Below are 55,406 nucleotides of genomic sequence, written 5' to 3' on the forward strand. Positions count from 1 at the left end.
CGTCCAGATCGACAGGTCCTTGCCGCCGAGATGAGCGGCGGCGGACCATGCCGCCTTCTTCTTCTTTTCGTCGGCATCGACGCGGGCCATGACATAGACGCCCCAGCCGAGATAGGCGCAGTTGGGCGCATAGTTCGGGCCGCTGGCGAGTTTGTCCCAGGCGCCGGTCTTCGCATTATAGACATCGTCCGAGCCAGGCAGGATCGAGAAGCCGGTGACGTCGCCGACGACGGAAGAGTCGTTGGTCTTGACGTTGGAGCCGACATCGCCCCACCAGGTGACCATCGAGCCGGTGCCGGCCAGGAACTGCTGGAAGGCGGTCGTGTTCGGATCGGCGTTGATCTGGTCGGCGGGTTCGGAGGGCAGCGCGTCGATGACGTCCTGGATGGCGCGCACCCAGGCCGGATTGTTGACGCGCGGCTTCATCGTGTCGGCGTCGAACAGCCAGGCCTTGTCGTCGGGGTGCTTGGCATAAGCGGTGGCGCGGCTGCCAAGGAAATAGAAGCCGAAGCCGCCCCAGGGCTTTGGCGCGTCGAGATAGCCATAGACGTCCTGGTCCTTGAGCTTCTTGCCCTTGAGGAACTTGGTCGCCGCCTGAACCTGCTGCCAGGTCTTCGGTACGCCCCATTCACCTTCGCCGCCGCCGTCCTTCCAGGCCTTGGCGAGGTCGGCATCGGCGAACACGTCGGTGCGGTAGTTGAAGTTGTGCGCGTCACCGTCGACGGTCACGCGGTATTGCTTGCCGTCCCAGGTGCCGACCGGCGGCTTCAGATAGCTGACCAAATCGTCGAAATCGATCTGGGTCTTGACCCAGTCGGGCATTTCCGAGGTCAGGCCCTTGCCGCAGACATCGCCTTCGAACGGCGCGCCCATTTCGATGATGTCGAAGTCGACGGTGCCGGTCGCGATCGACTGCTGCAGGCGGGCGTTGTAATCGGCCTGCGCCAGGTCGATCCAGTTGATCTTGGCGCCGGTGTAGGTCTCCCATGGCTTCAGGAAGCCGCGGAACAGCACATTGTGCAGGTTCTGGTTGTTGAGACCCATGAAGGTCAGCTCGACGCCGGCGAATTCGCCTTCCTTGACATTGGCCTTGGTCGCCTCCAGGCAGAGTTCACCGACCTTCTGGAAATCGGCGTCCGTCGGCTGGCCTTTGCCGACGCCGGGGATCTGCAGGATTTTTGTGCGCAATTCGCTTGCCGCGGAGGCCGGGCGCGTCAAGGCGCCAAGTCCGGCGCCGGATGCGGCTGCGATCGCGGCCATGCTGGCCGCACCCTTCAATATATCGCGCCTTGTGGCGCCGGCTCGAACCAGTTTGTCGTAAAGACCCGTTCTCATCGCCTATTCCTCCCAGAACATTCAGTGTGAATAAATCGGCCAACTGTCGGACGCTGGAGCGCCAACGATGCTCCCCGGTTCGGAAACGAATTAGGCAGGACCCCACCCTGCGTCGATTGAAATTCCCTGCGGATCGGGTACCAACATTTTGACCGGCGCCTGCCACTATTCTCACAACCAAACGCCGTGTCAACGAGAGCGGGTTTTTATCTATAAGAGACCGACTTGCCCTGGCAGGTCGCGTTGGTTAGCTTCTGCGCCTACGGCCAATGGAGCCGATGGGGGAGATATGGCGCAAGTCGCGATCAGCAAGGTGGCCAAGGCCTTTGGAACGGTCAAGGTTCTGCACGAAGTCAGCGTCGATATCGCAGACGGACAGTTCGTGGTGCTGGTTGGCCCTTCGGGTTGCGGCAAGTCCACCCTGCTCAGGATGGTGGCCGGGCTGGAGACCGTCTCCGCCGGTACGATCGCCATTGGCGACCGCGTCGTCAATCATCTGCCGCCGGCCAAGCGCGACATCGCTATGGTGTTCCAGAACTATGCGCTCTATCCGCACAAGACGGTCGAGCAGAACATGGCCTTTGCGCTCAAGCTCAGGAAAACCGATCCGGCCGTGGTCGCCGAGCGGGTCAAGCGCGCCGCCGACATCCTCGACCTCAATCCCTATCTGAAGCGCTATCCCCGCCAGCTTTCCGGCGGCCAGCGCCAGCGCGTGGCCATGGGCCGCGCCATCGTGCGCAATCCGCAGGTCTTCCTGTTCGACGAGCCGCTGTCCAATCTCGACGCCAAGCTGCGTGTGCAGATGCGCACCGAGATCAAGGAACTGCACCAGCGGCTTAAGACCACCACAATCTACGTCACCCACGACCAGATCGAAGCCATGACCATGGCCGACAAGATCGTCGTCATGCGCGACGGCCGCATCGAGCAGGTCGGCGCGCCGCTCGAACTGTTCGACAGACCGGCCAACCTGTTTGTTGCCGGCTTCATCGGTTCGCCTTCGATGAATCTGCTCAAAGGAGTGATGCGCAAGGGCGACAAGCCTGGTGTCGATATCGCTGGCACGCTGTTCCCGATTGCACCAGGCAATGCCGCGCAGGACGGCCAGGCGGTCGTCTATGGCGTACGCCCGGAGCATCTCGAGATCCATCCCGATGGCGTGCCGGCGAAGATTTCGGTGGTCGAGCCGACCGGCTCGGAAACGCTGGTGTTCCTGCGCTTCGGCGAAGGCGAGATGGTGGCGCTGTTTCGCGAGCGCCACGACTTCAAGCCGGGCGACACGCTCAAGCTGAAGCCAAGGCTCGACCAGATCCATCTTTTCGACGCAGAGACCGGCAAGCGTCTCTGATCCCAACTCACGAGGAATACCATGCTCAAAGGCATCAACCCGCTGCTCAATGCCGACGTGCTGCAGGCATTGCGGGCAATGGGGCATGGCGATGATCTGATCATCGCCGACACCAATTTTCCGTCCGATTCGGTGGCGCGCCAGACGGCGCTCGGCCGCGTGCTGCGCATCGATGCCTCGGCGGCGCAAGTGGTCAAGGCGGTGCTGTCGCTCTACCCGCTGGACACGTTCGTCGACGATTCGGCCGCGCGCATGGAAATCGTCGGCAAGCCCAGCGAAATTCCGCCCGTGCAAAGCGAAGTGCAAAAGGAAGTCGACAACGCCGAGGGCAAGTCCTGGCCGATGATCGCGGTCGAGCGCTACGCCTTCTACGAGCGGGCCAAGCAGGCCTATTGTGTCATCCAGACCGGCGAGCGCCGCTTCTATGGCTGCTTCGCCTTCCGCAAGGGCGTCGTGCCGCCGGATGCGGAGTAGCGGCATGGCTTCGAGCAAGCCGGTCGTCATCCTGGGTGTGTTCGTCGCCGACACCGCCTACAGGGCGCAGCGGCAGCCGCGCATGGGCGAAACCATCCTCGGCACATCCTTCACGCTGGGGCCGGGCGGCAAGGGCTCGAACCAGGCCGTGGCCGCCGGCAAGCTCGGCGCCGACGTCACCTTCCTCACCCGGCTCGGCGTCGATCCCTTCGCCGACATGGCCAGGCAGACCTGGGCGCAGGCGGGCGTCAAGAATGCCGTCATCGACACGCCGGAAAGCTACACCGGTGCCGCCTACATCTTCGTCGAGGAGACCACCGGCAACAACGCCATCATCGTCAGCCCCGGTGCCGCGATGCTGATCTCACCAGCCGATATCGAGGCCAATGCCGGGCTGATCGGCGGTGCCGGCGTCTTTGTCACCCAACTCGAACAGCCGATCGAAGCAGCCATGCGGGCGCTGGAGATCGCGCGTGGGGCAGGGGTGACGACGATCCTCAACCCGGCCCCGGCGGCAAAGCTTCCCGACCGCATCTACACGCTGTGCGACTACCTCACACCCAACGAGACCGAGACGGAGGAACTGACCGGGATGAAGGTGTCCTCGGTCGAAGAGGCGCGAGCCGCTGCGGACAAGCTGCTTGAAAAGGGCGTCGGCACGGTCATCGTCACGCTGGGCGACAAGGGCGCGCTTTTGCACTCGAAGACCCGCTCCGACCATGTTCCAGCCGTCAGTGCCGGGCCGGTGGCCGAAACCACGGGGGCAGGCGATGCCTTCAATGGCGGCCTGGCCGCAGCACTGTCGCGAGGCGTGGAGCCGCTGCAGGCGGTGCGCTTCGCCTGCGCCGTCGCTGGCATTTCGGTGACCCGGCCAGGGACCGCGCCGTCAATGCCGACGCTTCGGGAGGTCGAGGCGCTGCTGGCTGGGGATCAGATCGGCTTGGCTGACTGGCCGCTGACGCCGCCTCCGGCCAGTTCTTGAGGCCCTATGGTTTTTTCGAACGCAAGCTTGTGGAGATATTGCGCAGCGGGCCTGTGAAGCGCCAGCTTCTGGACTGATGCAAGGCCGCGACTTGCAGCTGGCACGCTTGCAACCTTTGTTCGATCTCGTCCTTCTCGTTCCTGGCATCCGAAGCGGCGCTCTGCAGCCCGACGCTGCTTTGGTGAGCCGCCTCAAGCTCACTGCGCAACCTTGAGATTTCAGAATGCAATGTCGCCTTCTCGGCTTCAGCGCCTGCAAGCATCGGTCGGATCGTCTGCACATCCTCCCAGGCAAGGCGCGCTACCAGATCCCCGACGGCACGGCGCATCTGCTCGCTCCAGGCCCTGGGATCAACGCGCATGAGGCGCGAGTATTCGGATTGTTCCTTGCTGGCGTTCGGTATCCAGACTCGCAAGGCCGAAGGCCACCAGCCGGCTCTGTCGGCGATATCAAGCAGTGTGGCGAGTTGGGATACTGCGGAGTGCCGTGATTTTTTCCATGCGGCGCTGAAATGCAGGACGGTTGGAACGCGGCAATAGGTGAAGGGGTTTCGCGGATTCTCGCGCATGATTCGCCGCCACAATTGCCAGTCCCCGGCCGATGCGACGTCTTCGGGCCAGACATCTCGCGACGGCAGGCAATCGGCCCGATACAGGAAGCAACTGGCGGGTATCGTGTTGCCGACCTCAGTGAACACCCTGAACTCGTCGGCCAGGTCCAGATTGGTCAGGAAGGGGGCTGCGATGCCATCGGTGGAAACCCACAGCGCCTGACTGTACGCGATGGCAGCTCCAGTTTTGAGGCCATCCGCCAGGATCTCAAAATGATCCGGAAACAGGAGGTCGTCATCGGCGGCAAAGCCAATCAACTCGCCGCGTGCCTCACGCAGCACGATGTTGCGGTTCGCGTAGCCGAAGTTCGGCGCCTTGGGGAGATCGAAGAAACGAATGCGGCTGTCATGGAAGGCTTCGACCACCTCGGCCGTGCCGGCCGCGCAGCCGTCGCCGACGACCAGCAATTCAAAATCATCGACGGTCTGGTCCAGCACCGATTGGATAGCCACACCGATGACATCCACGCGCGAGTGCGTCGGCATGAGGATGGAAAAGCGGGGCTTGCTCACCATCCCTTCGCGCTGCCGAAATCATGGGGGATGAGATCGGTATCGATCGGCAGGCGGTACTTATCGGGATTTGCGTGGTCGTATTGTATCGTCGGGAAATTGATGGCGACCAAATCGGATGTTCCGATGTTTCTGTCGGCATGCCAGACAAATTTCGGAATGTTGACTAGACGTGGATGATTGCCGGAGAGGTAAACCTTCGAAACCTTGCCATATGTGCTGGATTCGGGGCGGGGGTCATAAAGGACCAGTTCCATCTCGCCGCTGATCACAAAATAGCGGTCCTCATGCAGCTTGTGCAGGCCCCACCCTTTCACCACGCCAGGGCGAATTGTGAACATGTAGGAAAAGACCAGCGGGTCGGCATGCCAACCCCAGCGCGGGTCATAGATCTCGGTGACGCTGCCGCGGTCGTCATTGTGCCGGATGCTGTCGAAAAAAGACATGCCGTCCACAAGCGGCGTAGTGCTTTGCCGCTGCTCGTCCAGAGTCCGTTGATCCTGCTTGGCGGCGGCAAGTGTTGTCTCCAGAAGATTCAGGCTGGGGTGATCGCTCATGAACAAAGCTTCCGTTTTTGACCGTCTTAGCCCGACCTTCTTCTCACAATTTTCGATGGATGTCCTGATCGGGCTAACAGGTACGTGCAGCCATGATGACTTTTTTGGGCACGTTGTAGCTTCGATGGGAGCGGAGACAGGCGCGCAGCGGGGGGCCACCGACAAGATTGGGCGGCGCCTTGCTTTGCGCCGGTGAACGCGACCAGAGCGTGACGTCGTCAATGCCGAGGCGTTCTTGCGTCCATGCTTGGGAGATTCAACTCAGATACGAGACAATCCGAGTTGCCTCATCCAAGAAGATTTTTGACAATTAATGTCGACATTTCTCCGAAGCCAAGGACTTGATACCCTTGGGAGAAATGGCGCGAGTGACGGGGCTCGAACCCGCGACCTCCGGCGTGACAGGCCGGCACTCTAACCAACTGAGCTACACCCGCGCATGGCGAACACGTGTCAGCCGTGTTCGTCGTTGGGGCGCTGGATAAGGGGTTCGCCACCGGGTGTCAAGCGCGACAGGACAGCATAACAGCAAACAGGAGAAGGTTTTTTGACAGCCGGCGTTTTGTTGGCAAAACCGGCATGCAACCAGGGCGTCCTGCGCTCATTTGGCCTTGCGAAGCCGGTGCCGACCGCTTAAAGGTCCGGCCCGGAGCGGGCGATTAGCTCAGTTGGTAGAGCGCTTCGTTTACACCGAAGATGTCGGCGGTTCGAGCCCGTCATCGCCCACCATTCCAATCACATCATCCATCCACTGCCGCGTCAGTGGCGAAGCCCACGGTATGGAGTGGCTGGCCGTCCATCAGCCGCTGCATCACAAACCCGGCGCAGGTCGGCATGGATGTTTTTTGGAGTTCAACAGCTCGGCAGCTTCCGGATAACCCTCGGCCAGCAATGTGGCCACGATCTCGGCTGGGTGGACACCGCCCTCCGCCAAAGCATGAGCCCGTTGATAAATATGACTGGTTCTGATGTTGTCGACCATTCGCAAGCACCTCCGTTGATTAGCATCCGATAAATAACCCTTGAGATGCGTTTGTGTTCTGTGCAACTTATGAGAGTTCGGTTCGTCTGGAAGCTGATCGGGAGTAATCAATTGGGGAGGGAGCTTTGTTCAACTACCTGGATGACGACATTGTAAATTTGAGGCGGGATAACAACACGGAGGCGCAATATTATTGGGGCGACAAGTGTGAGATTCTGTCGTCAACGCCGAAGACGCTGCGGGTTGCGATTCACGGCGCCCGTGGAAAGATCGATGAAGGCATTATAGATGCCCGAACCGCCATGCGGAATAGTGGGATCCTTCGGCTGTCGATGGTTGACGTGCAGCAAGGCGATGGTTTGATCTTGGAAACGCCGGAAGGAAGAGTGGTCTTTATCGACGGCGGCGATAATCAGCTCTTTGCCCGGCATGCGAATGCTCGGTTTCCCGGGACAAGCGAAGCGGATCCGCTGGTCGTGGAACTCATTTTGATAACCCACGGGGACGCAGATCACTTTGAAGGTTTGAGCGAACTGCGAAAATCGGAAACCGATGCGCGCGTGGGAAAGCGCATTTTTGTCGCGCCAAAGCGCATATATCACAACGGTATTGTCAAACGGACGTCCAACGATAGTTCCGGAAAGAAACGCCCGGAGGGCGAGATGTTCGGGCCGACGACAAAGGTCGGCTCGGATACCTTCATCACCGGCCTGGTCGACGATCAGGCATCGGTTCCCAAGGGAGAACGCAACTCCAAGTTTGACGCCTGGGTCGAAACCTTTTCCGCCTGGGAGCCGCGGGTACAACAGGTGACGGGGAGTCCGATCGAGAAACGTCGGCTGGATCATCTGGCCGTTGGAGCCTTCGATTTCCTGTCCGGGGAAGGGATCCAGGTGGAACTGCTTGGGCCAATCGTCGAGTCGGTGTCAGGCAACCCTGCACTTCGCTTCTTGCGCGCGCCACCGGACGACGCGAATCTGATGCTGGGAACTAACCCTGCCACGAAACAGGGCAGTCTTTCCGCCTCCCACACGATCAATGGCCATTCGATCAACTTCCGCCTGAGATTCGGCAATGTGCGGTTCTTTTTCACCGGAGACCTGAACCAACAGGCCAGCCAAAGGATGCGCGAAGCGATGCCGTCCGCCGCTCTTCGGGCCGAGGTGTTGAAGGCGCCACACCACGGTTCTGCCGACTTTGACATGGAGCTGCTGAAGGAAATTGGCGCAGTGGTGTCGCTGATTTCGTCCGGCGACGAAAGCGAAGCCAAAGAGTACATTCATCCTCGCGCCACGCTGATGGCAGCACTGGGCAAAGCCTCCAGAACGACCCCAGCCGTGATATTCTGCACCGAACTGGCGGCCTTTTTCAAAACCCTCGGATACGTCGTCGACCCACAGAAGCCGACGGACAAGGTCTTCGCGTTCGAGCGAACGAATTTCGGCATTGCGCACGTTCGAACCGACGGCGAGCGCGTCCTGGCATTCACCCATTCAGGGAAGAAATTCATGAACGAAGCGTACCGGTTCTCGGTCTCGCCAACCGGCGACGTCAAGTTTGCTTCGGCCGTCACAAAGCGCAGTGCACCCAAGCTTGGAACCTGAATCAAGTCGATTGAGAGCGTGTTGTGATCAAGGCGGCAGGAGCCGGAAGTCATTGCCCTCCGGCAGCAACTGCCCGCCGTCGACGACGATGGTGGTGCCGGTGATATAGCTGGCATCGTCGGAGGCGAGGAACAGGAAGGCATTGGCCACGTCGCGCGGGCTGCCGAGGCGGCCGAGCGGAATGGAGTCCTCCATGTTCTTGATGTAAGCCGCGCCGCGATGCAGCTCGATGGCTTCGGTCAGGATGTTGCCGGGCTCGACGCCGTTGACGGTGATGCCGTAGCCGGAGAATTCCAGTGCCGCGGCGCGGATGAAGCCGTTGATGCCGGCCTTGCTGGCCGAATAGTGGCCATGGCCCGGGCTGGTGACATGCGGGCCGGTAATGGACGAGGTGTAGAGCATGCGGCCGAAGCCTTGCGCCTTCATCGGCACCAGGGCCGCGCGGCTGGCATTGAAGGTGCCGCGCAGATTGACCGCCATGACGCGGTCCCAGTCATCAGTGCTGGTGTTCTCGATCAGCTGCCAGGGATAGATGCCGGCATTCTGCACGATGACGTCGAGGCGGCCATGGAGTTTGAGCGCCAGCGCCACGGCGGCCTCGGCGTCGCTCATTTGCGAGATGTCGGTGCGGATGAAGGGGACGCCCAACTCGCCAGCGGTGGCTTGCCCGGCCTCGACCTCGGTGTCGGCGAGCACCAGCCTCGCGCCTTCCTCGGCAAAGCGTAGCGCGATGCCCTTGCCGATGCCGCGGGCGCTGCCGATGATCAGCGCTACCTTGTCTTGTAACCGATTGGTCATGCGAGCCGTCCTGTCATGCGAGTCTTTGGCGAATGGTTTGCTTGAAGGCGTCGAGCAGCACGGCCGCCAGCACCAGCAGGCCGTGGATGACCTGGGTGAAATTGGCCGGCAGGCCCATCAAATTGATCGCCGTGTTGATGGCCGAGAGCAAAAGCACGCCGGCATAGACGCCGGGGAGGGTGCCGACACCGCCTTTCAGGCTGACCCCGCCGATGACGACCGCGGCGAACGCGTTGAACAGCAGGCCGACGCCGAGATTGGCGGTGGCGCCCGACGTGCGGATCGCCAGCAGCCAGCCGGCAAGGCCGGCAATGGCGCCGGCGAGAACGAAGGCGATGATGAGATTGCGGTTCACCCGGATGCCGGCGCGGAACGTCGCCGTCTCGTTGCCGCCGATCATCACCAGATGCCGGCCGAACGGCGTCTTGGCCATGATCAGCGAAAAGACCACGAAACAGCCAACCGCGATCCAGGCGGTGAGCGGCAGGCCGACCAGGCGCTGGATGCCGAACCAGCGGATGGCCGGCGCCAGGTCCTGCGCCGAGCGGCCGCCCGACACGACCAGCACGAGGCCGCGCACCCAGATGTAGGACGCCAGCGTGATGATGAAGGCGCTCATCTTCACCTTGACCACCAGATAGCCGTTGAAGGCGCCGATGAGGCCACCGACTGCCAGCGCCAGCAGCAGCGAAACCGGAACCATCAGCCATTCGGGATGCAGCTGCACGCCCATGCCGATGCCCGACGAGCAAAACAGGATGCCGACCGCCATGGCGCTGAGCGCTGCGACGGATTCGACCGACAGATCCATGTGGCCGGCGATGATCACCAGCGCCAGGCCGATCGACATGACGCCGAGCACGCTGGAAGCCTCGATGATGTTGGCGAAAATGCCGAGCTGAAAGTAGTTCGGGACGAAGATGGAGAAGACCACCAGCACGAACAGCAGCATGAACCAGACGAGGTTGTCGAGTACGAACTCCAGGGCTTTGCGTGTGCGCGGGTTCATGGGCTGATCCGGTTGGCGCCCCGCGAAATCAACTCGATTTCGTCGGGTTAAGGCGCGGATTCAAATTCGCCACGGCCTTTCGGACGCGGCGGTGTGAAGGGGCAGGCTCCGGGCCGTTACGGCCCGGAGCGCTTTCAATGACTATTCGACCGACTTGACGGTGTCCGTCGGTGGCTTCTGGTTGCCCCAGAAGGCCGGATTGTCGACGTTTTCCTTGGTGATGGCGGCACCGGGGATCTTGATGTTCGGACCCCAGGCTTCCTTGGTCACGGTCGATTTCAAGCCGAGCACGTCGTATTCACCGGGCTTGATCTCTTGCTTCTTGACGATCTTGTCCATGAACATGGCGACAGCCGCGGCCTGCGCGTAGAGCGGCTGCTCGATTTCGGCGTTGAGCCAGCCCTTGCGGATCAGGTCGAGGCCGACCGGCGCGCCGTTCGAGCTCATCAGCATAACGTCGCCCGGCTTCTTGCCGGCCGCCTCGAGCGAGGCGACGGCGGCGACCGAAAGGTGAGCGGCATGGCTGAAGATCAGGTCGATGTCGGGGTTCGCCAGCATCTGGTCGGCAACGATTGTGCCGGCATTGCTGGCCTCCCATTGCATGGCCGGAAGCGAGATGATCTTGACGTCCGGAAACGCCTTCATCTTCTCCTCGAAGCCCTTCTGGATGTCGAGCGTATAGGGGTCGCCCGGATCGCCGAGCACCTGCAGGACCTTGCCCTTCACCGAACCGTGCTTTGCCTTCAGCAGCTTCTCGGCCTGGTCGGCGGCGACGTAGCCGATCTCGACCGTTCCGGCGACAGAGGTGAAGTCGGATGGCGTCGAGGTGATCTGGCGGTCGAACTCGACCACCGGGATGCCGGCGGCGCGGGCTGCCTCGATCGACGGTTTCAGGGCATTGAAGTCAACTGCCGCCAGGATGATGGCCGCCGGCTTCAGCGCGATGACATCGTTCATCTGCGATTGCTGGGCGTCGGTCTTGTTGTCGGCGTTCAGCGTCTTCATCTCGTAGCCGGTCTGCTTCAGGAACAGTTCCAGCGCGCTCACCGAGCCGGTCTGAAACTCGTCCAGCAGGGTCGGCACCATATAGTAGACGATACCCTTGGACTGGGCGAATGCCGGCGTGAGCGTGGCAAAGGCCAGTGCAAGGATACCGAAGACAGCAAGAAGTATTCGCTTCATGTCGTTCGCTCCTCTTAAGCCGGACCCCTCTTTGTCCCTCAGCCTGTCGGTCCGGCACCGGCAAGCGTTTCACCGGTGATCATGTTGATCACCGCATCGGGACTTGTTTTGTTGCGCGCGACATCGCCGGCCACAACGCCTTGCCGGATCACCACGATCCGGTCGGCGACCTGGAAGGCCTGCTGCATGATATGGGTGATGATGACGACGCCGATGCCCTGGTTCGCCACCTGGCGGATCATGTCGAGACCGCGCCGCGTCTGTTCGACGCCAAGCGCTGCGAACGGTTCGTCGAGCAGCACCAGCTTGCCGCCCCAATGCACGAACCGGTTGAGCTCGATGGCTTGCCGCTGGCCGCCCGAAAGGTGCTCGACATTGGCGCGCAGCGAGGGAATGCGGGTGCCGGCACTGGCCAGCGCCTTTCCGACGACGGCTTCCATGGCGCGCTCGTCGAGCACGGGAATGCCAAAAACCTTCCTGGTGATTTCGCGGCCCATGAAGAAATTGGCGACCACGTCGACATTGGTGCACAGCGACAGGTCCTGGTAGACGGTCTCGATGCCGGCTGCCTTGGCCTCTGCGGGCGACCGGGCAAGGAACTCCTTGCCCTCGAACAGCATTCGGCCGGAGGTCGGCTCCAGTCCGCCGGCGATAATCTTGACCAGCGTCGATTTGCCGGCGCCGTTGTCGCCCAGCAGCGCCACGACCTCGCCCTTGCCGATCGAGAAGCTGATGCCCTTGAGCGCTTCGATCGCGCCATAGTTCTTGGTGACGTTGTCGAGCACCAGCAGGGGTTCACTCATGCCGCAATCTCCCTGCCTTTGAGAAGGTCGCGCTCGCGTTCGCGTTCGGCCGCGAACATCTGCCCGAAGCGGGGTGACAGCACCCCGGAAACCGCAAGGGCGGCGGCGCCGCGCAGCACGGAATGCTGCCCGCCGCGTGCGACCACAACCCTGGGCGTGGTGCGGTCCTTGCGAGCCGAGACGGAGTTGTGCAGGCCTCCGGCTGAACCAGCCAGCATTTCGAGCAGGTCGGTGGACGCCAGCCCGCCGAGGATGACCGTCTCCGGGTCGAACAGGTTCTCGATGACGGCGACGGCGTTGTGAAAGATCGGCGCGACTTCGGCGACCCAATCCGCCTCGCTGCCGTTCCAGCGCCGGAGCGCCTCGAGCGACAAATATCTTTCGAGACAGCCGCTGTTGCCGCACGGGCAAGCCTCGCCACCCGGAATGACGGGAATGTGCCCGATCTCGCCGGCATTTCCCCAGGCGCCGCGCAAGGCGCTGCCGTCATGAACCATGACGCCGCCAAGGCCGACACCGAAATAGAGATAGTAATATTCGGAAAACTGGGCGCCGAGGCCGTAGAGGCGCTCGCCCATGGCGGCCGCGGCCATATCGGTTTCAAAGAAGGCCGGCAATCCGGTGGAGGCCGCCAGCCGTTCGCGCAGCGCCACATCCTTCCAGCCGGTCATGGTGGTCGGCCCCACGAAACTCATGGACTCCACGTCGAATGGGCCAGGCAGGGCCATGCCGACGCCCAGCACCCGTCCGCCAGCCCGCAGTCTGGTCAATTCCACCACCATCGCCCCGATCAGCTCGAAGGCATGGTCCGGCATCGCGTTCGGCGCCTCGCGGTAGATGCTCTCGATCACGTCGCCGCTCAGATTGATCAAGGCGGCGCTGATACCAAGCGGAGTGATGTGGATGCCGACGGCATAGCCGCCCTCGGGGTTGATCCGCAGCGTTGCCGGCGGCAGGCCGCGCCCCTTCGGCTCTTCGCGCAGCGACAGGATGTAGCCCTGATCTTCCAGTTCGCGAACGATGGTCGATACGGTCTGGACGGTGAGGCCGACGCGCCGGGCGATCTCGCCGCGCGCGATCGGGCCGTGAAGGCGGATGGACTCGAGCACGATGCGCCGGTTGTACGGCCGCCCGAACTCCTGATTGGTCCCCCGCAGTGCCATGCCTTGCGCCCCTTAGGAGAGAGTAGCTTCGCATCGCTTATTTATTCAGTCAAATGGAATTCAAAAATAAACTCATGGCGAGGTTTTCCAAGGGAAGGCCGTGGAGGGCGTATTCGGTCCAGGACCTGCCCACGCGTCGTCCTGGCCGATTGCCGCCATGGTGAAACCTCTTCAATGGTGAGCGAACCCCGCGACCGTTGATCTGACAAAGCATGGAGCAAAGATGATTGAATTGCCGTTTGCCCGCGACGAGTACCAACAGCGGCTTCGCAAGATCCGCACCGAGATGGCGAAGCGCGATCTCGAGCTCCTTGTCGTCAACGACGTTGCCAACCAGCATTACATCACCGGCTATGACGGCTGGTCGTTCTACACGCCGCAGGTGGTGCTGGTTCCAATCGAGGAGGTCGAGCCGGTCTGGATCGGGCGCGCCATGGATGCGGCCGGCGGTCTTCTGACCGCCTGGATGAAACCGGAAAACGTGGTCGGCTTTCCGGAAGATCATGTTCAGCGCGTCGATCGCCATCCCATGGACTGGATCGCGAGCTGGATCGTCGCCAAGGGCTGGGGGAGCAGACATATCGGCATCGAACTCGAAGCCTATTATTTCTCCCCCAAGGCGCACGCCCGGCTTGTCGCCGGACTTCCCAATGCGAAATGGCATGATGCCGACCTGCTGGTGAACTGGATCCGCGCAGTCAAATCAGCGCCCGAGATCGCCTATTTGCGCAAGGCATCGACCCTGGCCGAAGCGGCCGTCACGCGGGCCTTCGAGGTGATCGCGCCAGGTGTTCGCGAGTGCGATGCTATCGCCGCCATCCAGGCGGCGCAGATAGCGGGCAGCCCGGATTTTGCCGGCGACATCACCGCGCTTCCGCCGACGATCCTCGGTGGCGAGAATGCCTCGGCGCCGCACATCATGTGGAGCGACAGGCGGTTCGGAGAAAACGAGACGATCGCGCTGGAACTTGCCGGGGTCTGCCGCCGCTATGCCGCAGGCCTCGCCAGGACCATGCAGCTTGGCAAGACGCCGACAAATGTTTCCGACACGGCAAAAGCGGTGATCGAGGGCATGGACGCGGTGCTCGACGCGGTCAGGCCGGGAACGTCAGCCGAAGCCGTCGAAGCCGCCTGGCGCAAGGTCATCCAGCGCCATGGACTGAAGAAGGAATCGCGCATCGGCTACTCCATCGGGGTCGCCTATCCGCCGGACTGGGGCGAGCATACGATCAGCCTCAGGCCGGGCGACAAGACCGTGCTTGAACCGGGCAACGTCGTTCATTCCATCCTCGGCATGTGGATGGACGGCTGGGGCATCGAGATCAGCGAGACCATCCTGGTCACCGAAACCGGCCATGAGACCCTGACGAAGTTCCCGCGAGAGATCCATGTCAAATCCTGAGGGTTCGGCCACGGCGGATGGTGTTGCGAAAACCGTGACGACTGATATCGCCGCCGGAATTCTCGATCGGATGATCGAGGTCCGCCGCCATCTGCACCGCAATCCCGAGCTTTCGAACCAGGAGGCCGGCACGCAGCGCTATCTCAGGCAGATGCTGGTGGATCAGGGAATTGCCGACATTCGCGACGTCGCCGGCTTTGGCCTTGCCGTCGATATTGTCGGCACCGGCAAGCCGTCGAATCGAAAGATCGCCATTCGCGCCGACATCGATGCCTTGCCGATCGAGGAGGAGTCCGGCGTCGAGTATGCATCGACGAATCCAGGCGTGATGCATGCCTGCGGTCACGACGCCCATGCATCGATGGCTTTCGCGGTCGCCGCGCATCTTCACCAGTCGCGGGAGAGTTTTGGCGGTACCGTTCGCCTGATCTTCCAGCCGTCGGAGGAGGACGAACCGTCGGGCGGCAGGCGGGTGGTGGAAGAGGGGCTTCTCGACGATATCGACGCCGCCATCTGCGTCCACGTCGATCCGTACACACCGACCGGCAAGATCGCCGTCGGCTCCGGTCCCTACACTCTGGCCTGCGACACGTTCGATGTGGCCGTCATCGGCTCGGCGTCGCACGCGGCAAAACCGCATGAGGGTGTCGATGCGTTGGCCGTGGCTTGCTCCCTGGTGAGCGAATTGCAGAAGATCGTTTCACGCGAGATCGACCCCTACGATCCGCTGGTGATCTCCGTGACGGCCATCAACGGCGGCAACGCCTACAATATCACCGCCGGCAGGGTCACGTTGAAAGGCACCATCCGCAGCGGCAGCGACGCCACCCGCGAGCGGGCCTGGCGCCGCATTCGTACGATAGCCGATGGGGTAGCGACAAGCCACGGCGCGCGTGTCGAGGTCGACATCCACAAGGGCGAACCGGGTGTCGTTAACGACGTCGAGATGACTGAACTGATTGCCGCCAGCGCCAAGGCCTGCATCGGTGCCGACAACGTCCTCAACACGCCCGGATGGACGATCGCGGACGACTTTGGCTACTACAGCGAGAAACGCCCGTCGGTCTATTTTCGGCTGGGAATCCGCAACGAGGAGATCGGATCGGTGTTTCCGCTCCACCATGCCCGGTTTCGTGTCGACGAGGCCGCGCTGAAGGTCGGCGCGGCCACCCTGGTTGCGGCAGCGACGGCGTTTCTGTCGATGGAAGCGCCTTAGTCAGCCATCATGATGGTCATCGGCGCATGGGACAGGAGCCCAGGATCGCTTACAGATACTGGGCGACCTTCTTGCCGACCGTGAGGAAGCGCAAGGGATCGATCGCTTCGCCATTGTGGCGGACTTCGTAGTGCAGATGCGGGCCGGTCGAGCGGCCGCTGCTGCCGGTCTTGCCGATGACGGCGCCGGCGTCCAGTTTCTCACCGACGGTGACGTCGATCTCGCTGAGATGCCCGTAACGTGTCGCAAAGCCATTGCCGTGGTCGACTTCCACCATGCGGCCATAGCCGCCGTTCCAGCCGGCCTTGGTGACGGTGCCGGGCGCGGTGACCTTGGCGGCCATGCCGATCGGCGCCCTGAAATCCATGCCGGAATGCAGTGCCGCGGTGCCGAGGATCGGGTCGGTGCGCACGCCGAACGGGCTGGTGACGGAGTGGCCCGGCGCGGGGTTGGTCAGCGGCAGCTGGCGCGCTTCCTTCTTGAGATGGTCGAGGGCGTCAAGCGCTTCGTCCAACTCCTTGACCTTGCTGTCGAACATCATCGAACTGTCGACCGGAATGAGCGGTCCGCCGACATCGCTGTCGCCCTTGCCGAAGTCGCTGTCGACGGGCAGTCCGGCCGCCTCGAGCGCCTGGGTGATGGCATCGGCGCTCTTGTAGGCATTGTCGGCAAGCGTGCTGATGCGGGTCAGTTGATCGCTCTCGATGGATCTCAGCGATTGGTTGATCGAGACGAAGAGCTTGTCGGCACGATCGGCGGCTGAATCGCTAGGCAGCGGATCGGAGCGGGTCGACCACAGCGAGAACGGCCTTGTGTCGCCGGCGCCGGGATCGGCGCTCAGGCTGGCGACCGCATAATTCGTCGCGGGCTCCTTGATGCTGCCGGTCACTTCGGCGCGTTTGTCCGGCTTCGCAACCGCTGCCGGATCTTCGGCCGGCGCTGCGCCGGCTTCGCTCTCGGCGCGTTCGAGCAGCGGGCCAAGGCGGCCGTGACGCTGGCTCAGCTGGCTCTGCCGTTCAAGCAGTTCGCTGACCTTGGTTTCCATCAGCTGCTGGTCGAGTAACTGCCGGCTGGTGATGCGGTCGACCTGGGCGCGAAGCGCCGAAATTCGATCTTCATAGGCTTGTTGCATGCGCGCTTGGCGCGCCGTGGTGGCGCCGATCAAATCGTCGCGCAGCACGAGATAGGAGGTGGCCATGAGGTAACCTATGGCAATGGCGGCCAGCGCCGAGCCGATAAAGGCCGCCAGCCACGGCCGGATCGTGAAATGCCTGATCTCGTTGCCCCGGGCGATGATGACCGTATGGGGCTCCTTACGCCTGCCGAAGACTGCGGACTGACCGGTTGCGTTCACGGGACCAAGCTTTCGTTTACGACACCACGACAGCTTGACTACACATTATTAAGGTTAACAAAGGCTTGCAGCGCCGGCTTGTCCGCAGTGATTGCCCGCCAGGCGTGCGCAAGGTTGTAAGGTAAACCGGGCCGGCATCGCCGGCAAATCTCAAAGCGCACGAACGGCCTCGAGCACCTCTTCCGCATGGCCCTTGACGCGGACCTTGCGCCAAATCCCAGCGATCCGCCCGTCGCGGCCGATCAGGAACGTCGCGCGCTCGACCCCCATATACTTGCGGCCATACATCGATTTCTCGACCCACAGATGGTAGGCCTCGATCACCTTGCGCTCCTCGTCGGCGGCTAGGTCGATGGTGAGATTGTATTTCGACTTGAACTTGTCATGCTTCTTGACGGGGTCGGGCGACAGGCCGATCACCACGGCGCCGGCCTTCTCGAAGTCCGGCTTCAGCTGCGAGAAGCTGATCGCCTCCTGCGTGCAGCTTGTTGTGTCGTCCTGAGGATAGAAATAGAGCACGATGGGCTTGCCGGACGATGCGGCAAGGCTGACTGATCCGCCGCCGTCCCGCGGCAGGTCGAATTGCGGCGCGAGATCGCCTACGTCGAGGTCAGCCATACCGATGCCCTTGTTTGAGGTTACGCGCGAAGCCACACCGATATAGTGTCGGACGGGGATTCGTCCACGATCGAGTTCGTACAACGGAAAATTGCGTGGATCAGGAGCGACCGCAGCACGAGAAGATCCGGTTCAGGCGTGATGAGATCACCGACCTGGGGACCTTTCCGTCCGCCTGCCGTGTGCCGCCGCTCGGTCAGGCGTCGATCGGACGCGGTTTTCGCATTCTGTCGCGACTGTTCGCCGGTCTGGTCGCTTTCGTGCTGCTGGCCGCCATGCTCGTTTATCTGGTTGGCGCCTCCGGCATCGGAGCCGACCGGCTTCGCACCGAGGCGGAAACGGCGCTCGAGAAACTGGCGGGCGTCGATGTCAATGTCGCGGTCGGGCCTGCCCGCATCACGCTCGACGGTTCGAGTTTCATCGCGCTCCAGGTCAGCGACGTCAGCTTGAAGACATCGGACGGCAAGCCGATGGCCGATGCCGGCCGCGTGCGCTTCGGCGTGCGTCTGTTCCCGCTGCTGTGGGGAGATGTGCGGCTGACCAGCGCCAGGATCTCGGATGCCCGCATCGTCGTGGCGGCGATGCCGTCAGGCGGCGACTGGACCGCCGGCCTGCGCAATGCGGACGGCCTCATCGATCCGGAGAAGCTGTCCGCCGCGGTGTTCGGAAACATCAACCACGCACTCGATGCCGTGCGGGAGGATTCGCTGCGCCGGATCGACCTTCGCAATGTCGAATTCGTGCTGCCCGAAACCGGAGCGATCAAGCTCGTCAAGATCACCGACGCCACCGTCGTGCAGTCAGGCCCGGGCGGCATGCAGTTCTCGTCCACGGCGGATATCGACGGCAGGACGGCTACCGTTGCCGCTTCCGCCTCCCGCGATATCGCGGCGCACCGCGTCACGGCACTGGATGCGAGCGTCGATCTGGCCGATACCGGCGACATGGCGGCCGCTGCCGGCAAGCTGGGAACCGTCGCGCTGAAGCTGACGGGATCGGAAGGGTTCGGGGCGAACGCATCGCGGCTGACGGCCGCTTTGTCGTCTACGGGTTCTGTCCTCGATCTCGGCACGCGAGGACTGCTGCCGGCGGACATCGATATCAATGCGACGCTGGTTGCGGGCAGCAACAAGATCCAGGTCGACAGATTGCTGCTGAATACCGGCCGCTCGACATTCGATTTCGCCGGGTCGATCGGGCCGAAGCCGGCAAGCGGAGCGGTGGGTGAAGAACCCTCCTATCGCTACGACCTGACCAGCGACGGGTCGTCGCTTGCGCCTTCGGAGTCGCCCGAGCCGGCGCTCACCTTCCTCGCCCGGATTGCCGGGGTCTACAATACGGTGAGCCACAAACTGATCGCCGAGCAGATCGCGCTTCGGTCCGCCGGCTCCGGCGAGGTGCTTGGCACCGCTGCCGTGGCGTTCGTCGACGGCAAAGTGCCGGGGATCAATCTGGCGTTCAACATCCACGACATGCAGGTCTCTCACGTCAAGCAGCTGTGGCCGTGGTTTTCGGCGCGCAATGCCCGGCTGTGGGTGCTGGCCAATCTGTTCGGCGGCCGTGTCGTCGACGCCAACCTTCAGTTCCAGGTGGTGCCGGGCCGGCTCGGCAACGGCGTGCCGCTTTCGGCCGATGAGGTGTTCGGCCGCTTCCAGATCGAGGGATCGCGATTCGACACCGCTGGCCGCATCCCGCCGATACGCGACGCGGTCGGCGTCGTCGGTTTCCACGGCAACGATGTCGATATCTCCCTATCCTCGGGCACCGTCTACATGCCCAGCGGCCGCACCGTGGCGGCCAGCAACGGCACGCTGACGGTCAAGGCGGCCAACCGCCCGCCGGTCGTCGGCGCGCTCGACATCGATGTCGACGGCGACGCATCTGCCGTTGCCGAACTCGCATCCTACGAGCCGATCAACGCCATGCGCCATGTCGGCATCCTGCCGGAGGACCTGTCGGGCAGCGTCACCGGCCACGTCAAGGCGGATATTCCGCTGCAGTCCGGTGTCGACTCCTCAAAGCTCGATTGGCTGGTGTCGCTCGACTACAGCGGCATGTCCTTGGCCAAGCCCTTCGAGGGCCAGATCGTGACGGATGCCGACGGTTCGATCACGGTCGATCCGGAGAAGGCGGTGATCTCCGCCAAGGCATTGCTGAACGGCATTCCGGCCGAACTCGATCTGGTAGAGCCGCTCAGGGATGACGGGCCGGCGCGCAGCCGCAAGGTGGCTCTGGTGCTTGACGACAAAATCCGCGCCGCCGCCATGCCCGGCCTGAAGCCGCTGCTTGCCGGAACGGTGAAGGTGGCGATCGACAAGAACGGCAGCGGCGATCAGAATGTCTCGGCCGATCTGACCAACGCCAGGCTGGACATTCCCTGGGCGGGTTGGAGCAAGGGGGCAGGGGTCCCCGCCAATGTCACCTTCGTCATGACCAAGTCCGGCGACACCACGACGTTGTCCGATTTTGATCTCGACGGAAAGACGTTCTCCGTCGACGGCAGCATCGTGCTCGTCAATGGCGCCTTGTCGTCGGCGCGGTTCAGCAAGGTCACCTTGAACAGGGGCGACGACGTTGCCGTGTCGGTGAAGCGGTCCGGCAAGGGCTATGCGGTCGACATATCGGGCAACGCGCTCGATGCCCGCTCGCTCATCAAGCAGTTCACCTCGGACGTCGACACGGCGACCAAGACCACCGGTTCCGACGCCATTTCCGTCAGCGCCGATGTCGACCGGCTGACCGGTTTCCACGACGAGCAATTGTCCAATCTGAAGCTCGACTACAGCGCGGCCGGCTCGCGGGTGAACGGGCTGAAGGTCAGCGCCACGGCAAGTTCAGGCGCCGCCATATCGATCAGCAACACCACTGGCGCCGGCCGGCGCGCGCTCAACATGCAGTCCGCGGACGCCGGCGCCATCCTGAGATTCCTCAACATCTACGAGCACATGGAAGGCGGCGCGATCACGCTCGCACTGGCCGGGCCGAGCGACGGATCGCTCAAGGGCAAGGTCGACACCAGCAACTTTTTCGTCGTCAACGAACCGAAACTCGCCTCCATCGTCTCGACCACGCCGGCCGGCGACAACCGCAGCCTCAATCAGGCGGTCAAGGGCAAGCTGGACACATCGCGGGTGAAGTTCGAACGCGGCTACGCCGAGATCGACAAGGGCAGCGGCTATCTGAAACTGGCCAATGGCGTGCTGCGCGGACCGCGCATCGGGACGACGTTCCAGGGCACGCTCTACGACCAGAACAACAACATGGACATGACCGGCACATTCATGCCGGTCTATGGCCTCAATCGCATCTTCGGCGAATTGCCCATCGTTGGCGCGCTGCTCGGCAATGGTCGCGACCGCGGCCTGATCGGCGTTACCTACCGGCTCAAGGGCAATGCCAACAAGCCGCTGCTGGACATCAACCCGCTGTCGGTGATCGCGCCTGGAATATTCAGGTCGATCTTCGAGTACCGGTGATCGAGTTCAGGCAGGTCGTATCAGAATGTGTTTTTTCTTTCCCAAAGAAAGCTTTACGACGTTTTCCGGACTCAAATCCTTCGAGGTCACCAGCCGGCGCTCGTCGCTGACAGGCTCGTCGTTCAGGCGCACGGCACCGCCCTGCACATGCCGCCGCGCTTCGCCGTTCGACGCCGCCAGTCCGGCGGTGACCAGCAGCGACAGGATGCCGACGCCGGTTTCGAGCGCTGTCTTGTCGACCTCGACGGTCGGCAGCGACTCCGCGAGCGCGCCTTCCTCGAACGTCTTGCGCGCCGTATCGCTGGCTTGCTCGGCGGCTGCACGGCCGTGCAGCAGGGCGGTGATCTCGGTGGCGAGGATCTTCTTGGCCTCATTGATCTCGGATCCGCCGAGCCGTTCGAGCCGCGCCACCTCGTCCAGCGGCAGCGTCGTGTAGAGCTTCAGGAAGCGGGCGACATCGGCATCCTCGGTGTTGCGCCAATACTGCCAGAATTCGTAGGGGCTCAGGATCTCCGCATCGAGCCAGACCGCGCCCGAAGCCGACTTGCCCATCTTGGCGCCCGACGAGGTGGTGAGCAGCGGCGTCGTCAGCGCATAGAGCTGCGCATCCTCCATGCGGCGGCCGAGATCGATACCGTTGATGATGTTGCCCCACTGGTCGGAGCCGCCCATCTGCAGGCGGCAGCCGAGACGCTTGTAGAGCTCGACGAAATCATAGGCCTGCAGGATCATGTAGTTGAATTCGAGGAACGACAGCGACTGCTCGCGATCGAGCCGCAGCTTGACGGAATCGAACGCCAGCATGCGGTTGACGGAAAAGTGACGGCCGACGTCGCGCAGGAAATTGACGTAGTTGATCTCCATCAGCCAGTCGGCATTGTTGACCATGATGGCGTCGTTCGGACCGCTGCCGAATTTGAGGTAGGGCATGAAGTTGCGGCGGATGCCGGCTAGATTATCTTCGATGTCCTGCGGGGTCAAAAGCTTGCGCGCCTCGTCCTTGAAGGACGGGTCGCCGATCATCGAGGTGCCGCCGCCCATCAGCGCGATCGGCCGATGACCCGTCTGCTGGAGCCAGTGCAGCATCATGATCTGGATCAGCGAGCCGGCGTGCAGGCTCTTGGCGGTGGCGTCGAAGCCGATATAGGCGGTCACCGTCTCTTTGGCGAAGATAGCGTCGAGGCCGGCATCATCCGAAGTCTGGTGGATGAAACCGCGCTCGCTCATCGTGCGCAGGAAATCGGATTTGAAGGCGGACATTGTTTCTTTCCCGAAAGCGCCCGGCCAGCGTGGCTCGGACGTGTATGAACGCGGGCGTTTAGCATCCAAGCGCGATCAGCAAAAGTGGTTTCCGGTTTTGCGTCTGATCGCGCGCCAGACAAAGGTCCAGCGATCAGCAAAAGTGGTTTCCGGTTTTGCGACTGATCGCGCGCCAGACAAAGGTCCAGCGATCAGCAAAAGTGGTTTCCTGTTTTGTTGCCCGCGCGGATGGCGTTTGCGAATCCTTGCTTCGTCGTTTGGGCTGGCGTAATGAGGCGCCGCGCAGGGGCAGGGCCTGAGGCGCCGCGACGGGGCCATCCCGCAGATCAGATCCGGAAAGCTCCGCGATGAACAGGAACTATCTCTTTCTCTTTCTGTTCAGCGTGCTGATGACGTTCAGCGGACTGGCGAGCCTTCCACCCGTCGACCGCGACGAATCCCGTTTTGTCCAGGCCACGAAGCAGATGGTCGAAACCTCCGACTATGTCGACATCCGTTTTCAGGATGCCTCGCGCTACAAGAAGCCGATCGGCATCTACTGGCTGCAATCGGCGGCCGTGGCGCTGAGCGGCGAGGGGGCGGCGGCGCCGATCTGGGTCTACCGCCTCGTCTCCATGCTTGGCATTGCCTTGGCCGTAGTCGGCATTGCCTGGACAGGCACCAAGCTGTTCGGGGCCAATGCCGGTCTCGCCGCCGGCCTGATAATGGCGGCTATCTTCGCCACCGCCTTCGAGGGTCGTGACGCCAAGACCGACGCCATGCTGCTGGCCTGCTGCGTGGCGGCGCAAGGCGCGCTCGCCCAGATCTATCTGGCATCGCGCCGCAACGAACCGGTAGCCGCCCATTTGCCGTGGATATTCTGGGCCGCTCAAGGCCTTGGAATCCTTATCAAGGGGCCGGTGGCTCCGCTCCTGTCGGTGCTGACGGTCGCCGCCCTGTTTGCCTTCGAGCGCGACTGGCGCTGGCTCCTGAAGCTGAAGCTCGTGCGCGGTGCCGCTCTGGTGCTGCTCATCGTGTTGCCCTGGGTCGCCCTCATCACCTGGAAGAGCGGCGGCGCCTTCCTCAGTGATGCCGTCGGCAAGGACATGATGGCCAAGGTCGCCTCGGGCGAGGAATCGCACGGCCTGCCGCCGGGCTTCTACATGCTGACCTATTCCTTGTTCATGTGGCCGTTCGGTCTGATCGCGGTCGGCGCCGGGCTGCAGGCCCTCAACCGTCTGCGCGACGATCCCCGGCTGCGTTTCTGCCTCGCCTGGTACATTCCGTTCTGGCTGGTGTTCGAGCTGATCCCGACCAAGCTGCCGCACTATGTCCTGCCGGCCTATCCCGGCATGGCGCTGCTGATCGGCTGGCTGCTGACCTTGCCGCCGCAGGAAGCGAATGCGCCGCTCAGGCGCTGGCAGGATTGGTTGTGGTGGTCGACCGCATTCGGTCTTGCCGTGGTCAGCCTTGGCCTTGCGGCGGTCTGCGTCGGAGCGCCGATCTATCTCACCGGCGCCTTCTCCTGGTGGAGCATCCCAGCCGCCGCGGCAGCACTGGGGGCGGGCTATCTTGCCTTCTCGCGGGAGTTGCAGGTTCCGCTTCCTCGCATCGGCGCCGTCGCGGCTTGCGCGGGCATCACCTATGGGCTGTTGTTCGGCGTCATCGCGCCTTCCCTGAAACCGATCTGGCTGAGCCCGGCGATCGAGGCGGCGTTCCAGGCCAACAGGCCTTGCGACACCACGGTGCTCGCTTCGGCGGAATATCACGAGCCGAGCCTGGTGTTCCTGGTCGGCACCAAGACCGTCCTGACCGATGTCGATGGCGTCGCCAAGCATCTGCTCGGCGATCCTGCCTGCGCCCTGGCGCTGGCGCAGGTCGGCGACGAGCAGAAACTGAATGGGCTGCTGGCGGCGCAAGGCAAGTCGGCGAACCGCGTTGCCGAGGTCGACGGCCTCAACTATTCATCGGGAGACAAGCTGTCGCTCGGCCTCTATCGTGTAACCCAGTGACGGGGTGTAACCAAGTGACGGCTCGCCGATGCCCATGACGGCAACAATGGGGTCGAATTTCCTATGCTGGTGAAATCACGCCCGCCCGTTTCGAGCCTGCTCCTTGGGGTAGGGCGCCGGTCGCTCGACAATTTTCGCGATACGTTGCAGATCGCCAAAAGCCGCCTTGCCACCCGTCCGGCCAGATACCCGAACGTTTTGTGGTCGGTCTGGGTGCTGGTCTGGATTTTGCTGACGGCGGCGGCGTTTGTTCGTCTCGACACCCCGGCCGGAATGCTTCACGGCAAGTGGTCGGCGGGATTTGCCCGGACTGCCGACTTTTTCACCCAGTTCGGCCTGGGTGGCTGGTATCTCATTCCCTCAGTGCTTCTGCTTGTCGCCGCGAACCTGACGGATTGGCGAAGCCTCTCCCGGCGCTCGCTGATGCTGCTCTACAACTGGACCTGCCTGGCTTTTCTGGTGCTGTGCGCCACCGGCCTGTCGGGGCTCGCCGTCAATGTGCTGAAATATGCCATCGGCCGGGCTCGCCCGCTCTATTTCGAGGACTTTGGCGTGCTGACCCTGCACCCCTTCGCTTTCGATGCGCGCTTCGCCGGCTTTCCATCCGGCCATGGCACGACGATGGGCGCGGTGTTCGGGGTCGCTTTGCTGTTGTTTCCGCGGCGCTGGCACATCGCCCTGGCGATCACCGCCTGCATCGCCTCGACCCGTATCTTCGTTGGCGCGCACTATCCCAGCGACACCGTCGCCGGCTTCGGCCTCGGCTGCGCCTTCGCGCTTGCCTGTGGGCTGGTCTTTGCCCGGCTCGGCTTCATCTTTCGTCCGATGCCGTCGGGATTGCCGGTCTGCAAGAGGACGTTTCGGCTGATCGGACCGACAAGGAAGGCTGCCTGAGCATTCGAAGTTCAGTTGCCGTCCAGCCCGCCATAGGATCTGACCAGGCCGGCCATGCCGGGCGAAGAGTGCTCTTCGCCTTCGAGCCCTTGGGCAACGCCGACGCGATCGGCGACCGGGCGGTTCTGGCTGACCTTCCACTTGCCGTGGATTTCGCTGATCTCGATTTCCAGCCCGATGATGCCCTTGATCTGCGACTGGATGAAGGGCGCCGGCGCATCGGTCACCGCCCAGGGCGCGGTGCGGGCGCCTTCCTGGGAGACGGTCAGATCGGCGATCTGCTGCGCCAGCCAGTCCTGGTCATCGATAACGTTGACGGTGCCGCGAACCTGCACGATGGCATAATTCCAGGTCGGCACCACCTTGCCGGTCTCGCGCTTGGTCTCGTACCAGGACGGCGTCACATAGGCATCGCTGCCTTGGAAGACGATCAGCACCGGTGAAGCCGGATTTTCGGCCAACAGGCGCCATTGCGGGTTGGCCCGCGCCAGATGGGCGCGCATCCTGCCGTTCGGCCCGATTTCGGCGTCGAGCAGGAACGGGATGGCGTTGGCGACCGGCCCCTCGGGTCCGTTGGAAACCAACAGGCCCAGCGGATGCGTCCGGATCAGCCCGTGCAGGATCTCCGGCCGCGTTTCCCTGAAATGAGGAGGCTCGTACATCGCCGTCCGTTCTTTTCTTGTTTATCTCAGCCGCTTCGGACGCGGATCCGACAATTCGCCGGCCAGCCGGCGGTCGAGATAGTCGGCGCATTCCTCGAGCAGCAGGTCGGCATCGTTGGCGAAGAAATGGTTGGCGCCTGGCAAGGTCTTTTGCGTGATGGTGATGCCCTTCTGCGTGTGCAGTTTGTCGACCAGGCCCTGCACATCCTTCGGCGGCGCCACCTTGTCGGCATCGCCATGGATGATCAGGCCCGATGACGGGCAGGGCGCCAGGAACGAGAAATCATAGGTGTTGGGCTGCGGCGCGATCGAGATGAAGCCTTCGATCTCCGGCCGGCGCATCAGAAGCTGCATGCCGATCCAGGAGCCGAAGGAGTAGCCGGCGACCCAGCAGCTCTTGGAATCGGGATGCAGCGACTGCACCCAGTCCAAAGCGGCGGCGGCATCCGACAACTCGCCGGTGCCGTGGTCGAATTCGCCCTGGCTGCGGCCGATGCCGCGGAAATTGAAGCGCAGCGTGGTGAAATCCCGCTTCTGGAACATGTAGAAGAGGTCGTAGACGATCTTGTTGTTCATCGTGCCGCCGAATTGCGGATGCGGGTGCAGGACGATGGCAATCGGCGCGCTTTTTTCCTTGGAAGGCTGATAGCGACCCTCCAGGCGGCCGGCAGGACCGGTGAAAATGACCTCAGGCATAAAATACTCCACTTGGTAATACGAACGCGCGGTGCCTGGAACGTTTCCTCTGGCCTTGACGCAGGGCGAGCGTCTTCTTAGAAGCTAGTTTAGAATTGTTCAAAACTGGGTGGCAAGACATCGAGCCCGGCCACCCGCGCCGCAAGCCGCGTAAATAGGACGGCTCGCCTTGGAATTTCAAGGAAATAACGCCATACGACATCGGAATGGCTTCTGACGGGACTTGACGGACGAAAATGGCCGTAAAACGCGCCTATCTCGATTATAATGCCAGTGCGCCGCTGCTTGCCGCGGCTCGCGAGGCTATGGTCGCGGCCCTTGACGTCGCGGCCAATCCGTCATCGGTTCACGCCGAGGGGCGCGCGGCCCGCCGCCTGATCGAGACCGCCAGGCGTGACGTGGCGGCGCTCGTCAACGCCAAGGCGGAGCATGTCGTGTTCACCTCCGGTGCCACGGAAGCCGCCTCGACGCTGCTGTCACCCGACTGGCAGATGGGGCGCGGCATGGTGCGCATGAGCCGGCTTTACGTGTCGGAGGCCGATCATCCCTGCCTGTTGAATGGCGGACGGTTCCCGGCAGCGCAGGTGACGCGGATCGGCGTCGACGCCAACGGCATCGCCGATCTCGGCGCCTTGGCGTCGGCGCTCGGCGGTCATGACAAGAGCGAAGGCCTGCCGCTGGTCGCCATCCACGCCGCCAACAACGAAACCGGCGTCATCCAGCCGATCGATCGCATCGCCGGGATCGTCAAGGCGGCGGGCGGTATCCTCGTTGTCGACGCCGTGCAGGCCGCGGGGCGTGTTCCGATCGATCTATCAGCGGGTTACGCCGATTATCTGATTCTGTCCTCGCACAAGATCGGCGGTCCCAAGGGCGTCGGCGCCATCGTCGCCGCTTCGGATCTGATGATGCCGAAGCCGTTGATCAATGGCGGCGGCCAGGAAAAGGGCCATCGCGGCGGCACTGAAAACCTCGCTGCCATTGCCGGTTTTGGCGCGGCCGCCCGCGAGGCCCTTGCCGGATTGCCGGCCATGGATGCGGTGCGCCGGCGCCGCGACGAGATCGAGGCCATCGTGAAAACGCTGGTGCCGGACGCGGAAATCTTCGGAACCGGTGCGCCAAGGCTTGCCAACACGGCATTCTTCGCTATTGCGGGCGTCAAAGCCGAAACCGCGCAGATCGCCTTCGATCTGGCCGGTGTGGCGCTGTCGGCGGGCTCTGCCTGTTCGTCGGGCAAGGTCGGGCCGAGCCATGTGCTGAAAGCCATGGGCTACGGTGACAGTCTCGGCGCCTTGCGGGTGTCCATCGGACCCGCGACCGGCGCGGAAGACGTTGAGCTTTTCCGCACCGCGCTTGCAGGTATTGCCGCACGTAGGGCGGATAGAGAACGGGCCGCGTAGCGGTTGGACGAATTTGGGCCTTTCGGCCTGGTAGAGCCGTGTGTTTCATGCTGGCCGGGTGAATTTCCGGTCGAAGCGCACTATATGAAACTTACGCTGCCGCGAGCGCCTTTTTGGGTTCGTTTTTGGCGGTGCCATAGTTTGAAAACTGTCGGGCCTTGACCCCGGCGTGGATGGAGAACGCATATGCCTGCTGTGCAGGACACGATCGATCGGGTCCGAAAGATCGACGTCGACCAATACAAATACGGATTCCAGACCGAAATCGCGATGGACAAGGCCCCCAAGGGCCTCAGCGAAGACATCATCCGTTTCATTTCGGCCAAGAAGGACGAGCCGTCCTGGATGCTGGAATGGCGTCTGGAAGCGTATCGCCGCTGGCTGACGCTTGACGAGCCGACCTGGGCGCGCGTCCACTATCCGAAGATCGATTTCCAGGACATCTATTTCTATGCGGCGCCGAAGAGCACGCCCGGCCCGACCTCGCTCAGCGATGTCGATCCCGAACTCTTGAAGGTCTACGAAAAGCTCGGCATTCCGCTGCGGGAGCAGGAAATCCTTGCCGGTGTGCAGAAGACCGATGCCTCGGAGCTCGAGGAGGTCAGCGACAATGTCTACAAGTCGGGCCGCGTCGCTGTCGACGCCGTGTTCGATTCCGTCTCCGTCGTCACCACCTTCAAGAAGGAACTGGCGCAGGCCGGCGTCATCTTCTGCTCGATCTCGGAAGCCATCCGCGAGCATCCGGAGCTGGTGAAGAAGTATCTCGGTTCGGTTGTGCCGACCTCCGACAATTACTACGCGACGCTGAACTCCGCCGTGTTCACCGACGGCTCGTTCGTCTTCGTGCCCAAGGGTGTGCGCTGCCCGATGGAGCTGTCGACCTATTTCCGCATGAACGAGAAGAACACCGGCCAGTTCGAGCGCACGCTGATCATCGCCGAGGAGGGGGCTTATGTCTCCTATCTCGAGGGCTGCACCGCGCCGCAGCGCGACGAAAACCAGCTGCACGCGGCAGTTGTCGAACTGGTGGCGCTTGACGATGCCGAGATCAAATACTCGACGGTGCAGAACTGGTACCCCGGCGACGCCGAGGGCAAGGGCGGCATCTACAACTTCGTCACCAAGCGCGGCGACTGCCGTGGCGACCGCTCCAAGATTTCGTGGACGCAGGTCGAGACCGGCTCGGCGATCACCTGGAAATATCCGAGCTGCATCCTGCGGGGCGACGATTCCCAAGGCGAGTTCTATTCGATCGCCGTGTCGAACGGCTATCAGCAGGTCGACAGCGGCACCAAGATGATCCATCTCGGCAAGAACACGTCGAGCCGCATCATCTCCAAGGGCATCGCCGCCGGCTACTCGCAGAACACCTATCGCGGCCAGGTCTCGGCGCATCGCAAAGCGACCAACGCCCGCAACTTCACCAACTGCGACTCGCTGCTGATCGGCGACCAGTGCGGCGCACACACCGTGCCCTACATGGAAGCCAAGAATTCGACGGCGCAGTTCGAGCACGAAGCGACGACGTCGAAGATTTCCGAGGACCAGAAATTCTACGTCATGCAGCGCGGCATTCCCGAAGAGGAAGCGATCGCGCTGATCGTCAACGGCTTCGTCAAGGATGTCATCCAGCAACTGCCGATGGAATTCGCGGTCGAAGCGCAGAAGCTGATCGGGATTAGCCTTGAGGGCTCGGTCGGCTGACCGGATATATATTCAGGAAACGAAAAAATGCTTGAAATCAGAAACCTGCATGCCCGCATCGTCGATGACGGCACCGAAATCATCCGCGGCTTGAACCTGACGGTGCAAGCCGGCGAGGTCGCCGCGATCATGGGGCCGAACGGCTCGGGCAAATCGACGCTGTCCTACATCCTCGCCGGCCGCGAGGACTATGAAGTGACCGAAGGCGACATCCTCTACAACGGCCAGTCGATCCTCGAAATGGATCCGGCCGAGCGCGCAACGTCAGGCATTTTCCTCGCCTTCCAGTATCCGATGGAGATACCGGGCGTCGCGACCATGGAATTCCTGAAAGTGGCGATGAACGAGCAGCGCAAGGCGCGTGGGGAGGAGCCGCTGAAGATCCCGGAATTCCTGAAGCGCGTGAAGGAAGCCGCCGCCTCGCTCAGCATGGACATGGCGATGCTGAAGCGGCCGCTCAATGTCGGCTTCTCCGGCGGCGAGAAGAAACGCGCCGAGATCCTGCAGATGAAGCTGCTGGAGCCGAAATTGTGCGTGCTCGACGAGACCGATTCCGGCCTCGACATCGATGCGCTGAAGATCGTGTCCGACGGCGTCAACGCGCTGCGGGCGCCGGACCGGGCGTTCCTGGTCATCACCCACTACCAGCGCCTGCTTGAGCACATCGTGCCCGACACCGTGCACGTGCTCTACAAGGGCCAGGTCATCAAGTCAGGCGACAAGTCGCTGGCGCTCGATTTGGAAGCCAATGGCTATGCCGGCGTGATCGGCGAAGCAGCGTGAGATGCCAGAGGGCAGTTTGATGAATATGCACGCACAACCGCAGCGGACACCGGCCGAGACAGCGTTGATCGACGCGTTCGGCGACCGATTGTCGCTGCTGCCGGGCGACGGCGCGGTGATGCTGAAGCGCGACGACGCCATCGAGACGATCAAGCACGGTCTGCCGACGCGGCGCGTCGAATCCTGGCACTATACCGACCTGCGCCGGTTGCTGAATACCGTGCCGGACTTCGACCCGGCCGCCATGGCTAAAGCCATCGCACCGATCGTCGAAGGTTCCGCCGTGGTGTCGATCCTGAACGGCAAGTCCGACGCCAAGGTGCCTGTCCTTGAAGGCGTCACCTTCCAGCGCCTTTCGGAAAAGCTGATCGACGGCAGCATCGCACCGGGGCTCGATCCCTATGGCAGCGACGACGCCATCGGCGCGCTGAACACGGCTTTCGTTGCCGATGGTTATTTCATCGATATTGCCGATGGGACGAAGCTGGAAAAGCCGATCGAACTGCAGAACCTGCAGGCCGGCGGCCAGACCCATGTGCGCCTGCCCGTGCGCGTCGGCGCCAGCGCCAAGGCCGTCATCGTCGAACGGCAGACGGGTGATGGCGCTGCCTTGAGCAGCTCGGTAAGTCAGATCGTGCTCAACGAGGGCGCCGAGGTAACGTGGCTGGTCGTCCAGGAGCAGCCGGAAACGGCGACGCATCTGGCGCAGTTCAAGGCCCATATCGGCAAGAATGCCAAGCTGACCCTGTTCGTCATGAACGCCGGCGGCAAGCTCGTGCGCCAGGAGATCATGGTCAGGACGACTGGCGAAGGCGGCGATTTCAAATTGCGCGGCATCAACCTGCTGGCCGGCGACACCCATACCGACGTGACCATGGTGCTCGACCACGCCGTGCCACACACGACCTCGACGGAGATCATCCGCAACGTGGTGACGGGCAAGGCGCGCGGTGTGTTCCAGGGCCGCATCAACGTCCATCAATATGCGCAGAAGACCAACGCGAAGATGGCCTGCAACACGCTGCTGCTGTCGGACGATGGCGAGTTCTCGACCAAGCCCGAGCTTGAAATCTTCGCCGACGACGTGATTTGCGGCCATGGCGCGACGGTGACCGAGATCGACCGCAACCATCTGTTCTACCTGATGGCGCGTGGCGTCGACGAGAAAAGCGCGCAGGGGTTGCTCGTGAAGGCCTTCGTCGCGGAGGTGATCGAGGAACTGGACGACGAGACGATCGTCGAGGCGCTGGAAGCGCGGCTCGACGGCTGGTTCGTGGCGCACGGGTGACCTGATGAACGCTCCAGGCAAGATCGGAGATTTCTACGACGTCGAAGCGATCCGCCGCGATTTCCCGATCCTGTCGCGGGAAGTCTATGGCAAGCCGCTGGTCTATCTCGACAATGGCGCCTCGGCACAGAAGCCGCAGGCGGTGCTCGACGCCATCCAGCACGCCTATTCCCAGGAATATGCCAACGTCCATCGCGGCCTGCACTTCCTCTCCAATGCGGCGACCGACGCATATGAAAAGGCGCGGGAAACGGTGCGCCGTTTCCTCAACGCGCCGAGCACCGACAACATCGTCTTCACCTCGAACACGACGTCGGCCATCAATACCGTCGCCTATGGCTATGGCATGCCCAACATCGGCGAGGGCGACGAGATCGTGCTGTCGATCATGGAGCACCACTCTAACATCGTTCCCTGGCATTTCATCCGCGAGCGGCAGGGCGCGAAACTCGTCTGGGTGCCGGTCGACGATCTCGGCGTCTTCCACATCGAGGAATTCGAGAAGCGCCTGACCGACCGCACTAAGCTCGTTGCCATCACGCAGATGTCGAATGCGCTGGGCACGGTGACGCCGATCAAGGAGATCGTGCGCATTGCGCATTCGCGTGGAATTCCCGTCCTTGTAGACGGCAGCCAGAGCGCCGTGCATATGCCGATCGATGTGCAGGATCTCGACTGCGACTTCTTCGTCTTCACCGGCCACAAGGTCTACGGCCCCTCGGGCATCGGCGTGCTCTACGGCAAGAAGGACATCCTCGCTGGCATGCGGCCCTTCATGGGCGGCGGCGAGATGATCGAGGAGGTGACGGAAGACATCGTCACCTACAACGAGCCGCCCCACCGTTTCGAAGCCGGCACGCCGCCGATCGTCCAGGCGATCGGGCTGGGTGCTGCATTGGACTATATGGAATCGGTCGGCCGCGAGCGCATCGCCGCGCATGAGGAAGATCTCAAGAATTACGCGCATGAGCGGCTGCGCGCCATCAATTCGCTGCGCATCTTCGGCGATGCGCCTGGCAAGGGCGCCATCATCTCGTTCGAGCTGCAAGGCATTCATGCGCATGACGTGTCGATGGTGATCGACAGGCAGGGCGTTGCTGTCCGCGCGGGCACCCATTGCGCCCAGCCGCTGTTGAAACGCTTTGGCGTAACCTCCACATGCAGGGCATCGTTCGGCATGTATAATACCAGGGCCGAAGTCGACGCTTTGGCCGAGGCGCTCGAAAAAGCGCGCAAATTCTTCGGATGACGATTTTTTTGGGTGACGACCATGGATGACGCAAGCATCGCTGCCGAGACCACTCCGGAAACCGCGCCCAATGCGCTGGTTTCGGGATCGGCCATTCCACCCGACGAGCTGGCGCGGCTGACCGACGACATCGTCTCGGCGCTGAAGACGGTCTACGATCCGGAAATCCCGGCCGATATCTATGAACTCGGCCTGATCTACAAGATCGACATCGAGGACAATCGCTCGGTCAAGATCGACATGACCCTGACCGCTCCGGGCTGCCCTGTTGCCGGCGAAATGCCCGGCTGGGTGGAAAACGCCGTCGGCGCCGTCGAAGGCGTGTCCGGCGTCGAGGTCAACATGACCTTCGACCCGCCATGGTCGGCCGACCGCATGTCGGAAGAGGCGCAGGTGGCGGTGGGTTGGTACTAGCCCGACAGAGGCTGGTGCACTTGCGCCAGGGATAAAACTTCACCATTTTAGGTGAGGAATCATTCGGCAGGCCTTGAACCTGCATGGAATGGAAGGAAAAAGAATGGGACGCTTCGCCGTCATCACGATGACCGAAAAGGCCGCCGACCGGGTGCGCGAGATCGTCGCCACCCGCGACAACGCGCATGGCATCCGCCTCGGCATCAAGAAGGGCGGCTGCGCCGGGATGGAATATACGGTCGATCTGGTGACCGAACCCAACACCAAGGACGACCATATCGAGCGCGATGGCGCGCATGTCTATGTGGCGCCCGAGGCAGCGCTATTTCTGTTCGGCACCGAGATGGATTTCGAGCAGACGACGCTGCGCACCGGCTTCACATTCCGCAATCCGAATCAGAGTTCGGCCTGCGGTTGCGGCGAATCCGTCGAACTCAAGCCGGCCGACCTGAAGGCGCTGGCAGAAGCACGCGCCTCGGCCTGATTTTGCTTCGCCCCGTCTACGGGGTGAAGGACGCTAATCCACCCACATCCCCGTCCGCCTGTGCCAGTCGGCGATCGATTCCTCGGGATAGACGTCGAAGACCTTGTCATGCTTGCCAACCACCGGCTCCACCCAGCTCGCCTTGTATTTCAGCATCAGGTGCACCTTGCTTGGCGGAATGGGTAAATCGCTGTCGATCGCCGAGGCGAAGGGATGCACCAGTTCCGGCCATGTCGGGTCGTAGAGCCAAAGGGCCGCCCCGCATTTCTTGCAGAAATTGCGCTCGCCGGTCGAGATTTCGCAATGCGGATGCTCGTCGTCCTCGATCTCCGCCCGAAAGACGCCGAGGCTGCGCTTGCCCCTGATGTTCAGTGTTTCGTTGTCGGCACCGAGATTGATGGCAAACCCGCCGCCGCCCTGCTGCTTGCGGCAGATCGAGCAGTAGCACAGCATGAATGGCGCCGGCGTGTGGCTCTCCACCTCGAAACGCACGGCATTGCAGCGGCAGGACCCTTTGAGCAGGACGGGCATGGCGGGAAACTCCGATCGACCTCACACAACCTGTCAGCATGATTTTGGTTGCGGCGATGACAAGGCCAAACGCCGGTGACATGATCGCGGCATGGACAATGAACGCATCGCCGAACTGTTCGAGGGCCTCGGCCCGGTCAGCATCCGAAAACTGTTCGGCGGCAAGGGAATCTATTTCGACGGTGTCATCGTCGCCATCGTGCTGCGCGGTGAGTTGATGCTGAAGGCCGACGAGCAAAGCGCGCCCGAGTTCGAGGCCGCCGGCTGCGCGCAATGGACCTATACCGGCTCGCGCCACGGCAAGCTGGTCGCCATGCCCTACTGGAGCGTTCCAGACAGCGCTTTCGATGATCCCGACGAGATGACGATCTGGGCACGGCTCGCCTATGAGGCGGGGCGGCGGGCGGGGAAGTGACGCGCAATATTTGGGAACGTCGGCGGGCCAGCACCCCCCTCTGGCCTGCCGGCCATCTCCCCCGCAAGGAGGGAGATGGGCAGTTTCAGCGTCTGCCTGCTTTTTTCAATGTTGAAGATTGGCGGAGGTTTGATGACATCCGATCTCCCCCTTGCGGGGGAGATGTCCGGCAGGACAGAGGGGGGTGCTGTCCCGCCGACGTTGGCCTACAGCGCCTTGGCAATCCTCGCCGCCAGCCGCGCATTGTTTTCCACCAGCGCGATGTTGGTCTTCAGGCTCCTGCCGCCGGTCAGTTCGAGGATCTTTCCCAGCAGGAACGGTGTCACCGCCTTGCCGGTGACATGTTGTGCCTCGGCGGCCTTCTGCGCGGCGTCGATATAGCCCGCCATCTCCTCAGCCGGGATTTCATGGTTTTCCGGCACCGGATTGGCGATCAGCATGCCGCCGGCGAGCCCCAGCGCTGCCCTCGTCTGGTAGAAATGCGCGATCTCTTCCGGCTCGTGCAAGGTCAGCGGCGCGCGGAATGGCGAATGCCTGGACCAGAAGGCCGGCATCGTCTCGCAGCCAAGGCCGATCACCGGCACGCCGCGCGTCTCCAGCACCTCCAGCGTCTTTTCGATGTCGAGGATTGCCTTGGCGCCGGCCGAGACGACGATGACCGGGGTGCGCGCCAGCTCGTCGAGATCGGCGGAAATGTCGAAACTCTTTTCGGCGCCCTTGTGCACGCCGCCGATGCCGCCGGTGGCGAACACTTTTATGCCGACCATATGCGCCGCGATCATGGTGGCGGCGACCGTGGTGCCACCGGTGCGCCCTTGCGCCACGGCGAAACCGAGATCGGCGCGCGACAGCTTCATGGCGTCGCCCGTCATCGCCAGCGATTCGCGCTCGCCATCCGAAAGCCCGATCTTGATGCGGCCGCCAACCACGGCGATCGTCGCCGGCACGGCGCCGCCATCGGCGATGATCTTTTCGACATCGGCCGCCATGGCGCCATTGTCGGGGTACGGCATGCCATGGGTGATGATGGTGCTTTCCAGCGCCACCACCGGCCGGCCGACCGCCAGGGCCTGCGCCACCGGCGCGTGGATATCGATGAAGGGGCCGGCGGTCTCAGGGGTCATCAGGGTCTCCAATCCGGAATGCCGCGCGTCCGTCGGGACACCAGGCAACATCGCGGCACTATGAATTCGCCGGTCTCATGCCACTTCCCTGGCATCCGGCACAAGAGCCAATGCCTCAGTGAAATCAGCCGCGGTGAACTCCGGAACGGCGTTGGCGCTTTCGATGGCAAGCGTCGCCCCGGCAATGCCTTCGCGCAGTGCTGACCGCAGGGGCAGTCCGCGCAGCAAAGCAGCGACCGTTGCGCCCGCCAGGGCATCGCCGGCCCCGGTGACGTCAGCGACCTTTCTTGGCGGCGGCGGCAGGATCGAGAAGGCGCCGGCTTCATCGAAGCCCAGCATGGGCTCGCTGCCCGCCGTCACCACGCCGCTGACGAGGCCGCTGCATCGCAACCCGTCGACGACCTCGCGCTCCGTGGCGTTCGCGGCGACGCCGGCCAGCACCATGGCCTCGCGCCGGTTCATGAAGACCAGCGAGAGCTCCTTCAGCACCGGTATCAGCCGCGTTACCTTGGCAGGCGAAATTGCAATGGCGAAGACTGGCTTGCCGGCGGTGAGCGAAACCAGCCGCTCCAGTGCCGTCGTCGGCAGGTTGGCGTCGCAGAAAACGGCATCGGCGGCAGCGATCACCTCCCGCACCTTGGAGCGCCTGATCTGCTTGGGAAACGCCAAATCATAGAGCGCCATGTCGGCAAAGCCGACGATCAGCTCGCCTTCGCTGTCGATCAGTGCCGTGTAGCTCGGCGTTGTGCGGTCGAGGAAGACCGCCGACAGGTCGGTAATGCCTGCCTCGGCAATGGCCCGCGAAACGGTGTCGGCAGCGGCATCGCCGCCGCGAACCGACATGAGCGACGCGGAGACGCCGCGCCGCACTGCACTGCGCAAAGCGTTGAAGACCCCGCCGCCGACATCCTCACGCATCGTGCCGGGATTGGAGGCAGCCGGCACGTAAGCGCCGGACACCTGGCCGCGCCGGTCGATATGGGCGCCGCCTACGGCCAGTATGTTCGCGGATTTCAGCATGCCGGCGATATGACCTTTGTTATTCCAGCCGCACAAGCGCTAGGCTGTGCGACGGAGCTTCGCATGCAAGGCGGCGATTCGGCAGATCGAAACAACCGAGCCGTCTGGCCCAACGTGTGGTGCATCCCTGATCGAATCCTTGGACAAAAAAAGAACAAATCCGGATATCGTTTGTTTTTCAGATATTTGACCCCTCTTGCCAAATGAGAACAAAAAAGGTACAAATAGGCAGGGATTACGGATTGTCCGGCCTTCATTGACGACCAAGGGGTGATGTATCATGGCTCAGAATTCTTTGCGGCTGGTAGAGGACAAGGCAGTGGACAAATCAAAGGCTCTGGATGCGGCGCTGTCGCAGATCGAGCGGGCTTTCGGCAAGGGCTCGATCATGCGGCTCGGGGCCAACGATCAGGTCGTCGAGATTGAAACGGTGCCGACCGGCTCGCTTGGCCTCGACATCGCGCTTGGTGTCGGTGGCTTGCCGCGCGGTCGCATCATCGAGATCTACGGGCCGGAAAGCTCGGGCAAGACGACGCTGGCGCTGCACACGGTGGCGGAAGCCCAGAAGAAGGGCGGCATCTGCGCCTTCGTCGATGCCGAGCATGCGCTCGATCCGGTCTATGCCCGCAAGCTTGGCGTCGATCTCGAAAACCTCCTGATCTCGCAGCCGGACACCGGTGAGCAGGCGCTGGAAATCTGCGACACGCTGGTGCGCTCCGGCGCCATCGACGTGCTGGTGGTCGATTCGGTCGCGGCGCTGACGCCACGCGCCGAAATTGAAGGCGAGATGGGCGATTCGCTGCCCGGCCTGCAGGCCCGCTTGATGAGCCAGGCGCTGCGCAAGCTGACCGCTTCGATCTCGCGCTCCAACACCATGGTCATCTTCATCAACCAGATCCGCATGAAGATCGGCGTTATGTTCGGCTCGCCTGAAACCACCACCGGCGGCAATGCGCTGAAATTCTACGCTTCGGTGCGTCTTGACATCCGCCGCATCGGCTCGATCAAGGACCGCGACGAGGTTGTCGGCAACCAGACCCGCGTCAAGGTGGTCAAGAACAAGCTGGCGCCGCCCTTCAAGGTGGTCGAATTCGACATCATGTTTGGTGAGGGCGTCTCCAAAACCGGCGAACTGGTCGATCTCGGGGTCAAGGCCGGTATTGTCGAGAAGTCTGGCGCCTGGTTTTCTTATAATTCGCAGCGTCTCGGCCAGGGCCGCGAAAATGCCAAGCTGTTCCTGCGTGACAATCCCGACACGGCACGCGAGATCGAGTTGTCGATCAGGCAGAATGCCGGGCTGATCGCCGAGAAATTTCTCGAGAATGGCGGCCCTGAGCGCGGCGAAGACGACGGTTTCGAGGAAGAATCCGGCGCCATGTAACAGCTTCGTGCGCGATGCCGGCCGGAGTTCGGCCATAATCGCGTTCTATTTTCTCAGGCTTATGTAATTGAGTTCCGCGTTATTGCGTTTCGAAACCGCCGGCCCAGTGCCGGCGGTTTTGCGTTTTGGCGGCGAAAACAGGCCGGTTCGAATGGCCGGCAAAGGCCGTGGATTGGACCAATTCCGTGTTTCTGGACAGGGTGAGGCGCGGCGGCTAAAAGGCCAAGTCCTAATCTTCTAAAAACGCAGAGCCCATTTCCGCCGGTTTGCCGGCGGCTCTTCCGAAAAGGCAGCATTCATGAGTGGCGTGAACGAGATCCGGTCGACATTTCTCGACTACTTCCGCAAGGAGGGTCACGAGATCGTCGCGTCGAGCCCGCTGGTGCCGCGCAACGATCCGACACTGATGTTCACCAACGCCGGCATGGTGCAGTTCAAGAATGTCTTCACCGGTTTGGAGAAGCGGCCCTATTCGCGCGCGTCGACCGCCCAGAAGAGCGTGCGCGCCGGCGGCAAGCACAACGATCTCGACAATGTCGGCTACACGGCACGCCATCTGACCTTCTTCGAGATGCTCGGCAATTTCTCCTTCGGCGACTATTTCAAGGAGCGCGCCATCGAGCTTGCCTGGAACCTGATCACCAGGGAGTTCGGGCTGAACAAGGACAAGCTGCTGGTCACCGTCTATCACACGGACGACGAGGCGGCCGGTTTCTGGAAGAAGATCGCCGGGTTTTCCGACGACCGCATCATTCGCATCGCGACATCGGACAATTTCTGGGCGATGGGCGATACCGGACCCTGCGGGCCGTGCTCGGAGATCTTCGTCGACCGCGGCGAGCACATCTGGGGTGGTCCTCCCGGCAGCCCGGAGGAAGATGGCGACCGTTTCCTGGAATTCTGGAACCTGGTGTTCATGCAGTATGAACAGGTGACGAAGGAGGAGCGGATCGACCTGCCGCGCCCCTCGATCGACACCGGCATGGGCCTGGAGCGCATGGCGTCCATCCTGCAAGGGGTGGAAAGCGTCTTCGAGACCGATCTGTTCCGCCACCTGATCGACGCCGCCTCGTCCGCGATCGGGCATGGTCCCGACAAGGAGACTGTCGCGTCCTACCGGGTCATTGCCGATCATCTGCGCTCGTCCTCCTTCCTGGTCGCCGATGGCGTGCTGCCTTCGAACGAAGGCCGTGGCTATGTCCTGCGCCGCATCATGCGCCGCGCCATGCGTCATGCGCAGTTGCTCGGTGCCAACGAACCGCTGATGTGGAAGCTGGTGCCGGCGCTGGTGCGCGAAATGGGTCAGGCCTATCCGGAACTGCTGCGCGGCGAACAGTTGATCACCGAGACGCTGAAGCTCGAGGAGACCAGGTTTCGCAAGACGCTGGTGCGCGGCCTCGGCCTGCTTTCGGAGGCGACCGAAACGCTTCATGCCGGCGACATGCTGGATGGCGAGACGGCCTTCAAGCTCTACGACACCTATGGCTTCCCACTCGATCTGACGCAGGACGCGCTGCGCCAGCGCAGCATCTCTGTCGATCTTGCCGGCTTCACCAATGCGATGGAGCAGCAGAAGGCCGAGGCGCGCAAGCACTGGGCCGGCTCCGGCGACGCGGCCACCGAGACCATCTGGTTCTCCGTGCGCGAGAAGGCCGGCGCCACCGAGTTCCTCGGATATGAGACTGAAGCTGCCGAAGGCATCATCCAGGCGCTGGTCAGGGACGGCAAGACCGTCGACAGCGCCGGCAAGGGCGACGCGGTGGCGATCGTCGTCAACCAGACGCCGTTCTATGCCGAGTCCGGCGGCCAGATGGGCGACACCGGTGTCATCTCCGGCGAGGGGTTCTCGATCGAGGTTTCGGATACGCAGAAGAAGGCCGACGGGCTGTTCGTGCATGTCGGCAGGGTTGCCAGCGGCACGGTCAAGACCGGTGCCGCCGTCGAACTGAAGGTCGACCATGCCAGACGCTCGAGGCTGCGCGCCAACCATTCCGCGACGCATCTGATCCATGAGGCGCTGCGCGAGGTGCTGGGCAGCCATGTCGCGCAGAAGGGCTCGCTGGTCGCGCCCGAGCGCCTGCGCTTCGACATCTCGCACAACAAACCCATTTCATCGGAGGACCTCGAAGAGGTCGAGCGCATGGCCAACGAGATCGTCGTGCAGAACGGCCCGGTGTCCACGCGCCTGATGTCGGTCGACGATGCCATTGCCGAAGGCGCCATGGCGCTGTTTGGCGAGAAGTATGGTGACGAAGTGCGCGTCGTTTCGATGGGCACGGGCGTGCATGGCACCAAGGCCAACAGACCCTATTCGGTCGAGCTCTGCGGCGGCACGCATGTCAGGGCGACCGGCGACATCGGTCTGGTGCGTGTCGTGTCGGATAGCGCGGTCGCCGCCGGCGTGCGCCGCATCGAGGCGCTGACCGGCGAAGCCGCGCGCAAACATCTCGACGAGCAGGACCGGCGTTTGAAGGCGACGGCGGCCGTGCTCAAGATTTCGCCGGCCGATGTGCCGGCCCGCGTCGAGACACTGCTCGAAGAGCGCAAGAAGCTCGAGAAGGAATTGACCGAGGCGCGCAAAAAGCTGGCGCTGGGCGGGGGATCGTCAGCCGATGCTCCAGCCGCCAATGAGACGGTCGCCGGTGTCGGCTTTCTCGGCAAGACGGTCTCCGGTGTCTCGCCTAGGGATTTGAAGCCGCTGGCCGATGCCGGCAAGAGCTCGCTCGGCTCCGGCGTCGTCGTCTTCGTCGGCGCCGGCGAAGACAACAAGGCAACCGTCGTGGTGGCCGTCACCGACGACCTCATCGGCCGCTTCAGCGCCGTCGACCTTGTCCGCGTGGCCTCCGCCGCATTGGGCGGGCAGGGCGGCGGCGGGCGGCCCGACATGGCCCAGGCCGGTGGCCCCGACGCTTCCAAGGCCGATGATGCGATTGCAGCGGTGAGGGCGGCACTCGAAGCGGCGTAGGCAAGTGGGTTGAATTAGAGCAACGGTTGGAGGGCCAACGCCCCCCTCTGTCCTGCCGGACATCTCCCCCACTTGGGGGAGATCGGACGTCGCATCGGCTTTCGCCAATCTACCACCTGGAAATAAAACCGCGCCGGAATAGGCGCCTTAGCGGACGCTGCCAATCTCCCCACTCGTGGGGGAGATGACCGGCAGGACAGAGGGGGCGCTGTCCCGCAGGCCTCTCAATACTTATCGCGGGCTTGTTCAGTCCGCACGAAGCTCGGCCGAGCCGCAATGCGCGCATACCAGTTCTGGATATCCGCGAACCGTGCCAACAGGCCTTGCCCTTCGGCGACATTGAGGAAATAGGCGATGATGGGTGCCGCGTGCAGGTCGGCCAGCGTGAGCTGGTCGCCGAGCAGCCACGGTCCGGGAGCCTTGAGTGAGGTAAGCACCCCGAGCACCGTTTCGGCCTGGCGCAGCCCGCTGGCGATCAGCGCCTCGTCGGGGGCCTCTTTCTCCAGCCGCTCAACGGCAACATCCCAGACCATCGCGCGATAGCCATAGGCGTCGAGCATGCCGATGATCTGGCCCATCCTGGCGCGGCCGCGCGCGTCGGCAGGCTGCAGCGTCGGCCCGTCGAACGCCTCGTCGACATATCTGGCAATCGCGCTCGTCTCGAAGAGCCGAAACCCGTCATGCTCGAAGGCCGGGATGCGGTCGAACGGATGATGCTCGAAATACCAGGCGGGAACGCCCTCGGCGGCAAAGACATCGACCGGCACAAACTCGTAGTCGATGCCTTTTTCCGCGAGTACGAGGCGGACGATGCGCACATAGACGCTGTACTCCGCCCCGTAGACGATGGGCTTGCCCATCTTGCTTACTTGTCAGGCCATCGCCTTCTGCAGGTTCTCGTCGATCTTGTCGAGGAAACCGGTGGTCGACAGCCAGGGCTGGTCGGGGCCGATCAAGAGCGACAGGTCCTTGGTCATGAAGCCGGACTCGACCGTCTGGATGCAGATTTTTTCCAGCGTTTCGGAGAAACGCTTCAGGTCGGCATTGTCGTCGAGCTTGGCGCGGTGCGCGAGGCCGCGCGTCCAGGCGAAGATCGAGGCGATCGAATTGGTCGAGGTTTCCTCGCCCTTCTGATGCTGGCGATAATGGCGGGTGACGGTGCCATGCGCGGCTTCGGCTTCCACGGTCTTGCCGTCCGGTGTCATCAGCACCGATGTCATCAGGCCGAGCGAGCCGAAACCCTGCGCAACCGTGTCGGACTGCACGTCGCCGTCATAGTTCTTGCAGGCCCAGACATAGCCGCCCGACCATTTCAGGGCGGAGGCCACCATGTCGTCGATCAGGCGGTGCTCGTACCACAGCTTCTTCGACTTGAACTCGGCCTCGAATTCAGCCTCGTAGACCTCCTGGAAGATGTCCTTGAAGCGGCCGTCATAGGCCTTGAGGATAGTGTTCTTGGTCGACAGATAGACCGGATAGTTGCGCAGCAGGCCGTAGTTCAGCGAGGCGCGGGCAAACTCGCGGATCGAGTCGTCGAGATTGTACATGGCCATGGCGACACCGGCGCCGGGCGCGTCGTACACATCGTGCTCGATCACCTGTCCGTCCTCACCGACGAACTTGATGGTCAGCTTGCCCTTGCCGGGAAAGCGGAAATCGGTGGCACGGTACTGGTCGCCGAAGGCATGACGGCCGACGATGATCGGCTTGGTCCAGCCGGGCACCAGGCGCGGCACGTTCTTCATGATGATCGGCTCGCGGAAGATGGTGCCGCCGAGGATGTTGCGGATGGTGCCGTTCGGCGACTTCCACATCTTCTTCAGCTTGAACTCCTCGACGCGCTGTTCGTCGGGCGTGATCGTCGCGCATTTCACGCCGACGCCGTGTTTCTTGATGGCGTTGGCCGAATCGATGGTCACCTGGTCGTTGGTGGCGTCGCGGTGCTCGATGCCGAGGTCGTAATATTCAAGCTTGAGGTCGAGATAAGGGTGGATCAGCTTGTCCTTGATGAACTGCCAGATGATGCGGGTCATCTCGTCGCCGTCGAGTTCGACGACCGGGTTCGCCACCTTGATCTTCGCCATGAAAGAATGCCTCGTTGCTGGGATATGGGACGGCCTTGCCCGCGTGGCGTTGGGCCGGGAGATGTCGCCCGTATATCAAAGCGCTTTTGGCCACGCAAACGGCGATCGGTCACGAATTGGAGGCCAGAGCCGTCGTCATTTGCGAATGCTTCATTTTCACGGCCGAATGTGGCAGGGACGCTGAAATGCCGCAAACAGCAGTTCATTGACAATCATGCCCGTCACTAAAGATCCCGATAGCATTGCAGTCGCCGGCCCGGCGATCATCCTCGTCGAGCCGCAGCTTGGCGAGAACATCGGCATGGTCGCGCGCGCCATGGCCAATTTCGGTCTGTCGGAGCTGCGCCTGGTCAACCCGCGTGATGGTTGGCCGAGCGAGAAGGCGCGCGCGGCGGCCAGCCGCGCCGATCATGTCATCGACGCCGTGAGAGTGTTCGACGATCTGGCCTCGGCGCTCGCCGACCTGAACTTTGTCTTCGCAACCACGGCCAGGCAGCGCGACGGCTTCAAATCCGTGCGCGGGCCGGTGGAGGCGGGCAGAATGCTTCGGACACATCATGCAATGGGACAACGCACTGGCATCCTGTTCGGACGCGAACGCTTCGGCCTCTACAATGACGAGGTCGGCCTTGCCGACGAGATCGTCACTTTCCCGGTCGATCCCGATTTCTCTTCGCTCAACATCGCCCAGGCCGCGCTGCTGATGTCCTACGAATGGATGAAGTCCGGCCTGGAAGACGAGACCAAGACCAATTTTTCCGGCCCGGACATGAAGCCGGCAAGCAAGGAAGAATTGCACGGCCTGTTTGCGTATCTGGAAGGCGCATTGGAAGCGCGCGGCTATTTCCGGCCGGCACCGAAGAAGCCGAAAATGGTCGACAATCTGCGCGCGGTGCTCACACGCCCCGGCTTTGCCGAACCGGAGCTCAAGGTGCTGCGCGGCATCATCTCGTCGCTCGACAGGTTTTCTCCGGCGATGCCGCGCGGCGACGGGTCCCCTGGCGACGATCCGCGGCGCTTGCCCGCTGCGGCCGCGCGTGCCCGCAAGGCGGAGGCGGCGCGCCTTGCCGACACCGGCAAGGACGATGACATACCGCCGCTTGGCGGAAAAGGAACCGACAATGACTGAGCGGCCGATCCTGATGTTCGATTCGGGCATCGGCGGGCTTACCGTGCTGCGCGAGGCACGCGTGCTGATGCCCGACCGCCGCTTCATCTATGTCGCCGACGACGCTGCGTTTCCCTACGGCGCTTGGGAAGAGCCGGCGCTGAGGGCGCATATCCTCGAATTGTTCGGCAAACTGCTTGAGCGGTTTGCGCCGGCCATTTCCGTCATCGCCTGCAACACCGCCTCGACGTTGGTGATCGATGCGTTGCGCGATAGATTTCCCGAGCATCCTTTCGTCGGCATGGTGCCTGCGATCAAGCCGGCGGCGGAACGCACGCGCTCAGGGCTGGTTTCGGTGCTGGCGACGCCCGGCACCGTCAAGCGCCAATACACGCGCGACCTGATCAGCAAATGGGCGCAGAAATGCCATGTCCGCCTGGTCGGCAGCGACAGGCTGGCGGGACTGGCTGAGATCTACATGCGTGAGGGCTTCGTCGATGAAGAAGCCGTGCGCACCGAGATTACGCCGTGCTTCGTCGAACATGATGCGCTGCGTACGGATATCGTCGTGCTCGCCTGCACACACTACCCCTTTCTGGCCAATCGCATGCGCAAGACGGCTCCCTGGCCGGTCGATTGGCTCGACCCCGCTGAAGCGATCGCGCGCCGGGCGCTGTCGCTTCTCGCCGACATCGATCCGAGCGGTCGTGGCGAGATGCTGCCTGAAGGCTCCGACCTTGCCGTCTTCACATCGAAAAGAGCCGATTTCCCGACCCGTCGCCTGATACAGGGCTTCGGGCTGGCGATGTCGTGATTGCGAAGCGGAACATCACGGCAGTCGTTGCGTTTTTCTCCAGATTCTAACGGGAGAAAGAACCATGCCAGCCACCTCGAAAGCCCAGCAGAAAGCCGCCGGCGCGGCTCTGTCGGCCAAGCGCGGCGAGACCAAGAAGAGCGAACTGCAGGGCGCTTCCAAGGGAATGTACGAATCGATGAGCGAAAAGCAGCTCGAGGAATTCGCCGAGACGAAGCGCAAGGGCCTGCCGGAGAAGAAGTCGAAAGACTAAGGGTAAGCATCCGGAATCAAAGAGCCCGCGGCCAAGACCGCGGGCTTTGAAATGATATCGGCCGCCTGAGACCGTATAGGAGCCTACCAGCGCCCGCTGCAGCGCATGATCTTGTAGCGTATGACCTTCTTGTGGCCGTGCCGCCAGATAACCTTCTTCTTGATCACGATGCGGCAAGCCTGGTGATGCCGGTGTCCTTGCCAATGCCTGGCCTCCGCCGGCTCCGGTGTCAGGACCGCCATGGATCCCGCCAACACAGCGGCTCCTGTCAGGGTAAGGAAGATTTTCTCATGCGAATGTAGCTCCTCTGCTCCGGTCCCTTCCTGATGCCGCTGGCGCAACCTCCCGCCACTGCACTCAACCCAGAGACGCTATATCGTCGCCATGGCCTACGCCAGCCACAAGCTTGACACCGGTTAAATCTCCGTTTAATCAGCGCCCCAACACCGGGCCGCAATGCCCGGTGGTTTTCTTTAAGTGCGCAAGATGCGTGGAAATCCAATTCTACTATCTTGTTTGAACTGACGTGTCCCGTGGGTTTTCCGCCGCGTTGCGTGGGAAAACCCTGTCAGGTCTCGAAAACGGAGGCCAGAGGAGGGCGCGTTTCCTTCACCCGGACCATGAGGTTCCGGGTGTATTGTTTTGAAAAGGGAATGCGATGAGCAAGCGCGAATCCGCGAAGTACAAGATCGACCGCCGTCTTGGCGAAAATATCTGGGGCCGCCCGAAGTCCCCGGTCAACAAGCGTGAATACGGTCCTGGCCAGCATGGCCAGCGCCGCAAGGGCAAGCTTTCCGATTTCGGCCTGCAGCTGCGCGCCAAGCAGAAGCTGAAGGGTCACTATGGCGATGTTTCGGAAAAGCAGTTCCGCAAGGTCTATGAAGAGGCTGACCGCCGCAAGGGCGACACCTCGGAGAACCTGATCGGCCTGCTCGAATCGCGTCTCGACGCGGTCGTCTACCGCGCCAAGTTCGTGCCGACCATTTTCGCCGCCCGTCAGTTCGTCAACCACGGCCACGTCAACGTCAACGGCAAGCGTGTCAATATCGGCTCGTATCGCTGCAAGCCGGGCGATGTCGTCGAAGTGCGCGAAAAGTCCAAGCAGCTGGTCATCGTTCTGGAAGCGGTCGGTCTCGCCGAGCGCGACGTGCCGGACTACATCGAAGCCGATCACAACAAGATGGTCGCGACCTTCTCGCGCATCCCTGGCCTTGCGGACGTTCCGTTCGCCGTGCAGATGGAACCGAACCTGGTCGTCGAATTCTATTCGCGCTAAAACGAGCGCGTTCTGCGATACCAAGCAAAGGCCGCCCGTAGAGGCGGCCTTTTCTTTGTCGGTCATGTCCGCTAATCCGGCGCTCTGGGCCACTGAAAGCGACATGCCATGAACATGCTTCCAGACATCGAACCGGTCGACAGCGAAGGCGGCTTCCATCCGCTGTTCGCCGACGTGCCGTCCTCGGTCGAATTCAACAAATTGCGCAAGCGGCTGCTGCGGCTGACCCGGCAGGCGATCGAGGATTTCTCGATGGTCAAGCCCGGCCAGCGCTGGCTCGTTGCCCTGTCTGGCGGCAAGGATTCCTACGGCCTGCTCGCCGTGCTGCTCGACCTCAAATGGCGCGGGCTCTTGCCGGTCGATCTTCTGGCCTGCAATCTCGACCAGGGCCAGCCCAATTTCCCCAAACATATCCTGCCGGACTATCTCGACAGATACGCCATCCCGCATCGCATCGAGTATCAGGACACCTATTCCGTCGTCACCGACAAGCTGCCTGCGGGCAGCACCTATTGCTCGCTCTGCTCGCGCCTCAGGCGGGGCCATCTCTACCGCATTGCGCGCGAGGAGGGGTGCTCGGCGCTTGTGCTCGGTCACCATCGTGAGGACATTCTCGAAACCTTCTTCATGAACCTGTTCCATGGCGGCCGTCTCGCCGCCATGCCGCCAAAACTGCTCAACGACGACGGCGACGTCATGGTGCTGCGGCCATTGAGCTACTGCGCCGAAGCCGATCTGGAAAAATTCGCTGCCGCCATGCAATTCCCGATCATTCCCTGCGATCTCTGCGGCAGCCAGGAAGGTCTTCAGCGCAATGCCATGAAGGCGATGCTCGAGGATCTGGAAAAGCGCATGCCGGGCCGCAAGGATACGATGCTGCGCGCACTGTCCAACAGCAGGCCATCGCATCTGCTCGACAGAAAGCTGTTCGATTTCGCGGCGCTCAACGAGACCCTCAGCACAAGGCTAGACATATCCGATGACATTTGACGACACCGCGATCGACTGGCTCTCTGGCCTTCTGTCCGACGCCGCAATGGCCGAGATCATGCCGCGCTTTCGCCGGCTTGGTGAGGGCGACATCCGCCAGAAGACGTCGGCTGCCGACCTGGTGACCGAGGCCGACGTCAACGCCGAGCGGCTCATCACCGCCAGGCTGCGCGAGCGTTATCCCCAGGCGATGATCGTCGGCGAGGAGGCCTGTTCCGACAATCCGGCACTGCTTGATGGTCTGGGCGATGCCGATCTGGCTTTCGTCATCGACCCGGTCGACGGTACCTTCAACTTCGCGTCCGGTGTGCCGCTGTTCGGCGTCATGCTGGCGGTCGTGGTCAAGGGCGAAACCGTTGCCGGCATCATCCACGATCCCGTCGGCAAGGACTGGCTGATCGGCGCCAGGGGCGCCGGCAGCCATATCCGGCATGCGCATGGCAGCATCGAGAAGGTGCATGTCGCGGCACCCGCGACGATCTCGGAGATGACCGGCTCGGTCTCCTGGCAATATATGGCCGAGCCGGAGCGGTCGCGGCTGGCGCGCAACCAGACGAAGATCCTGTCGCAGTTCGCCTATCGCTGCGCCGCGCACGAATACCGCCTGCTGGCGAGCGGCCATGCCCACTTCGTCGTCTACAACAAGCTGATGCCGTGGGATCATCTGGCCGGCGTGCTGATCCATGCCGAGGCCGGCGGCCACGCGGCGCGCTTCGACGGCAGCACCTATCTGCCCTCGCATCTCGGCGGCGGCCTGCTTGTCGCGCCCGATCGCGAAAGCTGGCACGAATTGCGCCGCGAACTCTGGGCGGCACAGGATTAATTGCTGCGTTAGCCGAAGGAGCGGTGCAATTTCACGCAAATCCGGAGGCTCTCGAATGAAACCTCGGTTCGCATTTGTCGCGGCGGCTCTTGCCGCCGCTTTGTTTGCCAGTTCCCTGGAAGCAAAATCGCAAGAGCGCAGCTGTCGCAGTCCGGATCCCGTCGATACGATAAGGGAGATGTCGGACGCTATCTATGCCTGCTGGAAGCCGCCACCCGGAACCGCGGGCATGTCCCTCACGTTGCGGTTCTCGCTTCGCCGCGACGGCACATTGATCGGCAAGCCTCGCGCCACATATTCCGATCTGGGCGCCGATGCCCAGCTCAGCCGGGCCTTCGTGGCCTCAATCCTCAAGGCACTGGATGAAGCTCTGCCATTGCCCTTTTCGCACAGCATGGGTGGAGCAATCGCGGGGCGCATGCTTGCTCCTCGATTCACGGCAGCTCTTGAAGGTGCCTCCTAATGCAAGTCGGTGATGTGCCCTGAAACGGGCGGGTTCTGTGGCTGGAACATCTTGCCGCGCTCGGCGATGAAGATCATCAGCAGCGCCGCGACCGAGACACTGCAGAAGCCGGCGGCCAGCGGCGTCACCGTGCCGTTGAAGGCCTGACCGATCAGCGTGCCGAGAATGCCGCCGAGAAACGTCTGCATGAAACCGAGGATCGACGACGCCGTGCCGGCCAGTTGGCCAAGCGGCTCCATGGCCAGCGCGTTGAAGTTCGCGCCCAGCGCACCGAATGGAAGCATTGCGCAGGCAAAGAACGTGATGAACAGCCAGAGCGGCATCTTCATTTCCAGCGAAATCACCAGCCAGGCAAGGCTGATGACCAGGAACAGGAGCAGTGCGCTTTGCGACAGGCGGCGCATGCCAATGCGGCCGACAAGGCGCGAGTTCAGAAAGTTGGAGAAGGCGAGCACGCCCGCAACCCCGGCAAAGATGACCGGGAACATCTCGCCTACATGGAAGATGTCCACATAGATCTGCTGCGCCGAAGCGATGAAGCCGAACATGGCGCCGAAGATGAAGGTGCTGGCGAAGGCATAGCAGATCGCAATGCGGTTGGTGAGCACGATGCGAAACCCACCGACAATCGAGTTCACGGTCAGCGGCCGGCGATGTTCGGGATGCAGCGTTTCAGGCAGGCGCAGCAGCGACCAAGCCGAGACGAGGAGCGCACCGACGGCCATGGTGACGAAGATCCAATGCCAGGTAGCAAACAGCATGATGAACTGGCCGATGCCGGGAGCAATGACCGGTATCGCCATGAACACCATGAAGATCAGCGACATCACCTCGGCCATGCGCCGGCCGTCGAACGTATCGCGCACGATCGAGACGGCGATGACGCGGGTCGCCGCCGCACCGATGCCTTGTACGGCCCGGCACAGCAGAAGTGTTTCAAAGCTTGGCGCAATGGCGGCAGCCGCCGCCGCGGCGACATAAATCACCAGCCCGGCGACCAGCGGTGCGCGACGCCCGAAGCGATCCGAGATGGGCCCGAAGAACAACTGTCCGCCGCCGAAGCCCAGAATGTAGGCCGTTATGACGTACTGCCGGTGGTTTTCATTTTCGACGCCGAGCGAGGCGCCGATCTGCTGCAGCGCCGGCAGCATGATATCGATGGCCAGCGAGTTCAGCGCCATCAGCGCCGCGCACAGGGCGATGAACTCCCAGCGCGGAATGGGCAGTTTGCTTGCCGATTGCGGCTCTGGTTTTGACTGGTCCACGGCAAGTCCGATCTTTCAAACGAAAATGCGCCGGCGGGCCGGCGCATTGGCTCGTCTTGGTCCTGGGTTCAGGACATGAAAATTGCCGAGCTGCCCCCGACGCCTTTGTGCATGACCCCGAAAATCAAAATCAACCTTCGGATGGCAATATGCACAAAACAGAAATCAGGCGGCGCCTTTGACGCTGACGCCCTTCTCGACCAGGAACGTCTGCAACTCACCGGCCTGGAACATCTCGCGGATGATATCGCAGCCGCCGACGAATTCGCCCTTGACGTAGAGCTGCGGGATCGTCGGCCAGTTGGAATATTCCTTGATGCCCTGGCGCAGTTCAGCGGAGTCCAGAACGTTCACGCCTTTGTAGTCGGCGCCGATATAGTCGAGGATCTGGACGACCTGGCCGGAAAATCCGCATTGCGGGAAACCGGGCGTGCCCTTCATGAAAAGGACGACGTCGTTGCCCTTCACTTCATTGTCGATGTAGTCGTTGATACCGCTCATGGAAAATCCTTTCCCGCCTGTGGGAGTCAGGCTCGAAACATATCCCTTCAAATAAACCCAACGATTGCTCGAAACAAGACGTTAGCCGTGCCGTGGCTGAAATGGCGCAAAGGATGAGCCGTGTTGGGCCAAGCGCTAAGGGTCAGTCCGGAACGCTGGTCTGCAAGGCGAGTGCGTGCAGCACGCCACCCATATTTCCTTTCAGCGCGTCATAGACCATCTGGTGCTGCTGCACGCGGCTTTTCCCTCGAAAGCTCTCGGCCACCACCTCGGCCGCATAATGGTCGCCGTCGCCGGCGAGATCGCGGATCGTCACCTTGGCGTCCGGAATGCCGTCCTTGATCAGTTTTTCGATGTCGTGGGCATCCATTGCCATGGCAAAATCCTGTTTCGAGCGGCCGGCAGCCGGCCATAAGATGAGAGTCGGGCGAGCCTAAAGCCTTTCCGGTCCGGATTGAAGCCGTTCTGTCCCACCAACGGCAAGACGGTTCGATTGCTTCAGAGAAAGACTAGGCCGGTGGGCTTGCTTCATCCTCGGCAACGTCGTCACGTGTCGAGAAAGCACGGCCAAGGCTGAAGGCAAGTACATAGAGCGGCAAGTTGAGCACGAGGCTGACAATGGGAAGATAGCTCGTCATTTGCCAAGCCGGCGAGAAGAACGCCTGGCCGTAGCCGTCGCAGGTCAACGACGAGCCGTACTCCCACAACGCGCCTACGACCACCGCGCTGGCAAAAAGCTTGATGCAGGTGACGATATGCCTTGCCCGTGCCGGATCCGGCGCCAGGCGGTCCCACAGAACCAGGCAGACGATCGGGACCGCGTAGATGAGATTCTGCGCGATGAGCATGGCGATGGCGCCATTGGCCGCGGCAAGGAACTCCGCGCGCGTTTCCAGCCGCATGCACACCTCACTTGAGGTTGTCGACAGCAGGAAAAAGACGAACGGTCCCAGGAGCCAGAAGAAGAACAACGACGGCCAGAAGACGACTGCAAGCAGCGCCCGGGCAGCCAGTTTCCTGTGATTGATCATGAGTTTCCCGAAAAACCGTTTCCACTTTTCGGGATCATGCTCTCGTCAACTGGCCTGGTCCATGAAGCGGGGGAACCAGCCTTCGTGCGCCGCGGAGAGTTCGCTGACCGGGATTGCCCTGGCGTCGCCAAGCTTCAGCGCGCTGCCCCCGGTCGAGCCGATCCACGGCGCGAAGATGCCGAGTTCGCCCTGCTGCTTGCGAATGGCGTCCCATTCGTCACCATGCGGATCGATCGACAGCGTCAGGAGATAACGGCCCTGATCCTCGCCGAACCAGACTGGGATCGGGTCGGTGCCGACAAGCCCGGGAACGGCGGCGCCGATTCCGGACGCCATCGCCATCTCGGCAAGTGCAACGGCGACACCGCCATCGGAAACGTCGTGCGCCGCCGTGACGACACCGGATGCGGTGAGCGCGCGCACATGGTCGCCGACGCGCTTTTCGTGATCGAGGTCTACCGGCGGCGGCGGGCCATCCGTGCGGCCGTGTATGTCCCTGAAATAGACCGATTGACCGAGATGCGTTCCCCAGGAGGCCGGCGCGCCGACCAGCAGGATCATCTGGCCCTCGGCCGCAAAGCCGGTCCGTACCATCTTCGACCAGTCGGCGATCAGCCCGACGCCGCCGATAGTCGGGGTTGGCAGGATGCCCTGGCCGTTGGTCTCGTTGTAGAGCGAGACATTGCCGGAGACGATCGGGAATCCGAGCGCACGGCAGGCGTCGCCTATGCCTTTCACCGCGCCGACCAGCTGGCCCATGATCTCGGGCCGTTCCGGGTTGCCGAAATTGAGGTTGTCGGTTGCGGCCAGCGGCAGAGCGCCGGTGGCGGTCAAATTGCGCCAGCATTCGGCCACCGCCTGCTTGCCGCCCTCATAGGGGTCGGCCTCGCAATAGCGCGGCGTCACGTCGGACGAGAAGGCGAGCGCCTTGGTCGCATGGCCTTCGACCCGGACCACGCCGGCATCGCCGCCTGGAAGCTGCAGCGAATTGCCCTGGATCAACGTGTCATACTGTTCCCACACCCAGCGCCGGGAAGACAGGTCGGGCCCGCCGAGCAGCTTCAGCAGCGCGTCTGCAACGTCGGCTTGCGGAATGTCATTGGCGGCCAGCGGCGCCGGCTTCTTCGGTTCGGTCCACGGCCGATCATATTCCGGAGCCTTGTCGCCAAGATCCTTGATCGGCAGGTTGGCGACCTCGTCGCCCTGGTGCAGAACGCGGAAGCGCAGATCGTCGGTGGTCTTGCCGACGATGGCGAAATCGAGCCCCCATTTGTGGAAGATCGCCTCGGCTTCCTTTTCCTTTTCCGGGCGCAGCACCATCAGCATGCGCTCCTGGCTTTCCGACAGCATCATCTCGTAGGCGCTCATGCGCTCTTCGCGCACAGGAACCTTGTCGAGATCGAGCTCGATGCCGAGGTCGCCCTTGGCGCCCATTTCGACCGCCGAGCAGGTGAGGCCGGCGGCACCCATGTCCTGGATGGCGATGACGGCGCCCGAGGCCATCAGTTCGAGGCTGGCTTCCAGCAGGCATTTTTCGGTGAAGGGATCGCCGACCTGCACTGTCGGGCGCTTCTCATCGATCTTGTCGTCGAATTCGGCCGAAGCCATGGTGGCGCCGCCGACGCCGTCGCGGCCAGTCTTGGCGCCGAGATAGACGACCGGCAGGCCGACGCCCTTGGCTTCCGACAGGAAGATCGCATCGGTTTTGGCAAGGCCCGCCGCAAAGGCGTTGACCAGGATGTTGCCATTGTAGCGGGCGTCGAAATTGACCTCGCCGCCGACTGTCGGCACGCCGAAGGCGTTGCCATAGCCGCCGACGCCGGAAACCACGCCTGAAACGAGGTGCCGGGTCTTGGGATGGTCAGGCGAGCCGAAGCGCAGCGCATTCATTGCCGCGATCGGCCGCGCGCCCATGGTGAAGACGTCGCGCAATATGCCGCCGACACCGGTCGCCGCGCCCTGGTAGGGCTCGATGTAGGAGGGGTGATTGTGGCTCTCCATCTTGAAGACGACGCAGTCGCCGTCGCCGATGTCGACCACGCCGGCATTCTCGCCCGGGCCCTGAATAACCTGTGGACCGGTGGTCGGCAGCGTACGCAGCCACTTCTTCGAGGATTTGTAGGAGCAGTGCTCGTTCCACATGGCCGAGAAGATGCCGAGTTCGGTAAAGCTCGGCTCGCGCCCGATAAGGTCGAGTATGCGCTGATACTCGTCGGGCTTCAGCCCGTGCGCGGCGATGAGCTCGGGGGTGATCGGCACGGAACTGGAAATGGTCATGAGCGGCGATTTTTATCCGGGGGGCGTTGGGATTTTGAGTCCCGTCTTATCGCAAGCTTTGAGGCCGATACACCCATGGATTGACGAAAAACGACGGAAAACCGGACAAAGCCACGGAGTGTCAGGAGAAGCTGTCGTAGCCGGCACGGCCTTCATCGAGAAGTCGCCGGATCACCGCGACGCCTTCGGCGATGTCCTTGCGCTGCCGTGGCTGCGAAATACCGAAGCGGACGCCGTGGAAAACCTGCTCGGAACGGCCGGCCTTGAACTCGTCCTCATCGTCGATCAGCACGCCATGCTCCAGGCAGGCGTTCTTGAAGGTGCCGGAAAGCCAGGGGTCGGGCAGGGTCAGCCAGACAAAGGGCACCCTGTCATGTGACTTGAACGCGAAGCCGGCCAAAGTCTCGCGCACGATGGCGATGCGGGCGCCGATTTCGGCGATGCTGCGCTTGCGTATCTCATCCGCCTGACCTGACAGCACCAGCCTTGTATTCACCTCCGCCAGCAGGAAGGGCATGCCGCCGGTCATCATCTTGTGGGCGACGCGGATGCGATGGCGATAGGCAGGCGGGCAGGAAAGCCAGCCGCCGCGCACACCCGCCGCAACCGATTTCGACAGGCCGCCTGCGACAATGGTGCGTTCAGGCGCATATTCGGCCAGCAATGGCGTCGGATCATCGGTCAGATTGCCATACAGATCGTCCTCGATGAGGACGACATTGTATTCGCGTGCGACACGCGCGATTGCTTCGCGGCGCGCCGCCGACAAGGTCACCAGCGTGGGATTCTGCGCCGTCGGCATCAGGAAGACCATCCTGGGATGCTTTTGCGCAC

At 62.5% G+C, this 55,406-nt stretch carries 54 protein-coding genes and 2 tRNA genes (2 of these 56 running past the window's edge); 29 read left to right on the forward strand and 27 right to left on the reverse strand.

Annotated features, from left to right (window positions below; translation table 11 throughout):
* Window positions 1–1,335, reverse strand: the 5' portion of a protein-coding gene (locus tag NKH52_RS08320; protein ID WP_127288684.1) for an ABC transporter substrate-binding protein. Its footprint begins 330 nt before the window's first position; the window shows 1,335 of its 1,665 coding nt (coding positions 1–1,335); its start codon is at window positions 1,333–1,335; its stop codon lies beyond the left edge, outside the window.
* A gap of 289 nt (window positions 1,336–1,624) precedes the next feature.
* Between NKH52_RS08320 and NKH52_RS08325 the strand changes: the two genes are divergently transcribed.
* Genes NKH52_RS08325 through rbsK form a run of 3 tightly spaced genes read left to right on the forward strand, consistent with a single transcriptional unit; the run spans window position 1,625 to window position 4,139 of the window.
* Window positions 1,625–2,683, forward strand: a complete 1,059-nt coding sequence (locus NKH52_RS08325) for an ABC transporter ATP-binding protein (RefSeq protein WP_127288682.1) — start codon at window positions 1,625–1,627, stop codon at window positions 2,681–2,683.
* Window positions 2,684–2,704: 21 nt separating this feature from the next.
* Entirely contained in the window at window positions 2,705–3,157 is a 453-nt protein-coding gene (locus tag NKH52_RS08330) for an RbsD/FucU family protein (RefSeq protein ID WP_352729445.1), read from the forward strand.
* 4 nt (window positions 3,158–3,161) lie between these two features.
* Window positions 3,162–4,139, forward strand: coding sequence for a ribokinase (gene rbsK / locus NKH52_RS08335; protein ID WP_352729446.1), 978 nt, complete (start codon window positions 3,162–3,164; stop codon window positions 4,137–4,139).
* A gap of 4 nt (window positions 4,140–4,143) precedes the next feature.
* On the opposite strand, the gene NKH52_RS08340 is transcribed toward rbsK, so the two are convergent.
* Both NKH52_RS08340 and NKH52_RS08345 read right to left on the reverse strand, forming a co-directional pair.
* Window positions 4,144–5,265, reverse strand: a complete 1,122-nt coding sequence (locus tag NKH52_RS08340) for a glycosyltransferase family 2 protein (protein ID WP_352729448.1) — start codon at window positions 5,263–5,265, stop codon at window positions 4,144–4,146.
* A complete protein-coding gene (locus tag NKH52_RS08345; protein ID WP_352729450.1) occupies window positions 5,259–5,819 on the reverse strand; it encodes a polysaccharide biosynthesis C-terminal domain-containing protein in 561 nt (186 codons plus the stop codon). The genes NKH52_RS08340 and NKH52_RS08345 overlap by 7 nt, the downstream gene beginning before the upstream one ends.
* On the opposite strand from NKH52_RS08345, the gene NKH52_RS08350 reads away from it, so the two are divergent.
* Window positions 5,818–6,015, forward strand: a complete 198-nt coding sequence (locus NKH52_RS08350; protein ID WP_352729452.1) for a hypothetical protein — start codon at window positions 5,818–5,820, stop codon at window positions 6,013–6,015. The genes NKH52_RS08345 and NKH52_RS08350 overlap by 2 nt on opposite strands.
* Before the next feature lie 164 nt (window positions 6,016–6,179).
* On the opposite strand, the gene NKH52_RS08355 is transcribed toward NKH52_RS08350, so the two are convergent.
* Window positions 6,180–6,256: transfer RNA gene (locus tag NKH52_RS08355), tRNA-Asp, on the reverse strand.
* A gap of 216 nt (window positions 6,257–6,472) precedes the next feature.
* Between NKH52_RS08355 and NKH52_RS08360 the strand changes: the two genes are divergently transcribed.
* Window positions 6,473–6,548: transfer RNA gene (locus NKH52_RS08360), tRNA-Val, on the forward strand.
* Between the two features lie 82 nt (window positions 6,549–6,630).
* Here NKH52_RS08360 and NKH52_RS08365 read toward each other — a convergent pair.
* Window positions 6,631–6,801 carry a hypothetical protein gene (locus NKH52_RS08365; RefSeq protein ID WP_352729454.1) on the reverse strand — a complete coding sequence of 57 codons (171 nt, stop codon included), beginning with the start codon at window positions 6,799–6,801 and terminating at the stop codon, window positions 6,631–6,633.
* A 125-nt stretch (window positions 6,802–6,926) separates the two neighbouring features.
* Here NKH52_RS08365 and NKH52_RS08370 point away from each other — a divergent pair, with 125 nt between their 5' ends.
* Entirely contained in the window at window positions 6,927–8,405 is a 1,479-nt protein-coding gene (locus NKH52_RS08370; RefSeq protein WP_352729456.1) for a ComEC/Rec2 family competence protein, read from the forward strand.
* A 27-nt stretch (window positions 8,406–8,432) separates the two neighbouring features.
* Here NKH52_RS08370 and NKH52_RS08375 read toward each other — a convergent pair whose 3' ends face one another.
* From NKH52_RS08375 to NKH52_RS08395, 5 genes are all read right to left on the reverse strand, one after another.
* Entirely contained in the window at window positions 8,433–9,203 is a 771-nt protein-coding gene (locus NKH52_RS08375) for an SDR family oxidoreductase (protein WP_023810299.1), read from the reverse strand.
* A 13-nt stretch (window positions 9,204–9,216) separates the two neighbouring features.
* Window positions 9,217–10,212 carry an ABC transporter permease gene (locus NKH52_RS08380; protein ID WP_013532177.1) on the reverse strand — a complete coding sequence of 332 codons (996 nt, stop codon included), beginning with the start codon at window positions 10,210–10,212 and terminating at the stop codon, window positions 9,217–9,219.
* Between the two features lie 141 nt (window positions 10,213–10,353).
* Window positions 10,354–11,394 carry a sugar ABC transporter substrate-binding protein gene (locus tag NKH52_RS08385; protein WP_127381265.1) on the reverse strand — a complete coding sequence of 347 codons (1,041 nt, stop codon included), beginning with the start codon at window positions 11,392–11,394 and terminating at the stop codon, window positions 10,354–10,356.
* 38 nt (window positions 11,395–11,432) lie between these two features.
* The gene (locus tag NKH52_RS08390; protein ID WP_352440129.1) at window positions 11,433–12,197 is read right to left on the reverse strand and encodes an ATP-binding cassette domain-containing protein; all 765 of its coding nucleotides are present in this window, start codon (window positions 12,195–12,197) and stop codon (window positions 11,433–11,435) included.
* Window positions 12,194–13,360 (reverse strand): ROK family transcriptional regulator, encoded by a 1,167-nt coding sequence (locus NKH52_RS08395; RefSeq protein WP_352729457.1) that lies wholly within the window; start codon window positions 13,358–13,360, stop codon window positions 12,194–12,196. The genes NKH52_RS08390 and NKH52_RS08395 overlap by 4 nt, the downstream gene beginning before the upstream one ends.
* A 223-nt stretch (window positions 13,361–13,583) precedes the next feature.
* Between NKH52_RS08395 and NKH52_RS08400 the strand changes: the two genes are divergently transcribed.
* Complete coding sequence (locus NKH52_RS08400) at window positions 13,584–14,762, forward strand: M24 family metallopeptidase (protein ID WP_352729459.1); 1,179 nt, start codon at window positions 13,584–13,586, stop codon at window positions 14,760–14,762.
* Entirely contained in the window at window positions 14,749–15,978 is a 1,230-nt protein-coding gene (locus NKH52_RS08405) for a M20 metallopeptidase family protein (protein WP_352729461.1), read from the forward strand. The genes NKH52_RS08400 and NKH52_RS08405 overlap by 14 nt, the downstream gene beginning before the upstream one ends.
* A 49-nt stretch (window positions 15,979–16,027) precedes the next feature.
* Here NKH52_RS08405 and NKH52_RS08410 read toward each other — a convergent pair whose 3' ends face one another.
* Window positions 16,028–17,332, reverse strand: a complete 1,305-nt coding sequence (locus NKH52_RS08410; RefSeq protein ID WP_352729463.1) for a M23 family metallopeptidase — start codon at window positions 17,330–17,332, stop codon at window positions 16,028–16,030.
* A 150-nt stretch (window positions 17,333–17,482) separates the two neighbouring features.
* The gene (locus NKH52_RS08415; protein WP_352729465.1) at window positions 17,483–17,950 is read right to left on the reverse strand and encodes a peroxiredoxin; all 468 of its coding nucleotides are present in this window, start codon (window positions 17,948–17,950) and stop codon (window positions 17,483–17,485) included.
* 95 nt (window positions 17,951–18,045) lie between these two features.
* Between NKH52_RS08415 and NKH52_RS08420 the strand changes: the two genes are divergently transcribed.
* Window positions 18,046–21,426, forward strand: coding sequence for a hypothetical protein (locus NKH52_RS08420; protein WP_352729467.1), 3,381 nt, complete (start codon window positions 18,046–18,048; stop codon window positions 21,424–21,426).
* Window positions 21,427–21,432: 6 nt separating this feature from the next.
* Here NKH52_RS08420 and tyrS read toward each other — a convergent pair whose 3' ends face one another.
* Window positions 21,433–22,686 (reverse strand): tyrosine--tRNA ligase, encoded by a 1,254-nt coding sequence (tyrS, locus tag NKH52_RS08425; RefSeq protein WP_352729469.1) that lies wholly within the window; start codon window positions 22,684–22,686, stop codon window positions 21,433–21,435.
* Here tyrS and NKH52_RS08430 point away from each other — a divergent pair.
* The 3 genes from NKH52_RS08430 (at window position 22,673) to NKH52_RS08440 (ending at window position 25,571) form a co-directional block, all read left to right on the forward strand.
* The gene (locus tag NKH52_RS08430) at window positions 22,673–22,957 is read left to right on the forward strand and encodes a hypothetical protein (RefSeq protein ID WP_352729471.1); all 285 of its coding nucleotides are present in this window, start codon (window positions 22,673–22,675) and stop codon (window positions 22,955–22,957) included. The genes tyrS and NKH52_RS08430 overlap by 14 nt on opposite strands.
* A gap of 76 nt (window positions 22,958–23,033) precedes the next feature.
* Window positions 23,034–24,677, forward strand: coding sequence for an ArnT family glycosyltransferase (locus NKH52_RS08435; RefSeq protein WP_352729473.1), 1,644 nt, complete (start codon window positions 23,034–23,036; stop codon window positions 24,675–24,677).
* A gap of 63 nt (window positions 24,678–24,740) precedes the next feature.
* A complete protein-coding gene (locus NKH52_RS08440) occupies window positions 24,741–25,571 on the forward strand; it encodes a phosphatase PAP2 family protein (protein WP_352729475.1) in 831 nt (276 codons plus the stop codon).
* Window positions 25,572–25,582: 11 nt separating this feature from the next.
* On the opposite strand, the gene NKH52_RS08445 is transcribed toward NKH52_RS08440, so the two are convergent.
* On the reverse strand, window positions 25,583–26,233 hold the full coding sequence (locus NKH52_RS08445; RefSeq protein ID WP_352729477.1) for an FMN-binding negative transcriptional regulator: 651 nt from the start codon (window positions 26,231–26,233) through the stop codon (window positions 25,583–25,585).
* A gap of 21 nt (window positions 26,234–26,254) precedes the next feature.
* The gene (locus NKH52_RS08450; RefSeq protein ID WP_023669128.1) at window positions 26,255–26,929 is read right to left on the reverse strand and encodes an alpha/beta hydrolase; all 675 of its coding nucleotides are present in this window, start codon (window positions 26,927–26,929) and stop codon (window positions 26,255–26,257) included.
* Window positions 26,930–27,165: 236 nt separating this feature from the next.
* Here NKH52_RS08450 and NKH52_RS08455 point away from each other — a divergent pair, with 236 nt between their 5' ends.
* The 7 genes from NKH52_RS08455 to sufA all read left to right on the forward strand — a co-directional run bounded on the left by NKH52_RS08455 (window position 27,166) and on the right by sufA (window position 34,251).
* Window positions 27,166–28,329: a cysteine desulfurase family protein gene (locus NKH52_RS08455; RefSeq protein ID WP_352729479.1), complete on the forward strand. Its 1,164-nt coding sequence runs from the start codon at window positions 27,166–27,168 to the stop codon at window positions 28,327–28,329.
* Window positions 28,330–28,515: 186 nt separating this feature from the next.
* On the forward strand, window positions 28,516–30,033 hold the full coding sequence (sufB, locus tag NKH52_RS08460; RefSeq protein ID WP_127258270.1) for a Fe-S cluster assembly protein SufB: 1,518 nt from the start codon (window positions 28,516–28,518) through the stop codon (window positions 30,031–30,033).
* Between the two features lie 27 nt (window positions 30,034–30,060).
* Window positions 30,061–30,816: a Fe-S cluster assembly ATPase SufC gene (gene sufC, locus NKH52_RS08465; RefSeq protein WP_127288646.1), complete on the forward strand. Its 756-nt coding sequence runs from the start codon at window positions 30,061–30,063 to the stop codon at window positions 30,814–30,816.
* A 19-nt stretch (window positions 30,817–30,835) separates the two neighbouring features.
* On the forward strand, window positions 30,836–32,104 hold the full coding sequence (sufD, locus tag NKH52_RS08470) for a Fe-S cluster assembly protein SufD (protein WP_352729482.1): 1,269 nt from the start codon (window positions 30,836–30,838) through the stop codon (window positions 32,102–32,104).
* 4 nt (window positions 32,105–32,108) lie between these two features.
* Window positions 32,109–33,353 (forward strand): cysteine desulfurase, encoded by a 1,245-nt coding sequence (locus tag NKH52_RS08475; RefSeq protein WP_352729484.1) that lies wholly within the window; start codon window positions 32,109–32,111, stop codon window positions 33,351–33,353.
* A gap of 21 nt (window positions 33,354–33,374) precedes the next feature.
* Window positions 33,375–33,767 (forward strand): SUF system Fe-S cluster assembly protein, encoded by a 393-nt coding sequence (locus NKH52_RS08480; protein WP_352729486.1) that lies wholly within the window; start codon window positions 33,375–33,377, stop codon window positions 33,765–33,767.
* A gap of 103 nt (window positions 33,768–33,870) precedes the next feature.
* On the forward strand, window positions 33,871–34,251 hold the full coding sequence (sufA, locus tag NKH52_RS08485; RefSeq protein WP_023810316.1) for a Fe-S cluster assembly scaffold SufA: 381 nt from the start codon (window positions 33,871–33,873) through the stop codon (window positions 34,249–34,251).
* Between the two features lie 33 nt (window positions 34,252–34,284).
* Here sufA and NKH52_RS08490 read toward each other — a convergent pair whose 3' ends face one another.
* On the reverse strand, window positions 34,285–34,782 hold the full coding sequence (locus tag NKH52_RS08490) for a GFA family protein (protein WP_352729488.1): 498 nt from the start codon (window positions 34,780–34,782) through the stop codon (window positions 34,285–34,287).
* A gap of 91 nt (window positions 34,783–34,873) precedes the next feature.
* Between NKH52_RS08490 and NKH52_RS08495 the strand changes: the two genes are divergently transcribed.
* Window positions 34,874–35,197 (forward strand): TfoX/Sxy family protein, encoded by a 324-nt coding sequence (locus tag NKH52_RS08495; RefSeq protein ID WP_352729489.1) that lies wholly within the window; start codon window positions 34,874–34,876, stop codon window positions 35,195–35,197.
* Between the two features lie 206 nt (window positions 35,198–35,403).
* Here the strand turns inward: NKH52_RS08495 and NKH52_RS08500 are convergent, their stop codons facing one another.
* Together NKH52_RS08500 and NKH52_RS08505 are read right to left on the reverse strand one after the other, a co-directional pair.
* Complete coding sequence (locus NKH52_RS08500) at window positions 35,404–36,321, reverse strand: pseudouridine-5'-phosphate glycosidase (protein WP_352729491.1); 918 nt, start codon at window positions 36,319–36,321, stop codon at window positions 35,404–35,406.
* Between the two features lie 75 nt (window positions 36,322–36,396).
* Complete coding sequence (locus tag NKH52_RS08505) at window positions 36,397–37,341, reverse strand: carbohydrate kinase family protein (RefSeq protein ID WP_352729493.1); 945 nt, start codon at window positions 37,339–37,341, stop codon at window positions 36,397–36,399.
* Window positions 37,342–37,621: 280 nt separating this feature from the next.
* Between NKH52_RS08505 and recA the strand changes: the two genes are divergently transcribed.
* Together recA and alaS are read left to right on the forward strand one after the other, a co-directional pair.
* Window positions 37,622–38,722: a recombinase RecA gene (gene recA, locus NKH52_RS08510; RefSeq protein WP_023810321.1), complete on the forward strand. Its 1,101-nt coding sequence runs from the start codon at window positions 37,622–37,624 to the stop codon at window positions 38,720–38,722.
* A gap of 298 nt (window positions 38,723–39,020) precedes the next feature.
* Window positions 39,021–41,687, forward strand: a complete 2,667-nt coding sequence (gene alaS / locus NKH52_RS08515) for an alanine--tRNA ligase (RefSeq protein WP_352966788.1) — start codon at window positions 39,021–39,023, stop codon at window positions 41,685–41,687.
* 224 nt (window positions 41,688–41,911) lie between these two features.
* On the opposite strand, the gene NKH52_RS08520 is transcribed toward alaS, so the two are convergent.
* Both NKH52_RS08520 and NKH52_RS08525 read right to left on the reverse strand, forming a co-directional pair.
* Window positions 41,912–42,547, reverse strand: coding sequence for a glutathione S-transferase family protein (locus NKH52_RS08520; protein ID WP_352729497.1), 636 nt, complete (start codon window positions 42,545–42,547; stop codon window positions 41,912–41,914).
* 12 nt (window positions 42,548–42,559) lie between these two features.
* Window positions 42,560–43,771, reverse strand: a complete 1,212-nt coding sequence (locus NKH52_RS08525; protein WP_352729498.1) for an NADP-dependent isocitrate dehydrogenase — start codon at window positions 43,769–43,771, stop codon at window positions 42,560–42,562.
* 214 nt (window positions 43,772–43,985) lie between these two features.
* Here NKH52_RS08525 and NKH52_RS08530 point away from each other — a divergent pair, with 214 nt between their 5' ends.
* From NKH52_RS08530 to NKH52_RS08540, 3 genes are all read left to right on the forward strand, one after another.
* Window positions 43,986–44,900 (forward strand): RNA methyltransferase, encoded by a 915-nt coding sequence (locus tag NKH52_RS08530; RefSeq protein ID WP_352729500.1) that lies wholly within the window; start codon window positions 43,986–43,988, stop codon window positions 44,898–44,900.
* Window positions 44,893–45,693 (forward strand): glutamate racemase, encoded by an 801-nt coding sequence (gene murI / locus NKH52_RS08535; RefSeq protein ID WP_352729502.1) that lies wholly within the window; start codon window positions 44,893–44,895, stop codon window positions 45,691–45,693. Before NKH52_RS08530 ends, murI begins: the two co-directional genes overlap by 8 nt.
* 64 nt (window positions 45,694–45,757) lie before the next feature.
* The gene (locus NKH52_RS08540; RefSeq protein WP_023810328.1) at window positions 45,758–45,946 is read left to right on the forward strand and encodes a DUF3008 family protein; all 189 of its coding nucleotides are present in this window, start codon (window positions 45,758–45,760) and stop codon (window positions 45,944–45,946) included.
* A gap of 83 nt (window positions 45,947–46,029) precedes the next feature.
* Here the strand turns inward: NKH52_RS08540 and NKH52_RS08545 are convergent, their stop codons facing one another.
* A complete protein-coding gene (locus NKH52_RS08545; RefSeq protein WP_352729504.1) occupies window positions 46,030–46,188 on the reverse strand; it encodes a hypothetical protein in 159 nt (52 codons plus the stop codon).
* A 416-nt stretch (window positions 46,189–46,604) separates the two neighbouring features.
* On the opposite strand from NKH52_RS08545, the gene rpsD reads away from it, so the two are divergent.
* From rpsD to NKH52_RS08565, 4 genes are all read left to right on the forward strand, one after another.
* Window positions 46,605–47,222, forward strand: coding sequence for a 30S ribosomal protein S4 (rpsD, locus tag NKH52_RS08550; RefSeq protein ID WP_023759539.1), 618 nt, complete (start codon window positions 46,605–46,607; stop codon window positions 47,220–47,222).
* Window positions 47,223–47,330: 108 nt separating this feature from the next.
* Window positions 47,331–48,212 (forward strand): tRNA 2-thiocytidine(32) synthetase TtcA, encoded by an 882-nt coding sequence (gene ttcA / locus NKH52_RS08555; protein WP_352729506.1) that lies wholly within the window; start codon window positions 47,331–47,333, stop codon window positions 48,210–48,212.
* Window positions 48,202–49,035: an inositol monophosphatase family protein gene (locus tag NKH52_RS08560; protein ID WP_352729508.1), complete on the forward strand. Its 834-nt coding sequence runs from the start codon at window positions 48,202–48,204 to the stop codon at window positions 49,033–49,035. The genes ttcA and NKH52_RS08560 overlap by 11 nt, the downstream gene beginning before the upstream one ends.
* 55 nt (window positions 49,036–49,090) lie before the next feature.
* Window positions 49,091–49,498 carry a UCP034077 family protein gene (locus tag NKH52_RS08565; RefSeq protein ID WP_352729510.1) on the forward strand — a complete coding sequence of 136 codons (408 nt, stop codon included), beginning with the start codon at window positions 49,091–49,093 and terminating at the stop codon, window positions 49,496–49,498.
* Here NKH52_RS08565 and NKH52_RS08570 read toward each other — a convergent pair.
* The 6 genes from NKH52_RS08570 to NKH52_RS08595 form a co-directional block, all read right to left on the reverse strand.
* Window positions 49,495–50,679: a multidrug effflux MFS transporter gene (locus NKH52_RS08570; protein WP_352892539.1), complete on the reverse strand. Its 1,185-nt coding sequence runs from the start codon at window positions 50,677–50,679 to the stop codon at window positions 49,495–49,497. The genes NKH52_RS08565 and NKH52_RS08570 overlap by 4 nt on opposite strands.
* Window positions 50,680–50,928: 249 nt before the next feature.
* The gene (gene grxD / locus NKH52_RS08575) at window positions 50,929–51,264 is read right to left on the reverse strand and encodes a Grx4 family monothiol glutaredoxin (protein WP_006332883.1); all 336 of its coding nucleotides are present in this window, start codon (window positions 51,262–51,264) and stop codon (window positions 50,929–50,931) included.
* Window positions 51,265–51,406: 142 nt separating this feature from the next.
* Complete coding sequence (locus NKH52_RS08580) at window positions 51,407–51,640, reverse strand: BolA/IbaG family iron-sulfur metabolism protein (RefSeq protein ID WP_010909092.1); 234 nt, start codon at window positions 51,638–51,640, stop codon at window positions 51,407–51,409.
* 133 nt (window positions 51,641–51,773) lie between these two features.
* Window positions 51,774–52,295, reverse strand: coding sequence for a hypothetical protein (locus NKH52_RS08585; RefSeq protein WP_352729514.1), 522 nt, complete (start codon window positions 52,293–52,295; stop codon window positions 51,774–51,776).
* Window positions 52,296–52,340: 45 nt separating this feature from the next.
* Complete coding sequence (gene purL / locus NKH52_RS08590; RefSeq protein WP_352729516.1) at window positions 52,341–54,572, reverse strand: phosphoribosylformylglycinamidine synthase subunit PurL; 2,232 nt, start codon at window positions 54,570–54,572, stop codon at window positions 52,341–52,343.
* 121 nt (window positions 54,573–54,693) lie between these two features.
* Window positions 54,694–55,406 carry the 3' portion of an aminotransferase-like domain-containing protein gene (locus NKH52_RS08595; RefSeq protein ID WP_352729517.1) on the reverse strand. 697 nt of this gene lie beyond the right edge of the window, so 713 of the gene's 1,410 nt are visible here — the last part of the coding sequence; its start codon lies off the right edge, out of view; the stop codon is at window positions 54,694–54,696.

The sequence above is a fragment of the Mesorhizobium sp. M1066 genome (assembly GCF_040318635.1).
In the GTDB taxonomy this organism is placed as follows: domain Bacteria; phylum Pseudomonadota; class Alphaproteobacteria; order Rhizobiales; family Rhizobiaceae; genus Mesorhizobium.

Excerpts from the sequence above, each read along its gene's own strand:
- NKH52_RS08395 (WP_352729457.1), bottom strand. The coding sequence starts at position 13,360 with ATGGCACTGCGGGGGACCAATCAGGAGTTCGGGCGGCCGTACAACCGG.
- NKH52_RS08585 (WP_352729514.1), bottom strand. The coding sequence starts at position 52,295 with ATGATCAATCACAGGAAACTGGCTGCCCGGGCGCTGCTTGCAGTCGTC.
- sufB (WP_127258270.1), top strand. The coding sequence starts at position 28,516 with ATGCCTGCTGTGCAGGACACGATCGATCGGGTCCGAAAGATCGACGTC.
- sufD (WP_352729482.1), top strand. The coding sequence starts at position 30,836 with ATGAATATGCACGCACAACCGCAGCGGACACCGGCCGAGACAGCGTTG.
- rbsK (WP_352729446.1), top strand. The coding sequence starts at position 3,162 with ATGGCTTCGAGCAAGCCGGTCGTCATCCTGGGTGTGTTCGTCGCCGAC.
- tyrS (WP_352729469.1), bottom strand. The coding sequence starts at position 22,686 with ATGTCCGCCTTCAAATCCGATTTCCTGCGCACGATGAGCGAGCGCGGT.
- NKH52_RS08330 (WP_352729445.1), top strand. The coding sequence starts at position 2,705 with ATGCTCAAAGGCATCAACCCGCTGCTCAATGCCGACGTGCTGCAGGCA.
- NKH52_RS08340 (WP_352729448.1), bottom strand. The coding sequence starts at position 5,265 with ATGGTGAGCAAGCCCCGCTTTTCCATCCTCATGCCGACGCACTCGCGC.
- NKH52_RS08435 (WP_352729473.1), top strand. The coding sequence starts at position 23,034 with ATGAACAGGAACTATCTCTTTCTCTTTCTGTTCAGCGTGCTGATGACG.
- NKH52_RS08440 (WP_352729475.1), top strand. The coding sequence starts at position 24,741 with ATGCTGGTGAAATCACGCCCGCCCGTTTCGAGCCTGCTCCTTGGGGTA.
- NKH52_RS08580 (WP_010909092.1), bottom strand. The coding sequence starts at position 51,640 with ATGGCAATGGATGCCCACGACATCGAAAAACTGATCAAGGACGGCATT.
- NKH52_RS08530 (WP_352729500.1), top strand. The coding sequence starts at position 43,986 with ATGCCCGTCACTAAAGATCCCGATAGCATTGCAGTCGCCGGCCCGGCG.
- NKH52_RS08545 (WP_352729504.1), bottom strand. The coding sequence starts at position 46,188 with ATGGCGGTCCTGACACCGGAGCCGGCGGAGGCCAGGCATTGGCAAGGA.
- NKH52_RS08505 (WP_352729493.1), bottom strand. The coding sequence starts at position 37,341 with ATGCTGAAATCCGCGAACATACTGGCCGTAGGCGGCGCCCATATCGAC.
- NKH52_RS08400 (WP_352729459.1), top strand. The coding sequence starts at position 13,584 with ATGATTGAATTGCCGTTTGCCCGCGACGAGTACCAACAGCGGCTTCGC.
- NKH52_RS08350 (WP_352729452.1), top strand. The coding sequence starts at position 5,818 with ATGAACAAAGCTTCCGTTTTTGACCGTCTTAGCCCGACCTTCTTCTCA.
- ttcA (WP_352729506.1), top strand. The coding sequence starts at position 47,331 with ATGAACATGCTTCCAGACATCGAACCGGTCGACAGCGAAGGCGGCTTC.
- NKH52_RS08345 (WP_352729450.1), bottom strand. The coding sequence starts at position 5,819 with ATGAGCGATCACCCCAGCCTGAATCTTCTGGAGACAACACTTGCCGCC.
- NKH52_RS08455 (WP_352729479.1), top strand. The coding sequence starts at position 27,166 with ATGGCCGTAAAACGCGCCTATCTCGATTATAATGCCAGTGCGCCGCTG.
- NKH52_RS08520 (WP_352729497.1), bottom strand. The coding sequence starts at position 42,547 with ATGGGCAAGCCCATCGTCTACGGGGCGGAGTACAGCGTCTATGTGCGC.
- recA (WP_023810321.1), top strand. The coding sequence starts at position 37,622 with ATGGCTCAGAATTCTTTGCGGCTGGTAGAGGACAAGGCAGTGGACAAA.
- NKH52_RS08475 (WP_352729484.1), top strand. The coding sequence starts at position 32,109 with ATGAACGCTCCAGGCAAGATCGGAGATTTCTACGACGTCGAAGCGATC.
- grxD (WP_006332883.1), bottom strand. The coding sequence starts at position 51,264 with ATGAGCGGTATCAACGACTACATCGACAATGAAGTGAAGGGCAACGAC.
- NKH52_RS08525 (WP_352729498.1), bottom strand. The coding sequence starts at position 43,771 with ATGGCGAAGATCAAGGTGGCGAACCCGGTCGTCGAACTCGACGGCGAC.
- sufA (WP_023810316.1), top strand. The coding sequence starts at position 33,871 with ATGGGACGCTTCGCCGTCATCACGATGACCGAAAAGGCCGCCGACCGG.
- NKH52_RS08375 (WP_023810299.1), bottom strand. The coding sequence starts at position 9,203 with ATGACCAATCGGTTACAAGACAAGGTAGCGCTGATCATCGGCAGCGCC.
- NKH52_RS08445 (WP_352729477.1), bottom strand. The coding sequence starts at position 26,233 with ATGTACGAGCCTCCTCATTTCAGGGAAACGCGGCCGGAGATCCTGCAC.
- NKH52_RS08570 (WP_352892539.1), bottom strand. The coding sequence starts at position 50,679 with ATGGCGCTGAACTCGCTGGCCATCGATATCATGCTGCCGGCGCTGCAG.
- NKH52_RS08560 (WP_352729508.1), top strand. The coding sequence starts at position 48,202 with ATGACATTTGACGACACCGCGATCGACTGGCTCTCTGGCCTTCTGTCC.
- purL (WP_352729516.1), bottom strand. The coding sequence starts at position 54,572 with ATGACCATTTCCAGTTCCGTGCCGATCACCCCCGAGCTCATCGCCGCG.
- sufC (WP_127288646.1), top strand. The coding sequence starts at position 30,061 with ATGCTTGAAATCAGAAACCTGCATGCCCGCATCGTCGATGACGGCACC.
- NKH52_RS08500 (WP_352729491.1), bottom strand. The coding sequence starts at position 36,321 with ATGACCCCTGAGACCGCCGGCCCCTTCATCGATATCCACGCGCCGGTG.
- NKH52_RS08385 (WP_127381265.1), bottom strand. The coding sequence starts at position 11,394 with ATGAAGCGAATACTTCTTGCTGTCTTCGGTATCCTTGCACTGGCCTTT.
- NKH52_RS08405 (WP_352729461.1), top strand. The coding sequence starts at position 14,749 with ATGTCAAATCCTGAGGGTTCGGCCACGGCGGATGGTGTTGCGAAAACC.
- rpsD (WP_023759539.1), top strand. The coding sequence starts at position 46,605 with ATGAGCAAGCGCGAATCCGCGAAGTACAAGATCGACCGCCGTCTTGGC.
- NKH52_RS08415 (WP_352729465.1), bottom strand. The coding sequence starts at position 17,950 with ATGGCTGACCTCGACGTAGGCGATCTCGCGCCGCAATTCGACCTGCCG.
- NKH52_RS08450 (WP_023669128.1), bottom strand. The coding sequence starts at position 26,929 with ATGCCTGAGGTCATTTTCACCGGTCCTGCCGGCCGCCTGGAGGGTCGC.
- NKH52_RS08495 (WP_352729489.1), top strand. The coding sequence starts at position 34,874 with ATGGACAATGAACGCATCGCCGAACTGTTCGAGGGCCTCGGCCCGGTC.
- NKH52_RS08565 (WP_352729510.1), top strand. The coding sequence starts at position 49,091 with ATGAAACCTCGGTTCGCATTTGTCGCGGCGGCTCTTGCCGCCGCTTTG.
- alaS (WP_352966788.1), top strand. The coding sequence starts at position 39,021 with ATGAGTGGCGTGAACGAGATCCGGTCGACATTTCTCGACTACTTCCGC.
- NKH52_RS08325 (WP_127288682.1), top strand. The coding sequence starts at position 1,625 with ATGGCGCAAGTCGCGATCAGCAAGGTGGCCAAGGCCTTTGGAACGGTC.
- murI (WP_352729502.1), top strand. The coding sequence starts at position 44,893 with ATGACTGAGCGGCCGATCCTGATGTTCGATTCGGGCATCGGCGGGCTT.
- NKH52_RS08490 (WP_352729488.1), bottom strand. The coding sequence starts at position 34,782 with ATGCCCGTCCTGCTCAAAGGGTCCTGCCGCTGCAATGCCGTGCGTTTC.
- NKH52_RS08365 (WP_352729454.1), bottom strand. The coding sequence starts at position 6,801 with ATGGTCGACAACATCAGAACCAGTCATATTTATCAACGGGCTCATGCT.
- NKH52_RS08480 (WP_352729486.1), top strand. The coding sequence starts at position 33,375 with ATGGATGACGCAAGCATCGCTGCCGAGACCACTCCGGAAACCGCGCCC.
- NKH52_RS08380 (WP_013532177.1), bottom strand. The coding sequence starts at position 10,212 with ATGAACCCGCGCACACGCAAAGCCCTGGAGTTCGTACTCGACAACCTC.
- NKH52_RS08540 (WP_023810328.1), top strand. The coding sequence starts at position 45,758 with ATGCCAGCCACCTCGAAAGCCCAGCAGAAAGCCGCCGGCGCGGCTCTG.
- NKH52_RS08390 (WP_352440129.1), bottom strand. The coding sequence starts at position 12,197 with ATGAGTGAACCCCTGCTGGTGCTCGACAACGTCACCAAGAACTATGGC.